Below are 55,057 nucleotides of genomic sequence, written 5' to 3'. Positions count from 1 at the left end.
GTTCGGGCGCGTTGAGGACGAGCAGCCGGTCGCCGGGCTGCACTCCCATTCTCTGGGCGAGCGTGTCCGACATTCCTCCTCCTTCGGTGACCCGCGCGTGCGGCATTCGCGTCTTCCCCGACACCGTACGGTCCAAGGGGCCGGAAACCGAGGACCGGGTCCGCCTCGACCCCGAGATGACCGTCTTTTTAGGATGCCTCCATGACACATGACAACGGTGGACCGCGCTGGGGCGTGCTCGGCACCGGCGGAATCGCCCACTCCTTCCTCGAAGGCCTGCGGGCCTCCTCCTCGTCGCGCGCCGTCGCGGTGGGTTCGCGGACCCTGGAACGGGCCGAGGAGTTCGCCGACGCCTGGGACGTGCCCGGCCGGTACGGCAGCTACGAGGAGCTGGCGCACAGCCCCGACGTGGACGTCGTCTACATCGCCACGCCCCACCCCTGGCACCAGGAGGCCGCACTGCTGTGCCTGAAGGCCGGCAAGCACGTGCTGGTCGAGAAGCCCATGGCGATGAACGCCCTCCAGGTGTCGCAGATGGTCGAGGCGGCCCGCGACAACGACCGCTTCCTCATGGAGGCGATGTGGACGCGCTACCTGCCGCTCTACCGGCGGGTGCGCGACCTGGTCGCCGACGGCGCCCTCGGCGAGGTGGGGTGGATCTCGGCCGAGTTCGGCTTCAACGCCCCCTACGACCCCGACCACCGGCTCTTCAACGCCGACCTCGGAGGCGGCGCGCTGCTGGACCTGGGCGTGTACCCGCTGGCGCTGGCCTCGCACTTCCTGGGCGAGCTGACCGTGGTGGGCGCCACCCGTGAGCTCTCGCCCGACCGGATGGTCGACGTCCAGACCACGGTGCTGCTGCGCGGACAGAACGGCGGCACCGCCAGTGTGTCGTGCGCCTCGCGCCGTACCCTGCCCAACCGGGCCGTGCTGGCCGGGTCTCGGGGGTGGATCGAGATGCCGACGTTCTGGGCCGGCACCGAGGCCGTCCTGCACCGCGACGGCCATGAACCCGAACCGCTGCACGAGCCGTTCCGCGCCAACGGCTACGAGTTCGAGGCCGACGAGGTCGCCCGCTGCCTGGCCGCCGGTGAACGGCAGAGCCCGGACATGCCCTGGGCGGAGAGCCTGCACCTGGCCCGGCTGATGGACCAGGTCCGCGACGTGGGAGGGCTGGTCTACAGCGCGCCCACCGTCAAGGCCGTCCCCCTGGGATGATCCCGCCCGCCCCGGCGCCGGTGGGCACGCTGCGGCGCACGCCGTCGTCGCGCGTCGCGATCCGGGGCCGCCCTCCCGACGGAGGGCGGCCCGCCGACCGCCGCCGTGCCAGTGCCCGGCCCACCAGGACCCGGGCCAGGGCGGGCACGCTGATCCGCGCCACCACGAGCAGGGCGTCCTTGGGGCCGATCTCGCGTTCGAAGTACGCGTCCAGACGCTCGTCCCCGCTGCGGGGCCGCACGCCGTAGATGTCGCCGTCGAACATGCGGTAGGCGTCGCGCACGAGCAGGGTGTCGGGGTCCAGGCGCGGCCCGTCGCCCAGCCACGCGGCCGCGTCCCCCGCCAGGCGTCGGATCCGAACGGGGAGGGGCCGGTCGCGGTGCGGGTGGACGCGGTTCCGCCCCAGTCCGTCGCGCCAGGCCGAGTAGACGGCGGGGTGGCGGGTGCGCAGCACCACGTAGGTGGGGGAGAGCGGGTGTGTGAGGACCTCCCGGGACAGGAAGTGGCTCATGAGGGCGGCGGAGAGGCCGAAGCGTCGGTGGGCGGGGACGACACCGGCGGCGTCCAGGTACAGGGCGCGGCGGCCGGCGAAACGGCGGCGGTGGTAGCCGCCCCAGCCCACGGGAGCGCCGTCGGGGCCCAGGATGAGGGCCAGTGTGGAGATCTGGTCGAAGAAGCCCGCGTCGACACGGCCGCGCCAGTAGCCGGAGTGGTCGGCGGCGAAGGCGCGGGCGGCCAGGTCGCGCAGGATGTGGTGGAGGCGGTCGCGGCAGCCGGGGGCCAGATCGGCGGGGGAGTCCCACCGGGCGAGGCGGTACCCGGCGCAGAGGTCACTGATGACGGGGGGAGAACTGAGATCGTGCAGGTCCGGGTACTGGAGTCGGGTCGGGCTGGGCACGTGCACACCAACTAACGTCACTCTTTGGAACTGAATGACTCCCCAACGTAGCGCCTCGCGTGGCCCATGGAGTGGACTTCGCCCGAACGGAGGGGCCCGGTGGCTGCTCCCGTCGTCCACGCGTACGGGCTGGATCCGGCGAAGAAGTGCCACGTGCCGACCGGTATCCACCACGGCCGCCTCAAGATCGAGCGGCCCCGCCCCATCGGCACCGACCCCACCGAGGCCCGGCTGCGGATCCGTACGTCAGTCGCCCTCGGCGGCGCGCTGGAAGCGGGTGGACAGGCGGGCCATGTGCTCGCGCAGCTCCCCGGGCTCCTCGACCTCCATGTCCATGTCGAGCATGCCCAGGTAGCAGGCCATGTAGAACAGGGAGTCCCCGGCGCACAGCAGCACGCACGAGTGCTCGTCGACCGGCTCGACGCGCCCGTAGCCCGACCCGATCCTGCGCTGGGCCTCCCGCGCGGGCACGAACAGCCGCACCCGCGCCCTGTGCGGCCACATGTGCACGTTCATCCGCTCGGCCAGGTACGTCGCCACCCCCTGTTCGGGCGGGTCGCGGGGAGGCACGCGCGGACCCGTGAGCGCGAGCGGCTCCATCCGGTCCACGCGGAAGGTCCGCCAGTCGTCGCGGGCGGTGTCCCACGCCACCAGGTACCAGCGCCGGCCCCGTGCGACGAGCCGGTGCGGTTCCACGATCCGGCGGGAGGCGGTGCCGTCTGAGCTCTCGTAGTCGAAGCGCAGGACCTCGCTGTCCCGGCAGGCCGAGGCGACCAGGGTCAGGGTGTCGGAGTCGACCGTGGGCCCGCCGCTGGGCATGGGGACCGTGAACGATCCCACGGCGTCCACGCGGCGGCGCAGTCGCGAGGGAAGCACCTGCAGGAGCTTGGCCAGGGCGCGCACGGAGGTCTCCTCGATCCCCGACACCCCGCCCTGCGCGGCCGTGCGCAGGCCCACGGCGACCGCGACGGCCTCCTCGTCGTCCAGGAGCAGCGGGGGCAGGGTGGCCCCCGCCCCCAGCTGGTAGCCGCCCCCGGTGCCCATCGTGGCCCGGATGGGGTAGCCGAGTTCGCGCAGCCGGTCCACGTCGCGGCGCACGGTGCGCGGGCTGACCTCCAGCCGGTCGGAGAGCTCGGCCCCGGGCCAGTCCTTCCGGGTCTGGAGCAGGGACAACAGGCGCAGCAGGCGTGCCGAGGTCGCTTTCATGCACCGCAGTCTGACAGGGGTGGAGGACAGCCAGTGTCCTTCACCCGCGCAGGAGTGCGACGGCGGCGCCGACCTGCTGGTGGCGGACGTGCGCGAGTTCCTCGCGGAACTGCGTCGGGGACCTGATCCGTCGGGGCCGCCGCCGAGAGCGGCCCCGACGGCGCTCAGCCGCGGTCGCCGAGGTCGGGGACCAGCACGCTCAGGCAGGTCACGCACGCCTCCAGCTTCTCGAACTCGGAGATGTCCACCGGCAGCACGCGCCAGTGCTCGGCGGTGAGTTCGTGGATGGTCCCGGGCGCGGACGCGCTGACCAGGACGTCCCGTCCGCCCAGCGGGAGCACGTGGGCGCCGCCCTCCTCCGGCGCCCGGCGCATCGGTGGCAGCACGCCGCTGTCCACCAGCTCCGGAAGGCCGATCAGGGTGCCGTCGGGCAGCGCGGTCACCGCCGACTTCAGATGCAGGACCTCGCGCAGGGCGACCCGCTCCACCTTGCGGCCCAGCGGGGCCAGGAGCGCTTCGAGCTGGTCGGCGCCCGCGGCGTTGGTGCGACCGCCGAGGCCCACGTAGACGGACGCGCCCACCTGGAGCACGTCGCCGCCCTCCAGAGTGCCCGGTGCGGTGACGTGCTCCACCCGCAGGCCCAGGGCACGGGCGGCCGCCTCCGCCCCGGCGACTTCCCCGCGCCGCTCGCCGGCCCCGGGCCGGGTCACGACCGCCAGGCCCTCGCACACCACCAGGGTGTCCTCCACGAACACCGCGTCGGGGTGCTCGGGCGCCGGATCCACCTCGTACACCCGCCAACCGGCCGAGGCGACCGTCTCCTGGTAGATCGCGTACTGCCGTGCGGCCAGCACGGGATCGACCGGGGACCGGGGGATGTGGGTCACGATGCCCTGGTCCAGAGCGGGGCCGGGCCGACGCATCAGCGCGACCCCGTAGTAGGTGTATCCGTCCACGCGACCTCCAGGGGCGGGGTGTGGGAAGTGCACAACGTATCGCCACTCCCTACCCGGTTCCCGGTTACGGCACGCGGGTCGTCCGGCTTGTTCCCGGGGCCCGGCCGGGGCAGGGTGGTGGCATGGACGTGATCGTGGTCGGCGGCGGGATCGTAGGGGTGAGCGCGGCGTTCCACCTGGCGCGCAAGGGCGTGTCCACGGCGCTGGTGGACGCGTCGCACACCGGCCAGGCCACCGGAGCCGGGACGGGAGTCGTCTTCCCCTGGCCCTTGCCGTGGGACGCGCCGCCGGTGTGGGACTTCAAGGCGCGGGCGGCCGAGCACTACCCGCGCCTGATGGCCGAGCTCGCCGAGGACGGCCAGGCCCCCGGCTATGAGGTGGTCGGCGGGATGTCGGTGGACCGGGAGGGCGACGACGCCGGGTACGACCTGATGAGCACCTTGGCCGAGCGCCCGGAGTTCGCGACGATGGGCCGGGTGGAGCGCCTGGCGCCGGGGGAGCCGCGCGTGCGCTTCCCGCTGGTTCCGGAACCCTACGGCGGTGTGTACATCGAGGGGATGGCCCGCCTGAACGGCCGTTCGGCCAGGGCCGCCCTGTTCAACGCGGCCGAGGAGCGCGGCCTGCGCTACTACAAGGGCGACGCGCGCCTGGTGTGGAACGGGCACCGGGTGACGGGCGTACACGTGGGAGCGGAGGAGCTGGAGGCGCCGGTGGTGGTCGTGGCGGCCGGCGCCTGGTCGGCGCGCCTGCTGGCCGTGGCCGGGGTGGAGTTGCCGGTCTTCCCGGTGCGCGGGCAGATGACGCACTTCGCCCTGCCCGGCACGGACACCCGTGCCTGGCCGGTGGTGCGCTTCGGTGAGCGCGGCTACTTCGTGTCCGCGTTCGGACCGGACCGGGTCGTCACGGGCGGCACGGTGGAACCGGACGCGGGGTTCGACCGTCGGGTGACCGCGTCGGGCCTGCTGCACAACCTCGCGACCGCGGTGGAGGTCCTGCCCGGCCTGAGCGAGGCCACCGTGGTGGAGACCCGGGTGGGATTCCGTCCGGGCACGCACGACGGACAGCAGTTGCTGGGCACCGTCGACCGGCTACCGGGTGTGGTGGTGGCCACCGGGCTGGGATCGGAAGGGCTGACGTTCGGCCCCTACCAGGGGCTCGTGGCGGCCCGGCTGGCACTGGGGGAGGACGTGGGACTGGACCTGGCCCTGTTCCGCCCGGACCGCCCGGGGAAGGAATCCGCCCTTTCCGCAGGGAAAATGTAATGTAGATCACGCCACAATTCGCCTGATCCGATTTGACATTTCCGCGAAGTTGCTTGCTAGAACTCTAGTTCTGCCCTTGAGAACACGTGGCAGGACTTCTATAATGAGGAGTTTTGGTGAGCCAGGAACTGCCGGTCCGCTACCTTCGCGTGGCTTCCTCACACCGGATCACACCGCGCATGGTGCGCGTGACCTTCACGGGAGACGGCCTGGGCGGAGCCGCGCTGTCGGGCCCCGACCGCCAGGTGAAGCTCTACTTCCCACGACCGGGCCAGGAGCGCCCGGTCCTGCCCCGCCCCGACGGCGACGTCATGCGCTGGTACGAGGCCTACAACGCCATCCCCGAGGACGAGCGCCCCTGGATGCGCAGCTTCACTGTCCGGGGCCACGACCCCGCGCGGGGCACGCTCGACATCGACTTCGTCGTGCACGGTGACTCCGGCCCCGCCACCCGGTGGGCCCAGGACGTGCGCCCCGGCGCGGTCCTGGGCATGTTCGGCCCCTCGGACATGTTCGCCGTCCCCGTCGACCTCCACGGGCCCGACCACGTGGTCCTGCTCGGCGACGAGAGTGCGCTCCCGGCCATCGGCACCCTGTTGGAGGCCCTCCCCGAGGACACCGCCGCCACCGCGGTCGTCGAGATCGCCGACGCGGCGGAGGAACAGCCCCTGCCCGATCCCGAGCGCGTGGACCTGCGCTGGGTGCACCGCGGGGGAGCCCCGCACGGGCAGCGGCTGCTGGAGGAGGTCCGCGCCGCCGACCTGCCGACGGAGCGCGTGGGGGTGTGGATCGGCGGTGAGGCGGGGATGGTTCGCGGCCTGCGCCGCCACATGGTCGGGGAACGGGGCATCGGCAAGGCCGCCATCGACTTCACCGGGTACTGGCGCCGGGCACTGACCCAGGACGACGCGCCCACCCCGGAGGACATGGCCGACGCCCAGGAACTGCTCACCCGCGCCGGGTCGGACGGCGGCGCCCGGCAGGCGTAGGCCCTCACCCGGGGCGGGCCGCACGGGTGCGCCCCGCCGGGCCGTCCCGGGTGAGCGGGGTCGTGGACGCAAGCGCGGGCTGCGGCGCCAGGGCGTCCGCGACCCGTGCCGGGCGAGGCTCCACCGCGCCACACCGCCCATCGGTCATGATCACCATGTGCGGCAGGGAGCCGCTGAGAAGGGCGGGAACGGGTGGAGCAGGAGCTCTCGGCGAGTCTGACGACACTGCTGCTGGTGCTCGTGGCCGCGGTGGTGGCACCGCTGGTCGCGGACGCGGCGGCGCGGTGGGTGATCCTGCCCGGCGTGGTACTGGAGATCGGCCTGGGCATCGTGTTGGGGCCCTCCGGCACCGGACTGGTGCAGGAGAACGACATCATCACCGCGACGTCGAGCATGGGCCTGGCCCTGCTGATGTTCATGGCCGGATACGAGATCGACCCGGCACGCGTGTCGGGCGGGCCTCTCAAACGGGCGGCCGGCGCGTGGCTGTGCTCCCTGGCCCTGGGACTGGCGGTGGCCTGGCTGTTGGTCGACGGGACGCAGACCGTCCTGCTGATCGGTCTGGCCATGACCACGACCGCGCTGGGGACCATCCTGCCGATCGTGCGCGACTCCGGTGTGCTGGGCACACCGCTCGGCGACCGGGTCCTGGCCGCCGGAACCGTCGGCGAGTTCGCACCGATCGTGGTGATCGCCCTGCTGCTCAGCGGATACCGACCGCTGACCGGCTCGCTCCTGCTCCTGGCGTTCTTCGCGGTCGCCGGCTTCGCCGCCTGGCGTATGGGGGCGCGCACCTACCCGCGACTCCAGCGGCTCGTGCGGGCCACGCTGGGGACCAGCGCCCAGGTGGCGGTCCGCCTGTGCCTGCTGGTCGTGGTCTTCATGCTCTGGGTGGCGTCGATCCTGGGCCTGGACACGGTGCTGGGCGCCTTCGCCGCGGGCATGATCGTGCGCCTGATGCTGGCCAACAACCATCCGGGGGAGGCCGAGGAGGTCGAGAAACGGCTGACCGCGGTGTCCTACGGATTCTTCATCCCGGTGTTCTTCGTGGTCACCGGGGTGCGCTTCGACCTGGACGCCCTGCTGTCCGAGGTGGGGGCGATCCTGACCGTTCCGCTGTTCCTGGTGCTGTTCCTGCTCGTGCGCGGCCTGCCGGTCTGGCTGTTCTCGCGCGGCGGCCTCCCGGGCCGCCAAGGCCCGGCGCTCGCGCTCTTCTCCGCCACGGCGCTGCCGATCCTGGTCGTGCTCACCACCATCGGCACCCAGGCCGGGGACATGGACAGCGCGCACGCCGCGGCCCTGGTGGGCGCCGGCATGCTCTCGGTCCTGCTCTTCCCGCAGATCGCCCTGGCGCTGTCGGGGCGCGGACGGGTCGGGTCGACCCGGTCCGCAGTTGAGTAGGTGTACTCAGGCGCGCGGGGCCAGGACGGGCGAGGATGGGCCCATGAGCATCCCCACTCCCCAGACCCGGACCACCGCCCAGTACTTCCTGCAGTCGGTCCTCGCCTTCGCCGTCTCGACCATCGGCGTCGCCGTGGGCATCGTCTACCTCCCCGTCGACCTGTGGATGCGCGCCTTCCTCGGGATGAGCGTGCTGTTCGTGATCACCGCGACCTTCACGCTGGCCAAGTGCGTGCGCGACCGCCAGGAGGACGCTCTGGCCGCCGAACAGGCCCAGTACTACCAGCAGCTGCCCATCTGGAACGGTGCGGACCAGCAGCCCGCCCAGCGTTCGTGAACCGGCGCCGCCGCGCGTACCACGCGGCGGCGCGTCCCGGACGTGCGGGCGGCGCGTCGGCGGTCAGGCGTTGGGCGGAAGAGCGGTCCCAGCGCCCCGTCGGCGCGCTTTGAGCAGGTCGTGGCGCTCCTTGGGGAGCGTGGGCTCTCCCGCGCTCTGGATCTCGAACCCGGCGTCCTCGATCATCTCCCGGTCGGCGCTGCCCGCCTGGCCCTCACTGGTGAGGTAGTCGCCGAGGAAGAGCGAGTTGACCACGTGCAGGGCCAGGGGCTGCAGCGAGCGCAGGTGGATCTCGCGACCGCCCGCCAGGCGCACCTCCACGTCGGGAAAGACCAGCCGGGTGGCGGCCAGGATGCGCAGGCAGCGCTGCGGGGTCAGCTCCCAGGTGCCCTCCAGCGGCGTGCCGTCGAAGGGCATGAGGAAGTTGACGGGCACCGAGTCCGGTTCCAGATCGCGCAACGCGTACAGGGCGTCCACGAGGTCGTCATCGCTCTCCTTCATGCCCGCGATCAGACCCGAGCAGGGGGAGAGGCCGGCGTGCTTGGCCTGCTCCACGGTGTCCACCCGGTCGGCGAACTCGTGCGTGGTGCAGATGTCGGCGTAGCGTTCCTCGGAGGTGTTGAGGTTGTGGTTGTAGGCGTCGGCGCCCGCCTCGCGCAGCCGGTCCGCCTGTCCCTGGGAGAGCAGGCCCAGGCAGGCGCACACCTCCACTCCGGGGTGCTGCTCCTTGATGTCGGAGATGGTGGGCGCGAGCCGGTCCACGTCGCGGTTCGTGGGGCCGCGGCCGCTTGCGACCAGGCACACGCGCGAGGCGCCCGCCTCGACCCCCGCGGACACGGCCTTGGCCGTCTCGTCGGGCTTGAGCCAGGTGTACTTGACGATCTCCGCTTCGGAACCCAGGCGCTGTGAGCAGTAGAAGCAGTCCTCCGGGCAGAGCCCGCTCTTCATGTTCACCAGGTAGTTGAGTTTCACCCGGCGGCCGAAGTAGCGCAGCCGGACCTTGAACACGGCGGCGACCAGGTCCATCAGGTCGTCGTCCGAGCTGGAGAGGACTGCGAGGAGTTCGGCACGGGTGGGAAGCTGACGTCGCAGGGCCTTCTCGGCCAGGGGCTGGAATGTCGTCACGGTGATGATCCTGGCGGCAGAACCGATCGAGCACAGCCCTGCAACCCGCCAAAAATCGCGGCCCAACCCTTGTACGGGCCCGTTGTCGCGAGGGCCTCGCCGGGGGTCGGCCCGCGCGGCCGGCCGGTATGCGCAGGCCACTCGGCCGGCAAGGCCAGCGACGGGTCAACGATCGTTGTGGACTTGGCCCCGCGGGCGTTGCGCGGTGGGCCCTCGGCCCGCTTCCCCCGCACGCTGGAGCCGTGGCGCGCCCGCAGGTGCGTGCCCGGGAGGGGGCAGCAAGGTGAGCGACCCAGACAAGAAGGCGACGGGCTCCTCCGTCGAGGGGGAGGCCAACATCGTCCACGTGACGCTGATCGCCGCCGCCGCGGCGATGGGCGGCTTCCTCTTCGGCTACGACAGCGCCGTGATCAACGGCGCCGTGGACGCGATCCAGCAGCGGTTCGAGGTGGGACCGGCCACGCTCGGGTTCACGGTCGCCGCCGCACTGCTGGGCAGCGCCCTGGGCGCCGCCACCGCCGGCTCCCTGGCCGACCGGCTCGGCCGTATCCGCGTCATGCAGATCGCGGGTCTGCTGTTCGCGGTGAGCGCCATCGGCTCCGCGCTGCCGTTCTCGGTATGGGACCTGACGTTCTGGCGGGTCCTGGGCGGTGTGGCCATCGGTATGGCGTCGGTGATCGCGCCGACCTACATCGCCGAGGTCTCACCGGCGGCCTTCCGCGGGCGGCTGGCCGCGCTGCAACAGCTCGCGATCGTCCTCGGCATCGCCATGTCGCAGCTGGTCAACTACACCGTGGCCCAGAGCGCGGGCGGCAGTGCCCAGAACGGCATCGGCCCGCTCCAGGCCTGGCAGTGGATGCTCGGCATCGAGGTTCTGCCCGCGCTGCTCTACATCGGGTTGAGCCTGACCATCCCCGAGTCACCCCGGTTCCTGGTGCGGGTGGGGCGCACGGACCAGGCACGCCGCATCCTGGCGGAGGTGGAGGGCGGCGGCCGCGCCCACGTGGACCGGCGTATCGCCGAGATCCACGAAGCCCTGGGCACGGAACGGCGTCCGCGGCTGCGCGACCTGACGGGCCGCTTCGGTCTGCTGCCCATCGTGTGGATCGGCATGGCGATCTCCGCCTTCCAGCAGCTGGTCGGCATCAACGTGATCTTCTACTACTCCAGCTCGCTGTGGCAGTCCGTCGGCGTGGCCGAGAGCGACTCGCTGCTGCTGAGCCTGTTCACCTCCGTGGTCAACATCGTGGGCACGATCATCGCGATCGCCCTGGTGGACCGGATCGGTCGCAAGCCCCTGCTGCTGGTCGGATCGGCCGGAATGACCGTGTCCCTGGGCCTGACCGCCTACGCGTTCAGCAACGCCGTGGTGGTGGGCGACGAGGCATCCCTGTCGTTCGGTTGGGGCGTGGTGGCCCTGATCTCCGCCAGTTCGTTCGTGCTGTTCTTCGCCCTGTCGTGGGGTGTGGTGGTGTGGGTGCTGCTGGGTGAGATGTTCCCGCTGCGGATCCGTGCCGCCGCCATGGCCGTGGCCACCGCCACCCAGTGGATCACCAACTGGCTGATCACGGTGAGCTTCCCGAGCCTGCGCGACTGGAACCTGAGCGGGGCGTACACCTTGTACGCGATGTTCGCCCTGCTGTCGTTCTTCTTCGTGTGGCGATTCGTGCGCGAGACACGCGGCAAGACCCTGGAGGAGATGCAGGGCTGAACGCGCGGGCTCAGCGCTCCAGGTCGATCTTGCGTTGGAGGAACTCCTCGCGGTCGACCTCGCCCCGGGCGTATCTGAGCCTCAGCTCCTCTTGCGCCGCGTCCAGATCCGTTCCGGGCGCGCCGTCGTGCTGTGTGCGGAAGGGACGCGGGCGGTCCGGTTCCGACTGTCGGCCCGCGGATCCCGCCGCCAGGACGAGGAACAACGCCATCGTCACCATGAGGACCATCAAGAACGCGCCCATCGCTAATGCCATGACCAACTCCTGGTTCGGTGAAGGTGGAGCGCTTCTCCTTCAGTTGTACCCACCAGGCGGGCCCGCCGCCAGGGTGCGGCCGCGCCTGTGGACCGCGCCCCCGGCCGATCCGTCGGCGTCCCGGGCGCCGTAACCTGGAGTGTCGCGGTCGGGAAGGAAGGGGTGGGATGCGCGTTCTCCTCGTGGACAACCACGACTCCTACACGTACAACGTCTTCCAGCTCGTCGCGCGCGTGCTCGGCCGGGCCCCCGTGGTCCTCACCAACGACGACGCACGCTGGGACGGATTCGACGTCTCCGGCGTGGACGCGATCGTGGTCTCGCCCGGACCGGGCCGCCCGCACAACCCCCGCGACCTCGGCAGGGTGCCCGAACTCCTGGGACACACCGGTGTGCCCGTGCTGGGGGTGTGCCTGGGCCACCAGGCCATCGCCCTTCTGGCCGGGGCCGAGGTGGCCTCGGCCCCCGAGCCCCGCCACGGCCACCTCTCCCGCATCCGCCACACCGGCAGCGGCCCGTTCGCCGGCCTGCCGCAGGACTTCACCGCCGTGCGCTACCACTCGCTGGCCGTGTCCGACCCGCTGCCGCCGACCCTGACGGCGACCGCCTGGGCCGAGGACGGCGTGGTCATGGGCCTGGAGCACCGCGTCCTGCCGCGGTGGGGCGTGCAGTTCCACCCCGAGTCCGTCGCCAGCGAGTTCGGCGCCGATCTGGTGGGGACCTTCCTCGACCTGGCGCGGACCCCTTCACGCGGCGCACGACGGTCCGCTCCCGGTCCCGCGCGGCGCGAGCCCGCCCGCGACGCGCACACGTCCGGCCCCGGCGCGTACGACTCCGCCCGCACAGAGCGCGAGCCGGCCCCCGACACGGCCGATCCGCCCCCCGCCGGCGGGCGGGGACGCCGGGTACCGGCTCCGCGCACACTGGAGCTGCCGGTCGCCGTCGACACCGAGGCCGCCTTCGCCCGCCTGTACGGCGACGCCGAGCACGCGTTCTGGCTGGACAGCTCCCGCCCCCAGGGCCCCGCCCGCTTCTCCTACCTCGGCTGTGCCACCGGCGAGGTGCTCACCTACCGGGTGGGCGAGCCCGGGGTGCGTGTCCGCTCGGCCGACGGCAGCGAGCACCAGGAGCCCGGCAGCGTCTTCGACGCCCTGGACCGGCGCACGCCGCCTCCCGTCCCCAGCGCCCTGCCCTTCGACTTCACGGGCGGCTACGTCGGCTACTTCGGCTACGAGCTCAAGGCCGACTGCGGTGGCGAGGCCGCCCACACCGCGACCACCCCCGACGCGGTGTGGATGCGCTGTGACCGCTTCGTCGCCGTGGACCACCGGCTCGGCCGCACCCACGTGGTGTGCGCCGACGACGCCCCCGACGGCGACGCCTGGCTGCGGCGTACCCGCGAAGCGCTCACCGGGCTGGCGCCCCTGCCCCGGCCCGCGCCCGCCTCGCCCCCCACCGATCTGGCCGGGCTGCTGGAGCGCCCCCGTCACGCCTACGTCGACGACGTCAAGGAATGCCTGGGCCACCTCACCTCCGGGGAGAGCTACGAGATCTGCCTGACCAACCGGGTCCGCCTGCCCGATCCCGGCGGCGACGACCTGGACTTCTACCGTCGCCTGCGTGCCGCGAGCCCCGCGCCCTACGCAGCCCTGCTGCGGCTGGGCGGGGTGAGTGTGCTGAGCGCCTCGCCCGAGCGCTTCCTGCGCGTGGACGGCGACGGGGTGGCCGAGAGCCGGCCCATCAAGGGCACCGCGCCCCGCCACAGCGACCCCGCCGCCGACGCGCGGGCCGTCGAGGAGCTGCGCACCGGGGCCAAGACCCGCGCGGAGAACCTCATGATCGTGGACCTGCTCCGCAACGACCTGGGGCGGGTGTGCGAGGTCGGCACCGTCGAGGTCCCCGCGTTCATGTACACCGAGTCCTACGCCACCGTCCACCAGCTCGTCTCCACCGTCCGGGGGCGCCTGCGCGAGGACGTGTCCGCGGTCGGGGCCGTGCGCGCCTGCTTCCCCGGCGGTTCGATGACCGGGGCGCCCAAGCTGCGGACCATGGAGATCATCGACCGGCTGGAGTCCTCCGCCCGTGGGATCTACTCCGGTGCGCTGGGCTACCTCTCGCACTCGGGGACGGCGGACCTGAGCATCGTCATCCGCACCGCGGTGCGCGCGGACGGAGAGCTGGCCATCGGAGCGGGCGGAGCGATCGTGCTGGACTCCGACCCCGAGGGCGAGTACGCGGAGATGCTACTCAAGGCCGAGGTGCCGGCCCGGGGGCGGTGACCACGCGAGGCGACCTGCGCAGACGCGTGTCGCGCCGCACCGACCCGTGACACGGACGGACCGGTGACTCCGTCTCCCGGCGGCCCCGCGGTCGGAACCGGTCCGCGGCTCGGTCCAACGCATCGGTCACGACCCGGCCCGCAGAACAAGAACACGTTCCAGTTCAGTGTTAGGTTCCGCCCATGAGAGTTGACGAGTACCTCGCACACGACGCTGTCGGCCTGGCGGAACTGCTCCGAGGCAGGGAGGTCACCCCCGCCGAGGTCCTGGAGGCCGCCATCGAGCGGGCCGAGGAGGTCAATCCGGCGCTCAACGCGATCATCGTGCCCATGTACCAGGAAGGCCGCCGCCTCGCCACGGGCGCACCCGAAGGGCCCCTCCGCGGGGTTCCCTTCCTGCTCAAGGACCTCGCCCAGGACTACGCCGGCTACCCCACCTCCGCCGGAAGCCGGGCGCTGCGCCACGTCCCCGCGGACCGCCACGCCGAGGTGGTGCACCGCTGGCTGGGCGCCGGTCTGGTGCCCTTCGGCAAGACCAACACTCCCGAGTTCGGCGCCAAGGCGGTCACCGAGTCCCAGGCGTTCGGCCCGGCCCGCAACCCGTGGAACCTCGGCCACACGCCCGGCGGTTCCTCGGGCGGTTCCGCCGCGGCCGTCGCCGCGGGTGTCGTCCCCGCGGCCGGGGCCAACGACGGCGGCGGCTCCATCCGCATTCCCGCGGCGTGCTGCGGCCTGTTCGGTCTCAAACCCGGGCGCGGCCGGGTGCCCTTCGGCCCCGGCTCGGGCGAGCCCATGCACGGCGCGTCGGTCAACGGGGTCCTGACCCGCACCGTGCGCGACAGCGCCGCCCTGCTCCAGGTGATGGCGGGTCCCGAGGCCACCTCGCCCTACCCGATCGCACCGCCGGAGCGCCCCTACACCGAGGAGGTCGGCCGGGACCCGGGACGGCTGCGGATCGGCTTCACCGAACGCTCCCCGCTGGGCACCCGCGTACACCCCGAGGCGGTGCGGGCGGTCCGCGCGTCCGCCCGGCTGCTGGAGGGCCTGGGCCACGAGGTCGTGGAGGCCGAGCCCGCCATCGACGGCCGAGCCCTCACCGAGGACTTCCTGACCCTCTGGTACGGCTCGATGGCCGCCATGGTGGAGGAGACCAAAGCCGACACCGGCTGCTCGGACGACGACTTCGAACCCGACACGCTCATGCTCGCCGCCATGGGCCGGTCCCGCACCGCCGCCGACTACGTGCGCGGGAACGGGCGCTGGAACGATCACGTCCTCGCCCTCGCCGACTTCCACGCCCGCTACGACCTGCTGCTCACCCCCACCATCGCTGGGCCGCCGGTGACCATCGGCCGCCTGGACCCGCCGCCGTGGCTGCGCACCGCCACCCGGCTGCTGGTGCGTACCCGTACCGCGCGGATCGTCACCGCCACCCGCACGGTCACCGACGAGGTGATGAACAACCTCACCGCCACCCCGTTCACCCTCATGGCCAACCTCACCGGAACCCCCGCCATGTCCGTGCCCCTGCACTGGACGGAGTCCGGTCTGCCGCTGGGCGTGCAGTTCATCGCGGCCTCGGCCGGCGAGGGGCTTCTGCTGCGCCTGGCCGCCCAGTTGGAGCAGGCCGCCCCCTGGGCCGACCGCCGCCCGAGGGGAGTGCCCTTCCCCTCCCGGCCATAGGCGGTCGGGACGGGCGGCCTGGAGGGCGCGACGCGGCTGCTACCGGAGGAGCGCCCCTACCCGATCGAGGAGTGGTCCCTGGACCACCTGCGTCGGCCCTCGGTCTGAGCGTCTTGCGCCCGTGGCGGCCCGGACGGGGCGGAAGGGCGTCCCGACCCGCCCCGGACATGGCGAAGGTCCCACCGATGTGCTCGGTGGGACCTTCGACGTGCGAGACCGGTACGGCGGTCGCCTCTCGGCTTGGGGCACAACACGGTTCCTGCCGCCCGGTCACCCGGAGGGCGCCGGACGCGGTATTCCGTGAAGGCGGTGTGTGAGCCCGGGGGACACTTTCTACCGCACTGGCCTGCGAAGGGTGTAACCGGTCGGGGGAGCCGGGTATTCCACGTCCCCGCCCCCGTTTCCACGGCCCGGCTCCGCCCCCGGACCAGGGCAGGATGCGGGCCGGGGCCGGGTCAGGAGCGCCGTCCGCCGCACTCCCAGGCGTGCACCTCCACGTCCGCGTGGCGCTCTCCGTCCAGGACGGCGCGTGCCGTTCCGGGGTCGGACGCCCGGACCAGCGCCGCCGTGCCCAGCCGCGTCGTGCCGTCGTCGGTCAGCAGCGGCCCGTAGGCGAGCAGGTCCTCCCGGCCGGGCGGCGGCGCGGGGTCGACCGGCCCCTCCGCGCCCAGGCCGAGCACCAGGAAGCGGCTGCCGCCCTCCAGCCCGCCGGGGAAGTCCCACATGGTGCGGCCCAGCACGTTGCGCCACCGGCGCAGCAGCACGTCCCGGTACACCCCCGCCAGGTGGTTGGGCTCGTCCAGTGCGAACGCCCGGGCGGCGGCCACGTCCGGCAGGTCGACGATGTGCACGCTGCCGGACGCCGTCTCCCCGTCCTCGGCGAAGGTCGGGCCGCGGGCGATCATGCCCTCCGAGAACCGGTCCATGTAGGACCAGTGCTCCTCCAGCAGCTTCTCGCGCAAGGCCATCGAACCCGGCCGGTCACGGTGGTAGCAGAAGAACTCCATACCCACAGTCTCCACCCGGCGGACGACGGCCACGGCACCCGGCGCCGCGCGGTCACTCGAAGACGGGCTCGCCCTCGCGGACCAGGCGCCAGTTGAGCACGTGGAAGTCGTCCGGGTCGATCGTGCCGGTCTCGGTGGCGTGGTCGATCAGGGCCTGGCGCACCTCGATCTGCTCGTTGTACACGACCGGGGCGTCCGCGATGTGCGGGAAGCCGCCGCCACCGGACTGGCGGTAGTTGTTCACCGCCATCACGAAGCGCTGGCCGTCGGCCACCTCCGCGCCGTCCCGGGTCAGTGAGGTGATCCGCTGCCCCGGGGGGCGGGAGATGTCGATCTCGTACTCCAGCCCCGCGATCTGGTCGAAGTTGTAGTCCGGGGTGCCGCCCGCGTTGGTGATCTGCTCGGGGTCCACCGCCGCCCCCGGGGCGACCTGTTCGAAGTACCGTGCGGAGAACTCCAGGTACGCGCGCACCTGGGCACCGGTGAGCTCGCTGGCCAGGAGCGTGTTGTCGTAGATGTACAGACCGGCCATGTCGCGGATGCTGACGTCGCCGGCCGGGAAGACCGCCGAGCGGCTGAAGGGCGCCGCGATGGAGATGACCGGCAGGTCCTCCTCCGGGGTCCCCGCCAGCGCCGCGCGGACCGTCTCGATCTGCACGTGCTGGATGTAGTCCACGATCGGGGTGTCCGTCCAGCAGGCCCGCGCCGCGCTCAGTTCCTCGGTGGAGGTCGCGATCACCTGGTTGACGTAGTCCACGGCGGTGGCGTGCTGGCCCTCGACCGCCGCCACGACGTCCGGGTCCTCCTCGACGGTGTTGGCGTTGAGGGCGACCGCGCTCTTGGACACCACCCGCCACCGGCCGCGCTCGCGGCGCAACGCCAGGTCCATGACCGACAGACGCCGTCCCCAGTAGGAGGGCATCGACATCAGGACGTCCTCGCCTGTGACGCGGTTGGTCACGAACCGCTCCGGCACGTCCCGGTGGGCGTGCCCGAAGAGGATCGCGTCGATGCCGGGGACCTCCTCGGCGACCATGGCCGAGGCGTTCTCCACCGGCAGTCCGTCGCCGTAGGAGGAGGTGCCGCTGTCACCGGAGTGCGCGCTGACGATGACGATGTCGGCGCCCTCGGCGCGCATGATCGGCACCCAGTGGGCGGCGGTCTCCACCAGGTCGCGGAACTCCAGCTCGCCCTCGACGTGCCGGCGGTCCCAGATGATGGATCCGGGGTTGGTCAAGCCCAGCACGCCGACCACCAGCGGCTGCCTGCCGGGCTTGTTCGTGCAGGTCACCCGCATGCGCTTGAGGACGTAGGGCTTGTAGGCGGGGTCGTCGGTGCCGTGGTGGACGGCGTTGGCGCCCAGGACGGGGGCATCCATCTGCTCGATCCACGCGTCCAGGTGCGCGAGGCCGTAGTTGAACTCGTGGTTGCCCAGGGCCACGGCGTCGTAGCCGACGGCGTTCATCGCCCGCGCCATCGGGTGGGTCTCACCGGTCTCGGTGAAGGGCTCCACGGTGTTGTAGTACGTGGCCAGGGAGGACCCCTGGATGGTGTCGCCGGAGTCGAACAACAGGGTGTTGTCCGTCCCGCGTTCGGCCCGCACCTGCTTGATCAGGCTGGCGGCCTTGGCGATGCCGATGTGGTCGCCGTCGTTGTTCTCGTACTCGGCGTTCTTGAAGTAGTCCCAGTTCAGGCAGTAGCCGTGGAGGTCGGACGTGCCCATGACGGTGATGAGGGCGTCGCGGGCGGAGGACGCGGCGGCGGTGCCGGGCCACCCGGCCAGGGCCAGCGCGCCGGCGGCGCTGAGCCCGCCGATCGCACCGCGTCGGGAGATGGGGGAGTCCGCGGCCATGGTGGTTCTACCTCCGGGGGTTCGGTGATGCGCGAGCGTTTCACAGTAGTGAGACGCGCTGGGGCTCGGAAGGGCGCCGGTGTTAACAATCGGTGCACCCTCCGCGCCCGTCGGGTGCACGGTGTCCCATCACGGACTCGCGGTGTCACGGGCCGGAGCTGCCGGGGCTGGCGTGCCACAGTCCGCGCGGGGCCGCGGTGACCGAGGGCAGGTCGGCGTAGGGGGAGACACGGAACCCGCTGGAGTAGCGGATCCTGCGCCCGCCGACGCCCCGGGAGGCCCGGACCGGCCCCTGGGGGCGTAGCGCGTCGGCCAGCCCCGCGGATCCGGACTCCTCCCACGCCGCGGTGAGCTCGCCCAGGTCGTAGGCGTGGGTGGCGGTCACGGTGGCCATCCCCGAACCGGACCGGCGCACCCTGCCGCGCACGGCCAGCAGCCAGGACCCGAACACGGTGGCCGCGCACCGGTCCTGCACGGACTCGAAGAAGGTCAGGTCCACCAGCCCGGTCGCGTCGTCCAGGGTGGTGAAGATGATCCGCTGTCCCGACCGCACCGCCGGGGTCTGGGTGGCCACCTTCACTCCCGCCACCAGCACCTCCTGCCCGTTGGGGACCAGGTGCAGGTCGCGGGCGGGGACCAGGCGGTGCCCGGCGGCCAGGGCGGCCAGCAGTTCGGCGTGGCCGTTCAGCAGGTGCCGGTCCACCTCGTAGCCCAGCACCTCCAACTCGGCGCGCACGCGTTCGTCGTCGCTCATCTCCGGCAGCGCCCCCTGCACGGGGGCGGCCCCCGTCATCGGCAGGGGGATCTGGCCGCTGTCGGTCCTGGTGCGGCCGGCTCGTTCCAGGGCGCTGACCTGGAGGAGGAGGTCGCGCCGGTGGGGTGCGGCCGGGTCGGAGCCGATCCGGTACAGCGCGTCGAAGGCGCCCACCCTGACCAGGTTCTCCAGTACGTCGCGGGACAGGCGGGCCCGGTTGGCGGCGTCGGGCAGCGAGTGGAAGGGGCGTTCGGCCAGGACCCGGTCGATCTCGGCCGCGGTGATGCCCCGGACGTCGGCCAGGGAGGCGCGCACACCCCAGACGCCGTCCGCGTCCTCCACCCGCCACCGGTCCTCGGAGCGGTCGATGTCCACGCCCAGCACGGGGACGCCGAAGCGGCGGGCGTCGTCGATGATGGCGCGGCGCGGGTACATGCCGGGGTCGTGGGTGAGGACACCGGCGTAGAAGGCGGCGGGGTGGTGGCGTTTGAGCCAGGCCGACTGGTAGGTGGGCAGGGCGAACGCGGCGGCGTGGGCCTTGCAGAAGCCGAAGGAGCCGAAGGAGGACAGGATCTCCCAGACCCGCTCGACGATCCGCGGGTCGTGCCCGCACTCGTCGGCCATGGTGGTGAAGGTCTGCTGTACCTGGGCTCGGCCCTCCTCCGTGCCGAGCCGTCGGCGCATCGACTCGGCCTGGTCGAGGCCGCAGCCGGTCATGGCGTGCAGGGTCCCGATGACCTGCTCGTGGAAGATCACGACCCCGCCGGTCGGGGCGAGCAGGTCGGCCAGGACGGGGGAGGGGTGGATCGGTGGGCTCAGGCCGTCGCGGGCGGCCAGGTAGGGGGTGATCATGTCGCTGCCGACGGGGCCCGGCCGGAACAGGGAGATGTCGCAGATCAGGTCGTCCATGTCGGTGGGGCGCAGGCGGCTGACGAGTTCGCGCTGGCCGGGCGACTCGATCTGGAAGCAGCCCAGGGTGGCCGAGGAGGAGATCATCCGGTACGTGGACTCGTCCTGGGGCAGGGCGTCCAGGTCCAGGTGTTCGCCGGTGGTGCGCGCGACCTCGTCGCGGGCGTGGGACATGGCCGACTGCATGCGCACACCGATGACGTCGAGTTTGATCAGCCCCATCTCCTCCACGTCCTCCTTGTCGAACTGGACCATGGGGTAGCCGGCGCGGCTGGGTTCCAGGGGTGTGCGCTCGCGCAGCGTGGAGCCGGAGACGACCAGGCCGCAGGGGTGCATGGCGATGTGGCGGGGCAGGCCGTCCAGGCTCTCCGCGAGCCGGAAGAGGGTCTGGGCGGCGGCCGAGCCCAGGCCGGTGCCCTGGAAACCGCGCAGTTCGGGCAGGTCCTGGGCGGCGGAGCGGATGCGGCGGGCGCGCACGTGGGGGAAGGCCTTGGCCAGGGTGTCGATCTCGTGCGGGGGGATCCCCATCGCGGCGCCGACGTCGCGGATGGCGCTGCGGGCGCGATAGGTCTCCATCATGGACACGCAGGCGGTGTCGGGGTAGGCGGCGAAGACCGCGTCGTAGGCCTCCAGTCGGCGGGCGGACTCCACGTCCAGGTCGATGTCGGGCAGGCCGCTGCGGCTGTGGCTGAGGAAGCGCTCCATGAGCAGCCCGTGGTCCAGGGGGTTGATCGCGGAGATGCCCAGCAGGTGGTTGACCAGGCTGCCGGTGCCCGATCCGCGGATGGAGCACCGGATGCCCTTGTCGCGGATGCGCGCGGCGGCGTCGGCGACGGTGAGGAAGTAGGCCGACAGGCCCTTGTTCTCGATGACCTCCAGTTCACCGGCCAGGCGGTGCACGGCGTCGGGGTCGCGGTGCAGGCCGAGCCGGTGCAGGCCGTCCTCGCAGTCGCGCCACAGGCGGTCGCGGGGGTCGTGGACGTCGGGCATGTGGGCGCGGTCCATGCCCAGGTCGGCGTCGGGGTCCATGGCGCAGGAGGCGGCCAGGGCGTTGGTGTGGGCGATCAGGCGGCGGGCCGCGGTGTCGTCTCCGCACAGGCGACGGGCGACCTCCAGCATCTGTGCGCCGCTCTTGAGGTGGGCCTGGGCGGTGGCGGGCCCGGGGCGGGTGCCGCCGGGCAGCCAGCGGCGGGCCTCGTCCAGGACGTGGGCGACCTCGGCGTCGGTGGGGCGGGGGTAGCGGACGGCGTTGGTGAGCACGGCCAGGGTGCGGGTCCGGGCGGCCAGGTCGAGGAGGGCCTGGGCGGTGTGCCGGTGGCCGGGGGTGTAGTGGTCGACGAGTTCGATCACCGTCTCGGCGGTGGCGTGCCAGCGGTCCAGGAGGCGCTGGGCGAGGCCGGGGCGGTCCTGGGTCAGGGCGGTGCCGACGTCGGACTCGGGGCCGAGCAGGACGACGAGGCCGTCGGCGTGCTGGGCCAGGGAGTGCAGGGACAGGGCGGGGGTGTCGGCCGTGGTGTCGTGGGCCTGGGTGACCAGGCGGCACAGGGAGGCCCAGCCGCGTCGGCCGCGGGCCAGGAGGGTGACGCGGCCTCCGTCGGGGGCGGCCACGGCCAGATTGCAGCCCAGGACGGGGCGCAGCCCCGCCTTCTGGCAGGCGCGTACGTGTTTGACCATGCCGTAGACGCCGTCGCGGTCGGTGAGGGCGAGCAGGCCCATGTCGAGTTCCGCGGCGCGCTCGACGAGTCGCTCGGGCGGGGTGGTGCCGTAGCGGGCCGAGGCCGAGGAGACGACGTTCAGGTGCGCGAAGTCCGCGTGCCCGTGGGCCTGCGGCATGTGGTTCCTCCCCTGGGGTGGTGCACCGGGTTCGGCACGGGTGCTGATGTGACCCACGGGGAAGAAGTGCCGAAATCGAACTTATGTACGAATCATAGCTCGAATCGTCGCGAACACAAACCCCTGACCTGCCCAAACGCGAGCCCGGGTGGCCCAGGAGCTGTCGCCCAGACGCAGGATCGCCGACAGGACAGGGGATCCCGCCGTCGAAGAGAACGCTGCGCATGGGCGGGGGCGAGGCGTCGAGCAGGCGGTCACCGCGGAACCGCGCCTGCTCGACCCCGGGCGTCCGCGCCTCGCCGAGCCTGGCCGCCGCGCCGCTCCACCCCGACTTCACCGAGGCCGGCGGCTCGATGTCAGCGGTGGACCCGCACCAGGTCTCGGCGGGGCGGGACCCGCTCTCCCCCCGGTCCCGGTTTCCCGGGCGCGGCCCGGAATCAGGTGAGTTCGAGGCCGCCGTCGATGGTGAGGACCTGCCCGGTGAGCCAGGTCGTGCCCGGGTCGGCGAGCCGCAGCACCCACTGGGCGACCTCGTCGGGTTCACCGCGGCGGCCCAGCGGGATCTGCGCGGCCTCGCTCTCCTTGACCCGGGCCGCGTCGGCCTCGGTGAGCCCGGCCGCCGAGAGTGCCTCGCTCTCGGTGGGGCCCGGCGCCAGGGCGTTGACCCGCACCCCATCGGGGGCCAGCTCCAGCGCCCAGCAGCGCGTCAACTGCTCGATGGCTGCCTTGGAGGCCGCGTAGTGGGCGGCGCCGGGCATCGGCCGGTGGCCATAGGTGCTGGAGACGTTGACGATCGTCCCCCTCTGGTCGCGCAGGTACGGCAGGGCCGCGGCGGCCAGGAGGCTGGGGGCGGTGACGTTGAGCGCGAACAGCGCGGCGACGCGGTCCGCGTCGGTGTCGGCCAGCGGCATCATCGCGGTGGCGCCGGCGTTGTTGACGAGCACGTCGATGCGGCCCCACCGTTGCGTCGCGGCCTGGGCCACCTGGGCGGGGGCGTCGGGGGCGCGGAGGTCGGCGGGGTGGGCGGCGATGCCGGGGTGGTGGGCGGCGGTGGCCTGGAGCGCCTCGTGGCGCCGGCCCACCCCCAGGACGCGGGCTCCGGCGCGGGCCAGGGCGATCGCGGTGGCGCGGCCGATGCCCGACCCGGCCCCGGTGACGATGGCGACCCGGCCGGTGAGGTCGGTGTGCTGGTGCTGCTGCGGCTCGCTCAACTCTCGACTCCTTTGTTCGTTGTTCGTCGAATATCGAACAAGCTAGCATGGGGAGTATGAGACGCGCACACCACCCGGTGACCGAGGAACTGTCGTTGCCCGACGTGATGGCGGCGCTCAGCGACCCGTTGCGCATCGGGCTCGTTCGGGTGCTCGCCGACGGCGCCGAACGCGGCTGGGGGGAGTTGCGGGCGCCGGTGGCCAAGTCGACGCTCAGCCACCACCTGCGGGTCCTGCGCGATGCGGGGGTGACCCGCACCCGCCAGGAGGGCACCCGCTGCTTCGTCACGCTGCGCCGCCAGGACCTGGATGAGCGCTTCCCCGGACTGGTCGGGGCCCTGTTGGGGGCGGCCGGCGCCGAGGACGTGGGCGGCGGCGTCCACCTCGCCCCCGGCGCCGGCTCCTCGGCCGCTTGCCGCTGACACCCGGTGCGGGTTGACCCTCGGCATCGAGCCGCAGGCCCTCGACGGCCTCGTCGGCCTGCCCCCGCGCATCGCCGAGGGGGACCATCTGCGGTCGCGCCGTCCCGGGCGAACGCCCCCCGTAACGCAGGGAGCGAGGCGCGGTGGCCATCCGCGCTCCGGGAGGCTCGACGACGGGCACCGTCCACCGGCTCGCCCCCGGTCACCCGGTGTCCGCGTCCGCCGGGGCGTGCGAGGCGTTCCGCGCCGGCACCGCCCGCGCATGGCACCGAGCCGGGTGCCCTGGCCGGATGACCGGGCCCCGTCGACCGGCCTCGGTGCTTGCCGGTGAGCGGACGCCCTCGGCCGCCTGGCCCGCCGCCGAGGAGAGCCGCCCCTGGCTGATGGAGGCGGCGACCTGCATCAGGTCGCGCCAGTGTCGCTGGATCAGCTTCCAGTCGATGACGTTGTGCCCCCGCTCCCCGTACAGCTCGTCCGTGCTCGGGCAGATCACCTTGTCCGAAGCACGGAAGAACGTGAGGTCGGCGAAGTTGCGGATCCGGGGCATCAGGTCGAACCCGAACAGGGTGGCCAGGGTGAACACCGGCGCCGACTGCCCTTGCTGTCGGCGTGCACGGTGGAGGGCTTGACTCCGGAGGAGTTGTCCAACAGAGGCGTTCGGGGGCTGGCCATGGCGGCCCTTCCGCTGGGAGAGACCGGCAGCGGGTGAGCCTGGCAAACCCTGCCGGAGGGCCACAGCGGGTGGTGCGGCGCCGAACCAGCCCTTCCCGCGCCCCTTGACCGCGGTGACCTGCATCACTTACGTTCGCTCTCGTAACACCCGTTCGCAACACGTACACCTTTGGGTCGTCGTGGAAGCGCGCGCCGCACCCTCCCCGGTCGACGGGCCGGAGGCGCGACACCCCCCGACCGCCGACCGACTCAGGAGCGACACATGCGTCCACACCCGACCGCCCTCGGCGCCGCCGCCGTCCTGCTCCTCGCCACGGCCTGCAGTGGCGCGGACCGGGACGGGACCGGCGACGGAGAACTGCGCGAGGTCACCGCCGGGGCCATCCCCATCGTCGACGTCGCGCCCCTGCACCTGGGCGTGGAACAGGGGTTCTTCGCCGACCGGGGCATCGACCTGACCATCGAGCCCGGATCGGGCGGGGCCGCCGCCATCCCCGGCGTCATCAGCGGCAACTTCGAGTTCGCCTTCGGCAACGTCGTCTCCCTGATGGTCGCCCGCGACAACGACATGCCCCTGAAGGTCTTCTCCAACGGCGTGGCCACCAACGGAGAGCAGGGCGCCGACTTCAGCGGCGTGTTCGTCCTCGACGACAGCCCCGTGGAGACCGCCGCCGATCTCGAGGGCCTCACCGTGGCCGCCAACAACCTGCTCAACATCGGCGACACGACCGTCCGCGAGTCCGTGCGCCAGGCCGGCGGCGATCCCTCCACCGTCGAGTTCGTCGAGATGGCCCTGCCCGACATGGCCCCCGCGCTGGAGAACGAGCAGGTCGACGCCATCTGGCTGGTCGAGCCGTTCACCACCATGGCCATCGGGGCCGGCCACCGCGAGATCGCCTCCAACTTCGTCGACACCCACCCCGAACTGACCGTGGCGACCTACTTCACCTCCGAGCAGATGATCGCCGAGGAGCCCGAGCTCATCGACGACCTCGACGCCGCCCTGCGCGAGTCCCTGGCCTACGCCGAGGCCAACCCCGACGAGGTCCGCCGCATCGTCACCACCTACACCGAGATCGACGAGGAGCTCCTGGACGAGGTCCGGATGCCCCGCTGGCCCGCGGAGGTCAACGAGGAGTCCATCGGTGTCCTGGCCGAGCTGATGGTCGAGGACGGGATCGTGGACTCCGCACCCGACCTGACCGCCCTGTACCGCTGACCCCTGGGAGCCACCACGTGCCCGACCACCGCCGCTCCCCTGGGATCGTCCGCGACCACACGCTGCGACTCCTGCGCGAACTCGGCCTGACCACGGTCTTCGCCAACCCCGGATCCACCGAGGTCCCCTTCCTGGTGGACCTGCCCGACGACATCGACTTCGTCCTCGGCCTGCACGAGGGCTCCGTCGTGGGCATGGCCACCGGGTGGGCCCTGGCCCGCGAGCGCCCCGCGCTCGTCCAACTGCACACCACCGCCGGACTGGGCAACGCCGTCGGCGCACTGGCCACCGCCAGGGCCAACCGTGCCCCGCTCGTGGTCCTGGTCGGCCAGCAGGACCGGCGCCACCTCGCCCACGAGCCCTTCCTGGCCGGCCGCCTGGAGGGCCTGGCCGGGGACTACCCCCTCGCCGTCCACCAGCCGGTGCGCGCCCAGGACGTGCCCGGTGCCGTGGCCCGCGCCCACCACGAGGCCGTCCAGGGGCGCGGACCCGTGCTCGTCGTGGTCTGTATGGACGACTGGGCCCGGCCGATGGACCCGGACCAGCCCCGCGCGGCCCCCGGCCGGGTGGCGCGCCCGCTGCACGTGGCCCCCGACGACGCGGCCGCCACCGAGATCGCCGCCTTCCTGGACGGGGCACGCTCCCCGGCACTGGTGGTGGGCGCGGGCGCCGACAGCGCCCCCGCCTGGCGGGCCCTGACCGAACTCGCCGAGCGGCTGAGCGCACCGGTCTTCCAGGAGAGCTTCGGCGCCCGCGCCGGATTCCCCCAGGACCACCCGCTCTTCGCCGGCCACCTGCCGGCCGAGCGCTCCCAGCTGCGCGCCGCCCTGCGCGGACACGACGCCGTCCTGGTGGTCGGCGCCCCCGCGCTGCGCCAGTACATCTACGCCGACGGGCCCCTCGTCGACGCCGGGACCCGGTTGGCCATGGTCGGTGACGACCCCGGTGAGGCCCACCGCGGCGCGGCCGACCTCGCCGTCATCGCCCCCGTGGCCCCCTTCACGGCCGCGGTGGCCGCCCTGGTGGGCCAACGGCCGCAGGCGCCCGCGCCGAGTCGTTCCGCCCCGGACCCGGCCCAGGACGTCCCGGCGCCGCCCGCCGAGGGCGAGCCCCTGCGTCCGGCGCACGTCCTGGCGGCGCTGGCCGAACGGGTCGGCGCGGACACCGCCGTGGTCGAGGAGGCGCCCTCCAGCCGCCCGCGGCTGCACCGCCTGCTGCCCGCCCGGGCGCCGCTGGGCTTCCTGTCGGCGGCCATGGGCGGGTTGGGCTTCGCCCTGCCCGCGGCGACCGGCCTGCGCATGGCCGCCCCGAACCGCCCGGTGGTGGCCGTGGTCGGCGACGGTTCGGCCCTCTACCAGGTCCAGGCCCTGTGGAGCGCCGCCCGCTACCGAGTCGGGGTGCTCTTCGTCGTGCTCTCCAACGGCCGCTACGCCGTGATGGACCGCCTGGCCGAGCACGGCGGCGGCAAAGCGCCCTGGCCGGACTTCCCCGAGGTGTCCCTGGCCGCGCTGGCCCGCGGGCTGGGCTGCCCGGCCGTGGAGGTCGCCACGCACACCGGGCTGTGCCGCGCGCTGGACGAGGCCACCGCCGGCCTGGCCGAGCGCGACACCCCGCTGCTCCTGGACGTCACCGTCGCCCCCGATCCCGACTTCGCACCCTGACCGGGGACCGTCCACCGCCACCACGAAGGGAAAGAGAACGCATGCCACCCACGTCACTGCCGCCCTTCCGCGCCGACCACGTCGGCAGCCTCCTGCGCCCCGAGCGCCTGCTCACCGCTCGCCGCGACCATGCCGACGGAACCATCGGAGCCGACGAGCTGCGCGCGGTCGAGGACGAGTGCGTCCGCGAGGTCGTGCGCATGCAGGAGGACGTCGGCCTGCGCAGTGCCACCGACGGCGAGTTCCGCCGCTCCTCGTGGCACATGGACTTCCTCTATCAGCTGGGCGGGGTCTCCAAGGTCCAGGACCACCTCACCGTCACCTTCCACAACGACAGCGGCGACATCGAGTTCACCCCCTCGGGCCTGCGCATCGCCGAGCGCATCCGCTCCGAGGGCACGATCTTCGGCGACGCGTTCTCGTTCCTGGCCGGGACGGTCACCCGCACCACCCCGAAACTGACCATCCCCTCGCCGAGCATGGTGCACTACCGGGGCGGGTCGGCCGCGATCGATCCCGCCGTCTACCCGGACCAGGAGGAGTTCTGGGCCGACCTGTCGGCCGCCTACGCCGCGCAGGTCCGCGGCCTGGGCGAACTGGGCTGCACCTACCTCCAGCTCGACGACACCAGCCTGGCCTACCTCAACGACCCCGACCAGCGGGGCATGCTCGACGGGCGCGGCGACGACAGCGACCGGCTGCACGTGCGCTACGTCCGGCAGATGAACGCGGCGCTGGCCGACCGCCCCGAGGGGATGCGGGTCACCACCCACATGTGCCGGGGCAACTTCCGCTCCTCCTGGGTGGCGCGCGGCGGCTACGACCACGTCGCCGAGGAACTGTTCAACGAACTGGCGGTCGACGGCTTCTTCCTGGAGTTCGACGACGAGCGCTCGGGCGGGTTCGAGCCGCTGCGCTTCGTCCCCGAGGGCAAGTTCGTCGTTCTGGGGCTGGTCACCACCAAGCGGGGCGAACTGGAGAGCAAGGACGAGCTCAAGCGGCGTATCGAGGAGGCCGCCCGCCACGTCCCGCTGGAGCAGCTGTGCCTGTCGCCCCAGTGCGGGTTCTCGTCCACCTTCGAGGGCAACGACCTCACCTACGACGAGCAGGTCGCCAAGCTGCGGCTGATCGTGGAGACCGCCGAGGAGGTCTGGGGGTGAGCCCGGCCCGGGGCGGGCTCAGGCCGCTGTCCCCGTCCCCGGGTCGCTGACGGGTGTCCGCAGCGTGTGGTCACCGAAGCCGGCGACGAGTTCGAGACGTCCGCCGAGAGCTTCTACAAAGCGCGCGACGACCTCGAACGACGACACTTCACCGTGTTCGATCCGACAGACACGGGCGGCGCTGACCCCCAGGGCATCGGCGATGTCCCACTGGGTCAGCCCGTGGCACTTGCGCGTCTGTGCGAGCTGGTGCCTGTGGGCTCTTGGGCCAGAAGACGACTGGTCCCGGCCTCGACCTCCTCCGGTGTGACACCGGATCCTGACACCGTCCACAGGCTGCGGAACGGTCGTGTTCGGCCGCCGACGGTACGCGATACGGTAACGGACATGGGAGACACACCGACACGACCGTCCACGTCGGCGGAGGACTACGTGAAGGTCATCTACGACCTCCAGGAGCGCGGCACCGGCCCGGTGACGATCTCCGGGATGGCCGAACGCCTGTCGGTGTCCAACTCCTCGGTCTCGGGCATGCTCCGCAAGTTGAGCGACACGGGCCTGGTGGAGCACCAGCGCTACGGCGCGGTCAGCCTCACCGAGCCCGGCACCCGCGTTGCGCTCGCCGTCCTGCGGCGGCACCGGCTGCTGGAGACCTACCTCGTCGCCGAGCTCGGCTACTCCTGGGACGAGGTGCACGACGAGGCCGAGATCCTCGAACACGTGGTGTCGGACAAGTTCGTCGACCGGATCGCCGCGCACCTGGGCGACCCGGTCGTGGACCCGCACGGCGACCCCATCCCCACCCGCGAGGGCGACATCGTCGAACGGGAGTCCTTCCTGCTGGCGGAGGCCGAGCAGGGCACCCGCGGCGTGATCGTGCGCGTCAACGACACCGACCCCGACCTGCTGCGCTACCTCGCCGACATCGACATCGGCATCGGGATGACCGTGGAGGTCCTCAAACGCCAGACCTTCGCCGGATCGCTGCAGATCGCCGTACGCCCCGCCGAGGGCGCGCCCGAGCGGCCCCAGGACCTGGGTCTGGTCGCCGCCGAGGCGCTGTGGATCAGCCCGGACGCCAAGTAGGGGCCCGCGCCGCGTGCGGTCGGGGCCCGTCCGCGGTCAGCCGCGCGGGCGCACGCCGGGAGTGCCCGCGTCGACGACGAACCGGGCCAGGTCGCGGACCGGGGCCCCGGGCTCGCTCACGTAGTCCACGGCCCTGTAGTCGACGGTCCACTCGGTGGGTGTGACCACGTTGCGCACGTAGCCGCGGCGGCGGTTGATGTAGTGGATGTGCGGGTTCTCCTGGAGCTGGACGGCGTCCGTGGGGCGCTGGTCCAGTCCGTCGCCGCCGCTGGTGAAGGACGTCCCCACCAGTTCGGTGGCCACCGTCGCCGAGTCCGGGTCCCCGAAGTCGGCCTTGACGTCGCAGACGTAGTTGGCGTGCACGTCTCCGGTGACCACGACCGGGTTGGCGGCGTCGGCGAGCCGGTCGCGGACGCTGTCGCGCTCGACCCGGTAGTTGTCCCAGGCGTCGTCGCTGTAGTTGGTCCCGTCGCCGTCGGCGAAGTCGCGCTGGGAGAAGAACACCTGCTGGGCCAGGACGTTCCACCGCGCACGCGAGTTCGCCAGGCCCTCGAAGAGCCACTCCCGCTGCCGCTGTCCGAGCAGCGTCCGCCCGGGGTCGTCGCGTTCGCCGTCCTCGACCTGGACGCTGCGGTACTGGCGGGTGTCGAGCAGGTACAGGTCGAGGAGGTCGCCGTAGGAGAGCCGGCGGAACAGCCGCAGGTCCGGCCCGTCCGGGCGCTGGGCCGAGCGCAGCGGCATGTGCTCGTAGTAGGCCTGGAAGGCGCGTGCGCGCCGGCGCAGGAACTCGCGGGGGTCCACGTCCTCCCCGTAGGAGGTCTCGTCCGCCCAGTTGTTCTCCACCTCGTGGTCGTCGAAGACCACGGCCCAGGGGAAGGCGGCGTGCGCGGCCTGCAGGCCCTCGTCGGTCTTGTACTGGGCGTGCCTGATCCGGTAGTCGGCCAGCGAGGTGGTCTCGTGGGCGGGCAGGTGGCCGCGTCCGATGGTGCCCTGGCCGCCGCCCTCGTAGATGTAGTCGCCGAGGAAGGCCACCAGGTCCAGGTCCTCCTGTGCCATGTGGCCCTGGGCGGTGTAGTGGCCCTGGGTGTAGTTCTGGCAGCTGGCGAACGCGAAGGCGAACCGCTCAGGGGAGGAGCCCGGCGCCGGGGCGGTCCTGGTCCGGCCGACCGGGCTGATCTCGTTGCCCGTGCGGAACCGGTAGAAGTAGTCCGCTCCGGGGCGCAGGCCGTTGACCTCCACGTGGACCGAGTGCGCCGCCTCGGGGCCGGTCTCGACGCGTCCGGAGGCGGCGACGCCGCGGAAGTCCTCGTTCTCGGACACCTGCCAGAGCACCTGGGCCCGCCGGTCGGGCATGCCGCCCCGGCCGTCCTCGGCGAGGGGGTCGGGGGCCAGGCGGGTCCAGAGCACGACACCGTCGGGGAGCGGGTCACCGGAGGCGACGCCGAGGGTGAAGGGGTCGGACACGCGTGAGCGCGACCGGGGCGCGGTACCGGCGTGGACGGCGGGCGCGCCGACGCCCGCCAGGGCGGCGGCGCCCAGGCCGACGGCTCCGCCGACCAGGACCTGGCGGCGGGTCGCGGCGAGCGCGGATGCGGACGCGGCGCGGGCGGAGGACGTGACAGGAGTGGGGGCGGGGGAGCCGTGGGGGGAGGTGACGGTACCGGACATGCGCGGTCTCCTGAGGTTCGGCGAAGATCCCGCCCATCGGTCGGTGGCGAGCGGGATCGTGCTCTATCCGGCCACGGGAGGCTGAACGTCCCAACTACGGTGCGGTGAACGTTACGACCCGATGCGTGACCGACAGGTTACAGAAAGTTGCCATGGCCGGGCGTGGAGGCGCGCTGTACTGCGGTGCCGTGCGCTGTGTCAGGTGACGGACACCCAGGGTGCCGTGGCGGAGTCGCCCGCCGTGCCCCCTCAGTCGACCGGCGCCGGGGGAACGCCGGGCAGGCCGTCGATGCTGGCGGCGTTGCGTTCGTGCCAGTAGCCGGGGAAGAAGTCGGGGCCCTGGCGCTCGTGATGGCGGTCCAGCAGGTCGCGGTCACCGCGCAGGTCCATCAGCGGTACGGAGAATCCGCACGAGTCGGAGATGCGCTCGATATCGACCACGACGACCGAGCGCTGGCCGGTCGTGCGCTCCTTGGGGAAGTGGGCGCGCAGGTCGTCGAACCCGGGGTCGGAGGGCAGGACGACACGGCCCCGGCCGTGCAGGCGCACGATGCTGGGCGGCCCGTCGAAGGCGCAGAACATCAGCACGATGCGGCCGTTCTCACGCAGGTGGGCGATGGTCTCGGTACCGGAGCCCGTGTAGTCGAGATAGGCCGCTCTGCGGTCGCCCAGGACGGCGAAGGTGCCGCTCATCCCCTTGGGGGAGACGTTGACGTGGCCGTCGCCGTCCAGTGGGGCGGTTCCGACGAAGAACACCGGCTGGGCGAGGAGGAAGCGCGCCATCCGGTCGGTGATGGTGTCGAAGGTCTTGGCCATGGCCCAGAGTCTGCCAGTGTGCCCGTCGCGGCGGTCAGGCGGGCATCGGCCGGGCGCGGACGACGTGCTTCATCACGAGCGTGGAACTGAGGTGCTGGACTCCCGGCAGGGCGGCCAGCGACTCGTCGTAGAGCTCGCGGAAGGCGGCCAGGTCGGCGCTGACCACGCGCAGCAGGTAGTCGGGGTCGCCGAAGAGGCGCTCGGCCTGCAGGACCTGCGGGATCGCGGCGACCGCCTCCTCGAACGCCGAGACGGTGTCCCGGTCCTCCTGGCGCATGGTGACGAAGACGAGTGCCTGGAAGCCCAGGCCGACGGCCTCGGCGTCGACGACGGCGCGGTAGCCGCTGATCACGCCGGAGCGTTCGAGTTCGCGCAGCCGCCGGTGGCACGGCGAGACGCTGAGCCGCACGCGGGCGGCCAGGTCGGTGACGCTCAACCGGCCGTCGGCCTGGAGCTCGGCAAGGATCTTGCGGTCAACATCGTCCATGGGGGAGATTCTTCCACAGATACCCGCTTCGATGGAGAAACTTGGAACCACCTTCGGCCTGTTCGTGGCTATTCTTCCCTTCGATCATCTCCCACCAGGAAGAACCGCCTCCATGGCCACCGCGTCCATCGCCGGATTCTGGGCGGTCTCCGTCCTCCTCGTCCTTGTCCCGGGGGCCGACTGGGCCTACGCCATCGCCTCCGGTCTGCGCGACCGCTCGGTCCTGCCCGCCGTCGGCGGCCTCATGGTCGGCTACGCCGTCCTGACCGCCGTGGTCGCCGCGGGTGTGGCCGCCCTCATCGCGAGCACTCCGGCGGTGCTCACCGCACTGACCGCCCTGGGTGCCCTCTACCTGACCTGGCTGGGCGTGGGTACGCTGCGCCGCCCGCCGGTGCCGGCGGCCTCGGGCGGGACCGGCCCGGCCGCCTCGTGGGCACGGCGGGTCCTCGTCGGCGCGGGCACCAGCGGCCTCAACCCCAAGGGGCTCCTGCTCTTCCTGGCCCTGCTGCCGCAGTTCACCGACCAGGGCGGCGACTGGCCGCCCGCCGCCCAGATCGGCGCGCTGGGCCTGGTGCACACCCTCAGCTGCGGCGCGGTGTACGCCTGTGTGGGCGTACTGGCGCGCACGGTGCTGCACGCCCGGCCGGCGGCGGCCCGTGCGGTCGCCCGTACGTCGGGGGCGGCGATGATCGTGATCGGGGTGGGTCTGCTGGTGGAACGGCTGGTCGGGTGACAGGGGCGCCGCGGCGACGATACGCTTCGAATCTCCGAAGTGTTGTGGGTGAGTCGAGGAGGCGCACCATGGCCGGCTCGCCCGGCCCGGCTTCCACCGCTTCGTGCGTCGCCGGCTCCGGGAGCACGGCATGACCGCCCTGCCGGTCCTGTACCGGCCGGCCTGAGAACCCCGGTTCGACCTGCGCCGATCCCCGGGACCGATACCATCGGCCCATGAACGGGGATGTCGACGACGGTGCGCGTGTACCCGACCGTGAGCTGGTCGAGGGGGCTCTGCGGTACGTCCCCCTGCTGGAGACCTACTACCGGCGCGCGCACACCGAGATGCCCGACGAACTGCGCCGCCTCTTCGAGAACCACCACCTGACCGCCCGTCACGGCGCCGTGCTGGCCCAGCTCGCCCACGACCAGCGACCCAGTGTGGGGGAGCTGTCCGCCCGCCTCGGGGTGGGGCTGTCCACGGTCAGCGAGATGGTCGGCGACCTGTCCCGGGTGGGCCTGGTCGTGCGCCACCGCGACCCCGACAACGGGCGGCGGGTGCTGGTGGCGCTCTCCGACGACCACGAGGACACCATGCGCGCGTTCATGGCCGACCGCGCCGCCCCCCTGCTGCGCGTGTTCGAACAGCTGACCCCGAGCCAGCGCGAGGGGTTCGCCGCGGGGCTGCGGGCCTGGGCCGAGGAGATCCACCGGGGATGACCGCGCCGGTCCGCGGGCACGGTCGCATCCACTCGCGCCGACCAGGGCCGGGCGCGTATCCTGTCCGCATGCGCCGACGACATTGATCCTCCACACGGTCCACGGTCCTGGCACGAGGCCCGCCGGGTGCACACCCACCCCGGTGCCCTCGTCCGCCTGACCGAAAGACCTCCATGCCATCGCTGCCGCCGCGTGCGCCGCGCACGCGTCTGTCCCGCCTGACCCGGCCCGTCTACGCCTACGCCGCGTTCGAGGAGTTCATCCTCCTCTACCCGCTCTACGCCCTGCTGTTCCACGACACGGGCCTGAGCGTGACCCAGATCAGCTCCCTGTTCGTCATCTGGGCCCTGAGCGGTGTCCTCGTCGCCGTGCCCGCGGGAGCCTGGGCCGACGTGGTCCCGCGCCGCCACCTCCTGGCCGCGGCACCCCTGTTCGCCGCCACCGCCTTCGCCCTGTGGCTGCTGCTGCCCTCCTACACCGCGTTCGCGCTCGGATTCGCCCTGTGGGGCGTGGGCGGTGCTCTGTCCTCGGGAGCCTTCGAGGCACTGGTCCACAGTGAACTCGACCGCCGGGGCGCCGCCGAGCACTACGCGCGCGTGATGGGCACCGCGCGTGCCCTGGGCGTGGCGGCGGTGGGCACGGCCACCCTGCTCGCCGTGCCCGTCATGGCCGCGGGCGGCTATCCGGCGATCGGGGCCGCCAGCGTCGCCGCGTGCGTACTGTGCGGTGCGGCCGCGCTCGCCCTGCCCGAACACCGCGCCCATGGCACCGCGCGTGCCCCGCGCACCGCGGCCGCCCGCTACGGCGCGGTCCTGCGCGGCGGGCTTGCCGAGGCGGCCTCGAGCCGCCCGGTGCGCCACGCGATCGCACTGGTCGTCGTGATCACCGCGGTGTGGGGCGTGCTGGAGGAGTACGTGCCCCTGCTGGCCGACGAGGCCGGAGTCCCCGCCCGGACCGTCCCCGTGGTCGTGCTCGTGGTGTGGGGGCTGGTCACCCTCGGCGGCCTGCTCGCCGGCGCCGCCGACCGCCTCCCCCCGGCCGGTCTGGCCGTCGTCACGGCCCTGGCCGCCGTGGCGGTGGCGACCGGTGCCCTGCTCGGCTCGCCCGTGGGCTGGGTCCTGCTGGGTCTGGGTTTCGGTGCCTGCCAGATGCTGAGCGTGGTCGCCGACGCCCGCCTGCAGGCGCGCATCACAGGCCCCGCCCGGGCCACCGTCACCTCGCTGGCGGGTCTGGGCACCGACGTGCTCACCGTGTCCGTGTACGCGCTCTACGCCGGCGTGTACACGCTCGTGGGGCACGCCGTGGCCTTCGCTCTGGTCGCCGCTCCCTACCTGGGGGTCGCCTTGACCCTGGCCCGCGTCCGAACCCGGTCCGGGGCCCGGTGCCAGAGGGCGGCCCCGGATCACGGTGACCTGTGACCTGTGACCTGTGACCGGTAGGGATCCGGTCGCCGGTTCCCGTCGGGGCCCCGAAGCCGTCAACAGAGCCATTGGTCTTGCCCGACCACGAGGTTGCTCAAACTTGGTGTTGTCTTTCCCACCATGCTCATCTGCGGCGAAATGCCAGGTCATCACATACGTTTGCCCCTATGAAGTTTATCGGATCGATACCCAAGTCCATGTTTGCGGTGACCTCGGGCGTTCTGCTCACCGGAGGACTCCTCCTCGCCGGAACGGGCCCCGCCGCCGCCGAGTCCGCGAACCAGGCCGCGGCCAACGCCCTCAACGACGACCTGAAGTCCGACATGGCCGGCTACCTGACCGACGACCACGTCTCCAACGCGCGTGAGGTCATCGAGGTGGCGAAGGAGCGCGACCTGGACGAGCGGGCCGCCACCATCGCGATCGCCACGGTCATCGTCGAGACCCACCTGGACAACCTGCCGGGAGGCGACCGCGACAGCGTGGGCCTGTTCCAGCAGCGCGACCACTACGGCTCCCACGAGGACCGGCTCGACCCGAGCTGGGCGGCCGACGCCTTCTACGACGAGATGGAGTTCGTCTACCCCGACGAGAGCTGGGCCGACGAGCCGATCGGCGACGTCGCCCAGGGCGTGCAGCGCTCGGCCTACCCCGACCGCTACCAGTACCAGGCCGAGGACGCCGAGACGATCGTGGACCGCCTCTGGTAACCACCGCCCCCAGGGCGGGCAGTGAAACGTGCGAACCCCGCTCACGCACGTTCACGGGCCGACCGACCGATGTTCCGTGACGGCGCCGAACCCCGGCGCCGTCACGGGCGTCTCTTCTGTAGTCGGGCGTTTGGCGCTCCGACGGGCCGCAGGCGTCGAGGGACCGCCTGCGGCCCGTCGCCGTGTCGGCCTCCTTCCACGCCGCCGCGGCCGACTGGTGGCCCGATCCGGGTGGCGCCGCGGCCTGTCGCGGCCCTTGCGCGGATGACTAGCATCGGATCTTGTGGCACACCAGACGAGGAACACCGCGAACGGTGACGGCCCGCGCACGGCCTCAGTGCGCGGCATCAGCGTCAGTTACACCGACCGTGGAACCGGATACCCCCTCCTGTTCATCCACGGCCACCCCTTCGACCACTCCATGTGGGAACCGCAGGTCAGGGCGCTGGCCGGCCGCGGCTACCGGGTGATCGCCCCCGACCTGCGCGGATACGGCCGCAGCACCGTCGTGCCGGGCACCACCACCCTGGACACCTTCGCCCGCGACCTGGCCGCCCTGCTGAACCACCTGGAGCTGGACGTGGTCGGCGTCGTGGGGCTGTCGATGGGCGGCCAGATCGCCCTGGAGCTGTACCGGCTCTTCCCGGACCGGGTCGACGCCCTGGTCCTGGCGGCCACCAACCCGCACGCCGAGACCGAGAAGGGCCGGCGCGCCCGGGCCGAGACCGCCGAGCGCCTGCGCACCGAGGGCATGGGCGGCTACACCGACGACATGCTGGTCGGGATGATGAGCGCCGCCAACGTGCGCGACCTGCCCGCCGTCGCCGACCACGTGCGCGCCATGATGTACGCGGCCCCGCCCGAGGGCGCGGCCGCGGCCCTGCGGGGCCGGGCCCTGCGCCCCGACTACATCCCGCTGCTCAAACGGATCTCCGCGCCCACCCTGCTGGTGGTCGGCCGGGAGGACGAGTTCACCCCGCCCGACTTCACCGAGTCCATGCACGTCCTGGTCCCGGACTCGACCGTGGAGATCATCGAGGGCGCCGGCCACCTGCCCAACCTGGAGCGGCCCGACCGGTTCAACGAACTCCTGCGCCGCTTCATGGAGGCCGGACGCCGACGCGTCGCGGGCTGGTGAGGGACCACGCCGCCCGCCCGGCTCAGCCCTCGCCCGCCGCGGCTCCCGACGGGGGCGTTGCGACCCGGCCCTCCTCTGGAGCTCCGGATCCGTCCGCACCGCCGGCACCGCCCGGGGAGCGCAGCATCCCCTTCTCCGTTCCGGCGACCACGCGCGTCACGGTCAGGTCGCCGGTGACGTTGCACATGGTGCGGCCCATGTCGAGGATGGCGTCGATCCCGGCGACCAGGGCCAGCGGCCCCAGGGGCAGCCCGACCGCGGTCGTGGCCATGGACAGCATCAGCAGCCCCGCACCGGGCACCCCGGCCGTACCGACCGACGCCAGCACCCCCACGACCACGACCGTGCCCAGCTGCGCGAGGGTCAGTTCGACACCGGCGACGTTGGCGACGAAGACGGTGGCGGCACCCACGTAGATGGCGGTGCCGTCCATGTTGATGGTGGCGCCCAGCGGCAGGCTGAACCCGTACACGCCCTCGCGTACGCCCATGCGCTCGGCCGCCCGTGAGGTCACCGGCAGCGTCCCGCTGCTGGAACGGGTGACGAACGCCGTCAGCATGGGGTCCTTGGCCGCGGCGAAGAACCGGCCCACCCCCGCGCGGAACAGCAGGAGCAGGACCACGTACACGGCGATCTGCACCAGGATCGCCAGGTAGACCGCGCCCGTGAGCTCCAGGAGCGGACGGACCGCGTCCAGCCCGGTCTCGGCCAGCACGAGGGCGATGAGGCCGAACACGCCCACGGGCGCGTACTCCAGGACACCGCGGATGACCTTGAAGACCAGTTCCACCGCCCCGTCGACCCCGCGCCGCAGGAACACGGCCAGGTTCTGGGTGCGCTCGTCGGCGCTGTTGAGCATGAACGTCAGGGCCAGTCCGAAGACGACCGCACCGAACATCACCGCCAGGACGTTGCCCTCGACCAGGGCCTGGAACGGGTTGGCGGGGACGATGTCGAGGAGGGTCTCGCTGACGGCCGGGACCTCGACCTCCTCCTCCGGCTCGCCGGGCATGCGCAGCCCGGTCCCGGGCGAGACGGCCAGTGCCAGCAGCAGACCGACCGTGATCGCGAACGCGGAGGTGACCAGGTACAGGCCGAACACCTTGGCGCCGATCCGGCCCAGCCGCTGGGGCGAGATGGCCGCCACGCCGGCGATGAGCGTGGTGACCACGAGTGGGAGCACGAGCATCTGCAGCAGCCGCAGGAACACCTGGCCCATCACGTCCAGCACCGGCAGGGCCCAGGCCCCGCCGTCCGACACGTTGAGGGCCAGACCGACGGCGACGCCCGCGACCAGGGCGACGGTCAGCTTCCAGATGAGGGGGATGTCGAGATAGCGCCGCCAGAGCGAACGCGGGGGAGCGGTGGAGTCCATGGACCTCGTCGTCCTTCGTCCTCGGGGGAGTGAATGGTCGGTTTATACCGAAGGCCCGGACGTTGACACGTCACGATCGTGTTGCTGTCCGTGACCATCATCGCGAACGCGCCGGGGCCGTCGGCCGACGGGCGGGTCCCTCCGGCGGCCGACGGCCCGAGTTCACTCCCCTTCTGCGCGTCACTCCACCCGCTCGACGGGCAGCCAGAGCTCGGCCTCGGCCGCCGACGGCTCGGCTCCGTACTCCACGCGCAGGATCGAGGGGCCCTCGACCACGCGGTAGGCGGGGTGGGCGGGGAACCACTGGGCGAACGCGTCCGCCCACAGGCGCTGCAGGGACTCCGGGAAGGTGTCCGATCCCTCGGTGGCGGGGAAGACCACCCAGGTCCCGGCGGGCACGTCCAGCCCTTCCAACCCCTCGGGCACGGCCGCGGAGGTGGCGGCCGCCTGGTAGTAGTCCAGTTCGCTGCCCTCGCGGCGCTGCGCGTCGACGTCGTCGGTCACCGACACGACCCCGCGCGGCTCCTGGTCGGACAGCCGACCGATCTCCTCGGTGGTCGCGGGGTCGATCCCCCGGACGAACGAGGTGATGGCCGCGTTCTCCCCCTCGTACACCAGCGGTACGCGGGCCCGGACTCCGACGAGCCGGAACGCCTCCTTCTCGACGATGCGGTAGCGCACGGTGGAACTCCCTTCGACGGTCAGACGAAACGTCATTCTCGGTTGGGAGGTGAGCACCGCGCCGGTCCGTCGAGCCTCGCCCGGGCCGACCCCGTGCATGGCGCGAAAGGCCCGGGCGAAGGCATCGGTGGACCCGTAGCCGTAGCGCACGGCGACCTCGAGCAGGCCCTCGTCACCGTCCACCACCTCCGTGCCCGCCAGCGTCAGCCGTCTGCGTCGCACGTACTCCGACAGCGGCATCCCGGCGAGAGCGGAGAACAGCCGACGGAAGTGGTACTCCGAGGTCAGCGCGGCCCGCGCCAGCACCGCCACGTCCACCGGCGCCCCGGGGTCCTCTTCGATCATCTCCAGGGCCCGGTTCAAGCGGTCCAGCATGCCCTCTCCTCCTTCGGTCACCACCGACACTAGAAACGCGCACCCCGCGCGCACCCGACAGTTCGCGACCCGCTCCGGTCGGACACAGAGGGTCACATTCGAGTGCTCAGAGTCACGACACTTCGGCTCCCGGGCAAGTCGGGGACATCCTTGGGCAAGGAGCGTGTCTGACGCGACGTGGCGTGGGTACCGAAGGCACCATCAGGCCCAGGATGGCCCCCAGGCCGACCCCGAAAAGGAGGTGGCGGGGCGGGGGAGACGCGCCCCGCGGATCATGGACCTTGGTTTTCTGCGACCTCTGTACGAGAGCGGCAGCCTTGTCGCCTCGGTGCACCTGGACACCAGCCGCGACACCACCGACGCCGACAGGGCGATCGAGCTGCGCTGGCGGCACCTGCGGGACGAGCTCGCGGAGCTGGGCACCGACGAGGCCACGCTCGACGCGCTGGCGGAGGCCGTGGTCGAACGCACATCGCGCGCGTTCGGCAGTCATGGGCAGGCCCTGTTCGCTTCGGAGGGCCGGCTCCTGGACGCGCACACCCTCGCCGTCCCACCCCAGCGCGACAGTGCGACGTGGATGCCCGTCCCGGACGTCCTGCCCCTGGTGGTCGACCGCGACCGCCGGGTCCCCTACGTTCTGGTGGCGCTGGACAGGGTGCACGCGAAGGTGTTCGGATACGCCGCCCACCCCACGCACGGCGCCGTGTCCGAGGACGATCTCACCGGAGAGGACATGCGCGGGCTGGACGTGGAGACGCGCAGCGGCCCCGGCAACCACAGCGGCTACAACGGACGCTTCGCCAACAAGTACGTCCAGCAGGAGCTGTGGCGCGAGAACACCGCCGCGGTGGCCGAGCGCGTCAGGGAGGCCGTGGCCGAGGTCGACGCCGAGGTGATCCTCGTGGGAGGTGACGACGAGGCCATCTCCTACCTGCGCGACAACCTCGGTGAACGGCGGCTGACCATCCCGGTGCGGCACATCCCCGGGGGCCGTGGCGGCACCGACGCCCAGGAGCGGCTGCACGAGGCGGCCGAGCAGGCCCTGCGCGAGTTCGTGGCGTACAAGCACGACGCGTTCCTGGCCGAGTACCAGGAGAAGCTCGCCCACGACCAGGCCGTGAAGGGCACCTACGAGACGCTGCCGATGCTGTCGGAGAAGCGCGTGGAGACCCTCGTCCTGGGCGCCGACCGGGCGCGGGAGCCCCACCTGTGGGGTTCTGTCAAGGAGCCGAGCATGGTGACGTCGAACCCGTCGAAGCTGGGCGACCCCGACACGGTGTTCAAGGCCCCGGCCAGCGCGGTGATGCTGCGCTCGGCGGTGATGGGCCACGCCGGCTTCACCGAGATGCTCGACCACGGTGAGCCCAGCAACGAGAGCGGTGCGACCCTGCGCTTCCCCAAGTAGCGGCCGGCACCGCCGCGGTGGCCCCGCACCGGAAGCGGGGCCACCGCGCCCGAAGGGCCGCGCGCCGCCCCCTGCGGTGCGCGCCCTTACGAGGCGGCGGTCATTCCCAGGAGCGTGAGCAGCTCCGGCTCGGTGACGAAGTCGATGCGCTGGCCCCGTGCGCGGTAGGTCTCGGCCTGGCGGTGCTTGGCGGTCTTGCCCCCGCCGCCGTTGCCGCCGACCACCAGAACGTCGGTCTTCTTGGTGACGTTCTTGGCCGGGTGCCCGCCCGCCTCGGCCACACGCCGCCACACCTCGGGCTTGTCCATCGACTCCAGGTCACCGGAGACGCACACCGTGCGCCCGTACAGCGGCCCGGAGGGGTCGGCGTCGGCGGAGGCTTGGGGCAGCGGTGTGCGCGAGACCCGTTGGTAGTGGGAGAAGCGGTCCTCACCCGCGGGCGCCGCGGCGGGCACGGACACGGGCGGCGGCGGAGCTGACGCGGTGATCCGCGCACTCTCCAGCCGGCGCAGCCGCACACCCGAGGCCCGGGCCAGCTCGGGCAGGGACGCGGTGCCGTGCCGCCGCATGGCGGCGATCATGATGTGCGCGGCGGCCTCGGCGTCGGCGTCGGCACGGTGGTGTCGGGTGATCGTGTGCCCGACGTGGGCGCTCACGGTCGGCAGACGGTGGTCGGGCAGCTCGTCCCAGGTCCGGCGGGACAGCACCAGCGTGCACGCGTAGTCCCAGGCCGGGTGGGACAGGCCGCTGATCTCGCTCGCCTGGCGCAGCACGCCCATGTCGAAGGCCGCGTTGTGCGCCACCAGGGGGCCGCCCTCGCTGAAGTCGACGATGCGGTCCAGCACATCGGCCCAACCGGGGGCGTCGGCGACGTCCGCGGCGGTGATGCCGTGCACGGCGGTGTTGTGCCGCGAGAAGAAGTCGACCGGTCCCGGCGGGCGGATCAGCGTGGTGAGGCGGTCCACGACCACGCCGCCGCGCACTCGGACCAGGCCGACCGCGCAGGCGCTCCCACGGTCCTGGTTGGCCGTCTCGAAGTCGATCGCGGTCCAGGCGTCGCCCACCGCCCACCTCCTGATGCTCGGAACCGTGTCGACAGTACCGCCGCGCGGCCCCCGCCGTGACCGGTTCGGGTCGTCCGGCCATCCGCCGCGCCGCCGCGTCCGCGCCCTGGCCGGGGGTCCTGGGACGCGCCGGGACCACCCGCCCGCGCCGGGTGGTCCCCCTGCTCGGCGCAGCACGTCGGCCGGGGCCCGCCGAACGGTCCGCTCCACGGTCGAAGCGGTGCCCGGTCAGCCCGTGTGGAGCGCACCGCCCACGGTCAGGGGCAGGTCCGCGGGCAGGTCGTCCAGGCCGGCCACCTCGTGCAGGTGGTGGACGCCGGCGGCCAGGCCCCCGACGAGGGTGGCCGCCCACGCGGTGACGTGCGCGGTGGCCAGGGACTGGCCGCGCCCCCGCGCCCAGCGGCGAGCGGTACCGCACTGGGCGAGGGCGACCCAGGCGTCGGTGCCCAGCCCGTGGATACCGGTCGGCATGCGCGAGGCGCCGGGCACGTGCGTGAGCAGGGCCAGCCCCGCGGTGAGCGTGCGCGAGTCCAGCCCGACGCGCGTGCGCACCGGCCGGCCGAGGTCGCGGGTCAGGGCGTGCTGGTCGCTGAAGTCGGCCCGGTACAGACGGCGCCGTCCCAGCCCGGGCAGGTCGAAGGCGTGGCCCTGGGTGAAGTTGCGCACCGGAGCGCCCGTGGCGGGGTCGGGGAAGGTGCGCCCGAGCAGCCCCAGGGACCAGGCGGTGGCGGCCGCTCCGTGCTCCTCCCCGGCACCCAGGACCACCGCGAGGTCGAGCGGGTCCTCGCCGGGCGCGTCGGCGTGCACGGCCGCCGCCAGGAGGTTGGTCAGCCCCGGGGCCAGTCCGACGCTGAGCAGGACGGGTGAGCGCGGCCGCAGCTCCTCCACGGCGCGCACGTAGTGCGTGGTGGCGGTGGCGTCGACGAAGGCGGCTCCCTGCTCGGCCGCCGCCGACACCAGGGCCGGGTCCTCGGCCCCGGAGGCGTTGACGACCACGTCCACCCCCTCCAGGGCGTCGCGGTAGCCGCGCAGGCCGGGCTCGGACAGGTCACAGGGGCGGTCGGCCCGGCGTGGGTCGCGTCCGGCCGTCGAGGCGGTGTGGCCGCGTTCGCGCAGCGCCGCCGTGGTCAGGGCGCCCACCGCGCCGTAGCCGCCAAGAACGAGTGCGTGCATGTCGCCTCCAAAGTATTTGTAGTGTGACTACAATAAAGTACCCGCAGCGACACCCACGACACAACGGAGGCCCACGGATGAACGCACCCGCCACCGACGGCCGGGCCGCCCGGTCCCGTGCCACCCGCGCCCGGGTGGCCGCCGCCGCCACCCGCCTGTTCACCGCGCACGGCTACGCCGCGACCAGCATCCAGGCCGTGGCCAAGGAGGCAGGCGTGGCGACCCAGACGGTGTACTACGCCTTCGGCAACAAGCCCGCCGTCCTGAAGGAGGCACTCGACCAGGCCGTGGCCGGGGATACCGCTCCGGTGGCCACACTGGACCGGCCCTGGGTGCGCGCGGCGCTGGCCGCCCCCGACGCCCGGGAACAGATCCGCCTGCACGTCGAGGGGACCAGCGGGGTCATGGAACGGGTGGCGGCTCTGACCGAGGTGGTGCGCGCGGCGGCCGGTTCCGACCCCGAACTGGCGGACCTGTGGCGGACCAACGTCGAGCACCGCCGCCAGGTCCAGGAGGTCTTCGCCCGGGCCCTGGCCGACCGCGGCGCACTGCGCCCGGGCCTGGAGGTGTCCGAGGCCGCCGACACCGCACTGGCGCTGCTCTGCCCGGAAGTGTTCACCCTGTTCACCGTGCACAGCGGCTGGACGGTCGAGCGGTGGTCCGCCTGGGCCCGCGACGCCGTCCTGCGCCAGCTCACACACCTGGCCGACCCTCCGGCCGAAGCGCCGGGCGGCCGGTGACCAGCGGGGCTTTCGCTTCCCCGGGCGAGGGGATACACCTGACGGGCATGGGCTCCAGCAGACACATCACCTGGGACGGCTTCGTCAACACCCGTGATCTGGGCGGCCTGCCCACCCGACACGGCACGCCCACCAGGCGAGGGGCCTTCCTCCGCTCCGCCGACCCGCGCCTGGTGACCGCCCTGGGATGGCGGTCCGCCCGCGCGGCGGGCGTGCGCACCATCGTGGACCTGCGCAACCCCGACGAGATCCGGCCCGCCGGGGGTGACGGCCCCACGCACCCGGTGGGCACCGCACAGTTCCCCGCGGCGACCGCAGCGGTGCCGCTCCCACCGGAGATCACGCGCGTGGAGGTGCCCCTGGACGACGTCGCCGACGTCGGATTCTGGCGCGAGGTGGACCGTGAGCGGTTGCACGGCACCCCGCTGTACTTCCGGCCCTTCCTGGACCGCAAGCCCGAGCGGTGCGCCGCGGCGGTCACCGCCCTGGCCCGCTGCGGGCCCGGCGCCGTCCTGTTCCACTGCGGGGCCGGGCGCGACCGCACGGGGCTCGTCGCCCTGCTGCTGCTCGCCCTGGCCGGAGTCGAGCCCCAGGCGATCGCCGACGACTACGCCCTCTCCACCGTCATGCTCGGCCCGCTCTTCGCGGCGATGGGGCGGCCGGACCAGGGACCGGCCATCGAGTCGCGCCTGGCCGAGCGCGGTCTGACGGCGCGCCGCTGTGTGCTCGACGTGCTCGGGGGCCTGGACGCGCAGGACTACCTCCTGGCGGCGGGGGTCGCGGAGCGCGACCTCGCCCGGCTGCGCGCACGGCTCCTGGGCTGAACCGCGCCCGCGAGCGCCGACGGGGCGGGTACCCCCGAAGCACGCCTAGCACCGCCCCTCGACCGGCCAGGTCCGGACACGCCCGCGATGTGTAAGTTTGGACCGCTTGTGGTAAAAAGTTAGGCGTGCCGAACTTTAGAGATGGTGCCCCTTCAAAACCTTGGTCGGCCACGCTCGCCGCCACGGCCGCGCTCACCCTGGCCGGCACGGCCTGCTCCACAGCCGCCTCGGACACGGCCGACGACGACGGACGCCCCACGGTCCTGACCACGTTCACGGTGATCGCCGACATGGCCGAGAACGTCGCCGGCGACCGGGTCGAGGTCGCCTCGCTCACCCGGCCCGGTGCCGAGATCCACGGCTACGAACCCACTCCCGACGACCTCGTCCGCGGCCAGGACGCCGACCTGATCCTGGAGAACGGCCTGGGTCTGGAGGCCTGGTTCGAGCAGTTCACCGCGCGCGTGGACGCCCCCACTGCACTGCTGACCGAGGGCATCGACACCATCCCCATCGCCTCGGGCGAGTACGAGGGAGAACCCAACCCCCACGCGTGGATGTCGCCCGACAACGCCCTGGTCTACGTCGACAACATCCGCGACGCCCTCACCGAACTCGACCCCGAGGGCCGCGACCACTACGCCGAGGCCGCCGAGGCCTACAAGGACGAGATCAGCGAGGTCGGCGCCTACCTGGAGTCCGAACTGGCCGCGGTCCCCGAGTCCCGCCGCGCCCTGGTCACCTGTGAGGGCGCCTTCCCCTACCTGGCCCGCGACGCCGGGCTCACCGAGCGCTACCTGTGGCCGGTCAACGCCGAGACCGAGGCCACCCCCCAACAGATCGCCGCGGTGACCGAGTTCGTCCGCGACAACGACGTGCCGGCCCTGTTCTGCGAGAGCACCGTCAACGACGGCACCCAGCGGGCCGTGGCCCGCGAGACCGGCGCCGCCATGGGACAGACCCTCTACGTCGACTCCCTGTCCGAGGGCGGCGGCCCCGTCCCCACCTACCTCGACCTGCTCCGCCACGACGCCGAGGCGATCGTCGCCGGACTCACCGAGGGAACGGGAGGCTGAGATGACCGCGGCCATCGAGGTCACCGGCGCCACCGTCCGCTACGGCGACGTCCTGGCCCTGGACGACGTCGGACTCACCGTCGCCCCCGGCCGCGTCTGCGGCCTGCTGGGCACCAACGGCTCCGGAAAGTCCACCCTGTTCAAGACCATCCTCGGGCTGGTTCCCACCGACCGGGGCCGGGTGCGCATCCTCGGTCACACCGGCACCACCGCACGGCGCCGCGGCCTGGTCGGCTACGTCCCCCAGGCCGAACAGGTCGACTGGGCCTTCCCCGTCCGCGTCCGCGACGTGGTGATGATGGGCCGCTACGGACACATGGGGCTGCGGCGCCGCGCCCGCCCCGCCGACACCCGGGCCGTCGAGCACGCCCTGGCCCGCACCGACCTCACCGACCTGGCCGACCGCCAGATCGGTGCGCTCTCCGGCGGCCAGCGCAAACGCGCCTTCGTCGCCCGCGCCATCGCCCAGGAGGCGGACGTACTCCTGCTGGACGAACCCTTCGCCGGGGTCGACAAGCGCTCGGAGGCCACCATCACCGAACTGCTGCTCCAGCTGCGCGACAGCGGTCGCACCCTGCTGGTCTCCACCCACGACCTGGCCCAGGTGCCCGCCCTGTGCGACGAGGCGGTCCTGCTCCAACGCCACGTCATCGCACGCGGCAGCCCCGAGGAGGTCCTGCGCCCGGAGACCCTCATGGCGGCCTTCGGCATCGCGGCCCAGGAGGAGGAGACCCCGTGGACACCCTGATCACCGGCATCGTGGAGTGGTTCACGGTGCCCTTGCAGTTCGAGTTCGTCCAGCGCGCCCTGCTGGTCGGCGTCGTGGCGGGCGTGGCGTGCGCGGTGCTCTCGTGCTGGATGACCCTGGTGGGCTGGTCGCTGATGGGCGACGCCGTCTCCCACGCCGTCCTGCCCGGTGTCGTTCTGTCCTTCCTGTTCGGGCTGCCGTTCGCCGTGGGCGCCCTGGTCTTCGGCGCCGGGTCGGTGGCCCTGATCGGCGTGGTCAACCGCACCTCCCGGGTCAAGGAGGACGCCGTCATCGGGGTGGTCTTCACAACGATGTTCGCCCTGGGGCTGGTGCTGGTCTCCCGGGTGCCCAGCCAGACCGACCTGGGACACATCCTCTTCGGCAACGTCCTGGGTGTCTCCGACGCCGACATCTGGCAGGTCCTGGTCCTGGCCGCCGTGGTCCTGGCGGTGGTCTGGTTCAAGCACCGCGACCTGACCCTGTACGCCTTCGACCCCGTGCACGCGCACGCCGTGGGCATCAACCCGCGCCTGCTGGAGACGCTGCTGCTCGGTCTGCTGTCGGTGACCGTGGTGGTCGCCCTGCAGGCGGTGGGCATCATCCTGGTGGTGGCCATGGTCATCATCCCCGGCGCCACCGCCTACCTGCTCACCGACCGGTTCGAGCGGATGCTGGCCATCGCCGCCGCCGTGGCCGCGCTGGCGGCCGTGACCGGGGTGTACGCCAGCTTCCACCTCAACGTGTCCACGGGCGGGTCGATCGTGCTCGCCCAGGCGGCCGCGTTCACGCTGGCCTACCTGTTCTCGCCCCGCCAGGGCGTGCTCCGGCGACGCCCCCGCCGTGTGCGGTCCCGGGCCGCCGCGGGGTCCTGAGACCGCGACAGCCCGCCGCGCCCTGGGGCGGCAGGGACGGAGTGTCCCCACCGCCCCGAGGGCCCGCGCGCCTTCCGGTCAGGGGTCACGGGCCGTGCCGGCCCGCCCCGGGCGGCGCACCGGTCACAGGTTGACCCACATGTGGGAGGAGATGTTGTTGTTCAGCGACTGGCCGGAACCGGCCCCGGTGTTGCGGTCGAAGGTCCACCGGCTGAGGTTGGCCAGGCCCACACCGTTGTGCACGCCCCGGTAGGCGCCGGAGTGGTTGAGCCCCCAGTAGACCCGCACATCGTCGTAGTCGCCCGGGTAGCCGTTGTTCCACAGCGAGGACGTGGTGTTGCGGCACCGCCCCCAGTTCTTGGAGTCGCCCGACCAGGAGGCGCAGTAGCGCTGGTAGTTGTAGTCGTAGTAGGCGTACAGCCTGCCGTCGGCGGCTGCGGCCTCGGTGTAGGGCCGGGCCTCCTCGGCCTGGGCGGCGGGGGCGTGGAACAGGGTCGCTGCGGTGATCGCCGCGGCGACCAGGGCCGTCATACGGGTGGTCCTCATGGTGTCTGCCTTTCTTGCCGTGTGCGTTACACCTCCGGGGCTCACCCCCGGTGTTCGGGGCCCGGGGTCCGCTCCGCCTCGGCGACGAGGGCGCGGGCCCGGGGCAGGGCGTCCAGTCGCAGACGCCGCTGTGTCTCCAGCGCGGAGCTGTGGCGCTCGCGCAGTCGCTGTCCGTGCTCTTCGTCCAGGGCCGCCGCGGTCCGGGCCAGCCCGGAGTCCAAGGCGCACCGCGCCTCGTCCTGTGCGAGCCCGATCTCCTCCTGCCGTGGCAGGGGGTCCTGCGGGGGAGGCAGGGCGGCGCGCAGCTCGGTCGGTGTGGCGTGGTCGTGTCCGGCGGCGCGCATGCAGTCCGCCCAGGGCCGCACGGCCTCCTGGTAGCGCGGATCGTCGATCACGTGCTGGTGGCGCAGCGCGGGAAGGGCGTCGGCGGTGGTGCGGGCCTGGAACCAGGAGTCCAGATCGCCGTAGAGCTCCCTGTCGGCCTGCGACTGGCACCCCTGGTCGCTGCGCGTGAGTTCCATGCCGTCGGGGGCGGTCGCCGTCAAACCGACAGGCGCGGGCCCGTTGGCGGCCACCAGCGCCCGGGCCCGGAGCTCGGGGGGCAGGCTCTCGAAGTAGCGCGCGTTGGGGTCGTTCTCGCGCCGTTCCGCGGCCTCGCGTTGAAGTTCGGTCCCGTAGCCGTGCTCGGAGGCCCATTCGGGATCGTCGATGACGTAAAGGAACTGCTCAATATCGGTGACGGCACGGTCCGAAACGATCTGGTATTCGAATCCGCGGGCTTCCATGCATTCTCTGAGCAGGAGTTGGCCGGCCCTCTCCAGCAGGCTCTCCTCCTCAGCCGTCACCTCGCGTGCTCGGGCGTTCGGATCCTCCTGGGCTGCGGAGCAGGAGACGACGAGCAGGCCGGCCAGGGCCACGACGACGAGGGAGGCGCGAGGGGATCCTGCTCGGGCTCCCCGGCGCATGGCGTGTCCGAACACCGCTTCTTTCATCGAATTCCCTTCCTGTCCGGCGCCACTCAACCTTCGCTGCTCTCTCGGTTATTATTAGCATTCGCTTTCAGATGCGTGCACACGTTTTCCTTCTGGCGACAACATCACCGGAAGCGGGAAAGTCCGAAATGCCAAGAAACAGCGCAAACCTGCGCATTCATTTCAGCAGTGACGACCTCATGCGTCTGCGCCTGGCCGACTCCGCCCATTCCATGTGGGAGACCCTCAACAGCCTGCACATGCTGCAGCACAGGCAGGGCGCCCTGTTCTTCGACGCGTGGCGCGCGGCCGTGCACCGCGCGATGCTGGACGGCGGCCCCGGGGAACGCGCGCTGCGGCTGCTGTTGGCGCTGGCCCCCTACGGCAACTACTGCCCCGACTTCCTCACCCCGACCGAACCGGACCCCGACCTCGGGATCGAGTCCGTGCTGAGCACACCGGTGCCCCGGGTCCAGGAGGAGCTGGACACGCTGGCCGCCCACGCCCGCTCCCCCTCGCCACTGGGCTGGCTGGCCTCGGGGGAGGCCGGGTCCATGCGCCTGCTCGGCGGCGCCCTGCGCACCTACCACCGGGCGGCGCTCGCGCCGTTCTGGACGCGGATCCGCGCCCAGGTGCACACGGACCTGGCGCACCGGGCGCGCGCCCTGCGCGAGGGGGGCTCCGAAGCGCTCCTGGCCTCCCTGGGCCCCACCGCGCGCTGGAGTCGGCCCGTCCTGGAGATCGACTACCCCTTCGAGCGCGGACTCCACCTGCGGGGGCGCGGCCTGCTCCTGGTACCGTCCTTCTTCTGCTGGGGCAGGCCCGTGGCACTCGCCGACCCCGGCCTCCCGCCCGTACTGGTCCACCCGATCGAACACACCCTGGACTGGGCACGACCGGCTCCGCGCTCCGCCGGGCTCGCGCCGCTCCTGGGGTCCACGCGCTCACGGCTGCTGGAGATGGTGGCCGAGGGCGGGACCTGCACCACGACGGGCCTGGCCCGCAGGCTCACCGTCTCCCCGGCTACGGCGAGCAAGCACCTGAACGTGCTCCGCGAGGCCCACCTGGTCCAGAGCCGCCAGGAGGGCCGGTACGTGCTGCACAGCGCCACCGCCCTGGGCCTGGGACTGCTGCGCAGGCCCTGAGTACTCACGCACCCGCCCTCACTTTGCTCATTCGGCAAAGTACTTTGTCACCGAAGGCACGTGTGGCGGAAGGTCGAAGGGGTGGTCGCGTGATCACCTCGAACCGCCACGAAGGACGAGGACCATGGACGCTCGCTACTGGGACGAGAAGTACGGCCGCCGCGAACGGCTCTTCAGCGGCTCCCCCAACGGCGTGCTCGTGACCGAGGCCGCCGGCCTCGAACCCGGCCAGGCACTCGACGCGGGCTGCGGCGAGGGCGCCGACGCCCTCTGGCTGGCCCGCCACGGATGGCTGGTCACCGCCGTCGACATCTCGCTGGTCGCCCTGGCCCGCGCCCGCGAGGCGACCGGGGACCTGGCCGACCGCGTGGCGTGGGCGCGGGCCGACCTGACCGCGGTCCCGCCGCCCGCCCGCGCGTTCGACCTGGTCTCGATCCAGTACTTCCCGCTGCCCAAGCAGCCGGACCACACCGCGCTACACGGCCTGCTGGCCGCGGTGGCCCCCGGCGGCACCCTGCTCGTGGTCGGCCACGGCCCCACCGACCCGCCACACCACGAGAACGGATTCGACCCGGCCGACCACTACGCGCCCTCCGACATCGCCGCGCACCTGGGCGAGGACTGGACGGTCCTGGTCGACGAGAGCCGCCCGCGCACCGCGCCCGCACCGGCGGGCACCCGACCCACCCACGACGCCGTCCTGCGCGCCCGGCGCCTGCGGTAGGCCACGGACGTCGGTGCGCCCGGGCCCCGTGAGGACGCCCCCTGACGACCGCGGGCCCCCGACCGGCGCGCGGTCGAGGGCCCATGGCGGCAGCAGCGCGGACTCACAGCAGCATGGCCAGCTGGCGCGCCTGGGCCACCAGCGTGCCCTGGCAGTCCCAGATCTCCATGTCCTCCTCGTGCAGGCCGCCGGCGACGTGCTTGGTGAACACGCGGCAGGCCAGCCACCCCGGAGCGGGCCGAGCGCGCACGTGCACGGTCAGCTCCACCGTGATGGTGCTGAACTCACCGATCTCCAGGACGGCGGGGATGGCGAAGTCCACCATGGCCGCCAGAGAGGCCGTGTCGGCCTCACGGCCGTCGGCGAAGCGCATCCAGAACTCGTTGTGGGGCCGCCCGTCCTTGTGGCCGTCCAGCCACCGGGGCCGCTCGGGGAAGCGGTAGTCCACGCGTTGGGCGATGCTCACGCCCTCGGCGCTGTCGAACTCCGGCAGGACCGGGCAGTCCTCGGGCGCGGGCAGCCGCGGCGGCCCCTCCAGGGCCAGAACCCTGGCGCCGGGGTCGGGGGAGAGGTCGCCGTAGGTGGCGGTGGCGCGCACGATCTCCTTGCCGCCCTGCTCCAGGACGGTCTCACCCGTGGCCGTGCGGCGACCCTCCCGAATGGTCCGGGTGCGCACGTCGGCGGCGCCGGGCGCGGCCGGGCGCAGGAAGAAGGCGGAGGCGACCAGGGGATCGGGCTGGCTGAGGGTCTGGCTCAGGGCGTTGAGCGCGGTGCCCAGGACGTAGCCGCCGTTGGGGTGGGTGGTGAAGGTGGTCCAGCCGTCGGTGAGTGCGGCGGTGAACACGCCGTCGTCGCGCTTGTCGACGCGGGTGTCCCGGTCGTACTCGAACTCGGCGGCGGATTGGTCAAGGCTCATGCCCTCATGTTACTCGTCGGTAGGTTGTGGCGGTGCACCGCGCCCACCACCGTTTGACCCTCACGCCGCGTCAGGCTCTAGCGTCGTACACACGTCACCACCAGTGGGGGAGACCGTTGGAACACACCGTCGGCGAGGTCGCGCGGATGAGCGGGCAGACCGTGCGAACACTGCACCACTACGACCGGATCGGACTGCTCGTGCCCGCCGGACGCACCGCGTCGGGATACCGCCACTACAGCGACGACGACGTGGAACGGCTCCGGCAGATCCTCACCTACCGCGAACTCGGCTTCGGACTGGACCGGATCGCCGAGATCCTCGACGACCCCGGCGCCGACACCCGTACCCACCTGGCCCGCCAGCACGCGTTGGTGACCCAGCGCATCGAACGGCTGCGCGCGATCGCACGCGGCCTCGAACACCTGATGGAGGCCGACACCATGCACCTCGACCTGACCGCCGCGGAACGCCTCGAACTCTTCGGCGACTTCGACGTCGACGCCCACGCCGAGGAGGCGCGTCGGCGCTGGGGCGGCGACGCCTTCGCCGAGTCCCAGCGCCGCGCGGGCTCCTACACCAAAGCCGACTGGGACCGGCACAACGCCGAGGCCGACGAGATCTACCGCGCCCTGGCCGGACTCCTGGCCGAGGGCGCGCCCGCCGACGGCCAGGCCGCCATGGACCTGGCCGAGCGGCACCGCGCGCACATCACCCTCTGGTTCTACGATTGCACCACCGAGATCCACCGCGGCCTCGGGGAGCTGTACGCCTCCGACGAGCGCTTCACCGCCACCGTCGACGCCCACGCCCAGGGGCTGAGCACCTTCCTGCGCGAGGCCTTCGCCGCCAACGCCGACCGCCAGGAGGCACGCCGGGACCGCTGACCGGACACCGCCGGCCCGCCCGATCGCCTAGTAGTCCCGCCAGGCCGGGGCCGCGTCCGCGGCGTAGTCCGCGAAGTCCTTGGGCGCGCGCCCCGTCACGCGCAGCACGTCCCCACCCGGTTCGGCGTCGCCCATGGCCCTCAGCGCCGCGAACGCCTGCGCCGCGCCCCGCGCCTCCTCCTCCGGCAGGCCGGCCACGACCTGCTCGCGCACGAACGCCTCCGGATCGCCCTCGAACACCACCGGATACCCGGCCGCGGCGCTGATCGCCTCGGCGGCCTCCCCGAACGTCAGCGCACGCGGCCCCGTGACCTCGTACACACGGCCCGCGTGCCCGCCTCCGGTCAGCGCCGCGGCCGCCACCGCCGCGATGTCACCCGCGTCCACGAACGCCTGCCGCACCCCGCCCACCGGCAGGGTGATGCGCCCGGCGCGCACCGACTCGCGGAAGAACCCCTCGTCGAAGTTCTGGTCGAACCAGTCGCAGCGCAGCACCGTCCAGTCCGCGCCGCTCCCGCGCACCGTGCGCTCGGCCGCCAGCAGGCGCTGGTCGCCCATCTCCTCGATCGCCCGGCTCGACAGCAGGACCACACGCCGCACACCCTGGTCCACCGCCAAGCGCACGAACGCCGGATCCACCGGCACTCCGTCCGGCGCCATCAGGTACACGGCGCCCGCCCCGTCGAGCGCGCCCTCCCACGTGCCGGGCTCGGACCAGTCGAACGGCACCCTGCCGCGCCGCGAAGCCGCCCGCACGGGATAGCCCTGGGCGCCCAGGAGTTCGGCCACCCGCCGCCCGGTGGTCCCGGTGGCCCCCAGCACGAGAATCGGTTGTTCACTCATGCGACCACCCAAGCATCCGGAGGCGACGATCGCGACGACCCGGGGACGGACCGTCAACGGCCCGCGTGGCGACGCACCGTCGCGGGCACGGGAGGAGCAGTGCCGTGGACGCCCGCCGGGTCCACGCATCCGCCTGAGGGGGAGACCGCCTGTGCGCTGGACCGTCCATTCGGAGAAGTCGCTCTACACCGACCCCTGGATCGACCTGCGGGTCGCCGAGGTCGAACTGCCCGGAGGCCGGCGCATCGCCCACCGCCTGCTGCGCCGACCGCCCGGGGCGGGGGTCGTGGTGTGCGACGACCGCGACCGGGTGCTGCTGCTGTGGCGGCACCGGTTCATCCCCGACACCTGGGGCTACGAGATCCCCATGGGCGGCGTCCTGCCGGGGGAGAGCGCGATGCGGGCCGCGGCCCGGGAGACCGAGGAGGAGACCGGCTGGCGGCCGGGCCCCCTGCGCCCGCTGCTGTACACCCAGCCCTCCAACGGCCTCACCGACAGCGAGCACCACATCTTCCTGGCCGACTCCGCCGAGCGCGTGGGCGCCCCCGCCGACCACTGGGAGGCCGAGCGGATCACCTGGCTGCCGCTGGCACGGGTGCCGGAACTGATCAGGGAGCGCACGCTGGTGAGCGGCACGTCGATGAACGCCCTGCTGTACCTGTACGCCACACGGCCGCGGCCCTGACCGGGCCAGGCCCTGGGGCCGCGCAAACCGGCTGGCGACGCCGCCCGCGGGCCGGTTACCCTGCGGCCATGGAACCCGCACCCGCACCCGCGCACCGCCGCGGCGCCGGCCTGGCCCGCGCCCTGGCGCGGATCGCCGCGGAGGTGGAGCTGGCCTGGTCCACCTCGTGCGCGCAGTGGGAGGTCGAACCGGGCGGTGCGGCCGAGGCCGACCTGGCCCGCCTGGTGGCGGAGGGGCCCGACCAGTTCGACTGGCGCGTCGTGGACGCCGCGCTGGAACGGTTGCCCTGTCCCGCATGCGGTCGGGCACTGGGTTCGGGCGAGAAGGGCTGCGCCCCCTGCGACGAGGCCAACGGCTACCGCTACGCGGCCCGCGAGACCGACCGTCCCGGCGTCCCTCCGGGCCACGAACACGCCGTGCGCGTGGGCTGGGCGGTGTGCCGCCACCCGCACCGGTACTCGCCGCGCGCGGTCTGCGGGTGGGAGCTGGGGCTGCCCGAGATCCACGCCGGGCACCTGCCCACCACCGCGCGGGCCCAGGCCGCCCGGGCCCTGATCAACCACCTCACCGACGCCGAGGTCGAGCGCGTCACCTCTTTGGAAGAGGTGGCGGACCTGGCTGGACGCCGCACCGCCTGAAGCCGGCGGCGCCCGGCGGCGCCTCCAGGTCCTCGCGCAGGACCACGGCCACCGTGGCGGACGGGTATGCGGCCGGCGGTGTGAACCCGCCTCAGAGCACGACCACCGCGTCGCGGCGGCGCGCCCGCTCGGCGGCGTCGGCCAGGCGGGGGCGGCGGGCCAGCTCGGCCTAGCCGGTGAAGGCGTGCTCCTCGCCGATCCCCCAGGCCCGGGCCAGGTGCTCGCGCCGCCGCCGGTCCGGTTCGGCCACGGCCACGACCCGTACCCGCTCCGCGCCGATCTCGGCGGCCAAGCGCGCGTAGGCGCGCCCCCGTGCCCCGGCCCCCACCACGGCGAGGGCGAGCGGCCTGCCCAGCGGCGCTCCGAGGTGGTCGGTGAGGTTGGGGTGGTCCATCGCGGCGGGCTCCGATCGTTCCGGCCTCGGGCGGCTGTCGGCACGATAGCGCCTCGGGGGTGCTCCCACCGGTGGTTCGGGCACATCGCTCCCGCAGGCCCGGCCACCCCGGGCGCCAAGGCGGGAACCCCCGCCGCACCGCACACGTCCAACCATCCGACACCGCTTCGACCGGGGAAGGCGCATGAGGAACTG

General features: G+C 72.8%; 54 protein-coding genes (2 of these 54 running past the window's edge). 30 read left to right on the top strand and 24 right to left on the bottom strand.

Features of this window, described 5'->3' with window-relative positions; genetic code table 11:
* Positions 1 to 73, bottom strand: the 5' end (the start) of a protein-coding gene (locus M1P99_RS25300; protein WP_304455083.1) for a hypothetical protein. 311 nt of this gene lie to the left of the window's left edge; 73 of the gene's 384 nt are visible here — the first part of the coding sequence; the start codon lies at positions 71 to 73; its stop codon lies off the left edge, out of view.
* Positions 74 to 201: 128 nt separating this feature from the next.
* Here M1P99_RS25300 and M1P99_RS25295 point away from each other — a divergent pair, with 128 nt between their 5' ends.
* A complete protein-coding gene (locus M1P99_RS25295) occupies positions 202 to 1,218 on the top strand; it encodes a Gfo/Idh/MocA family protein (protein ID WP_304455082.1) in 1,017 nt (338 codons plus the stop codon).
* On the opposite strand, the gene M1P99_RS25290 is transcribed toward M1P99_RS25295, so the two are convergent.
* The 3 genes from M1P99_RS25290 to ddaH all read right to left on the bottom strand — a co-directional run bounded on the left by M1P99_RS25290 (position 1,196) and on the right by ddaH (position 4,278).
* On the bottom strand, positions 1,196 to 2,116 hold the full coding sequence (locus M1P99_RS25290) for a GNAT family N-acetyltransferase (protein WP_304455081.1): 921 nt from the start codon (positions 2,114 to 2,116) through the stop codon (positions 1,196 to 1,198). The two genes, M1P99_RS25295 and M1P99_RS25290, sit on opposite strands and share 23 nt — an antisense overlap.
* A gap of 246 nt (positions 2,117 to 2,362) precedes the next feature.
* Positions 2,363 to 3,322: a YafY family protein gene (locus M1P99_RS25285; RefSeq protein WP_304455080.1), complete on the bottom strand. Its 960-nt coding sequence runs from the start codon at positions 3,320 to 3,322 to the stop codon at positions 2,363 to 2,365.
* Positions 3,323 to 3,486: 164 nt separating this feature from the next.
* Complete coding sequence (ddaH, locus tag M1P99_RS25280) at positions 3,487 to 4,278, bottom strand: dimethylargininase (protein ID WP_304455079.1); 792 nt, start codon at positions 4,276 to 4,278, stop codon at positions 3,487 to 3,489.
* A 122-nt stretch (positions 4,279 to 4,400) separates the two neighbouring features.
* Here ddaH and M1P99_RS25275 point away from each other — a divergent pair, with 122 nt between their 5' ends.
* The 4 genes from M1P99_RS25275 (at position 4,401) to M1P99_RS25260 (ending at position 8,267) form a co-directional block, all read left to right on the top strand.
* The gene (locus M1P99_RS25275) at positions 4,401 to 5,540 is read left to right on the top strand and encodes an FAD-binding oxidoreductase (protein ID WP_304455078.1); all 1,140 of its coding nucleotides are present in this window, start codon (positions 4,401 to 4,403) and stop codon (positions 5,538 to 5,540) included.
* A 116-nt stretch (positions 5,541 to 5,656) separates the two neighbouring features.
* Positions 5,657 to 6,529 carry a siderophore-interacting protein gene (locus tag M1P99_RS25270; RefSeq protein ID WP_304455077.1) on the top strand — a complete coding sequence of 291 codons (873 nt, stop codon included), beginning with the start codon at positions 5,657 to 5,659 and terminating at the stop codon, positions 6,527 to 6,529.
* Positions 6,530 to 6,721: 192 nt separating this feature from the next.
* The gene (locus tag M1P99_RS25265; RefSeq protein WP_304455076.1) at positions 6,722 to 7,930 is read left to right on the top strand and encodes a cation:proton antiporter; all 1,209 of its coding nucleotides are present in this window, start codon (positions 6,722 to 6,724) and stop codon (positions 7,928 to 7,930) included.
* Positions 7,931 to 7,973: 43 nt separating this feature from the next.
* Positions 7,974 to 8,267: a YiaA/YiaB family inner membrane protein gene (locus tag M1P99_RS25260; protein WP_304455075.1), complete on the top strand. Its 294-nt coding sequence runs from the start codon at positions 7,974 to 7,976 to the stop codon at positions 8,265 to 8,267.
* Positions 8,268 to 8,330: 63 nt separating this feature from the next.
* On the opposite strand, the gene bioB is transcribed toward M1P99_RS25260, so the two are convergent.
* Positions 8,331 to 9,392, bottom strand: coding sequence for a biotin synthase BioB (gene bioB / locus M1P99_RS25255; RefSeq protein WP_304455074.1), 1,062 nt, complete (start codon positions 9,390 to 9,392; stop codon positions 8,331 to 8,333).
* A gap of 346 nt (positions 9,393 to 9,738) precedes the next feature.
* Between bioB and M1P99_RS25250 the strand changes: the two genes are divergently transcribed.
* Positions 9,739 to 11,103, top strand: a complete 1,365-nt coding sequence (locus M1P99_RS25250; protein ID WP_304455827.1) for a sugar porter family MFS transporter — start codon at positions 9,739 to 9,741, stop codon at positions 11,101 to 11,103.
* Between the two features lie 10 nt (positions 11,104 to 11,113).
* Here the strand turns inward: M1P99_RS25250 and M1P99_RS25245 are convergent, their stop codons facing one another.
* The gene (locus tag M1P99_RS25245) at positions 11,114 to 11,359 is read right to left on the bottom strand and encodes an SHOCT domain-containing protein (RefSeq protein ID WP_304455073.1); all 246 of its coding nucleotides are present in this window, start codon (positions 11,357 to 11,359) and stop codon (positions 11,114 to 11,116) included.
* Positions 11,360 to 11,526: 167 nt separating this feature from the next.
* Between M1P99_RS25245 and pabB the strand changes: the two genes are divergently transcribed.
* Positions 11,527 to 13,638, top strand: coding sequence for an aminodeoxychorismate synthase component I (gene pabB, locus M1P99_RS25240; RefSeq protein WP_304455072.1), 2,112 nt, complete (start codon positions 11,527 to 11,529; stop codon positions 13,636 to 13,638).
* A gap of 182 nt (positions 13,639 to 13,820) precedes the next feature.
* Complete coding sequence (locus tag M1P99_RS25235; protein WP_304455071.1) at positions 13,821 to 15,320, top strand: amidase; 1,500 nt, start codon at positions 13,821 to 13,823, stop codon at positions 15,318 to 15,320.
* Positions 15,321 to 15,775: 455 nt separating this feature from the next.
* On the opposite strand, the gene M1P99_RS25230 is transcribed toward M1P99_RS25235, so the two are convergent.
* The 4 genes from M1P99_RS25230 to M1P99_RS25215 form a co-directional block, all read right to left on the bottom strand.
* Positions 15,776 to 16,327 (bottom strand): YciI family protein, encoded by a 552-nt coding sequence (locus M1P99_RS25230; RefSeq protein WP_304455070.1) that lies wholly within the window; start codon positions 16,325 to 16,327, stop codon positions 15,776 to 15,778.
* A gap of 52 nt (positions 16,328 to 16,379) precedes the next feature.
* Entirely contained in the window at positions 16,380 to 18,179 is a 1,800-nt protein-coding gene (locus M1P99_RS25225) for a bifunctional UDP-sugar hydrolase/5'-nucleotidase (protein WP_304455069.1), read from the bottom strand.
* 145 nt (positions 18,180 to 18,324) lie between these two features.
* Positions 18,325 to 21,675 (bottom strand): DNA polymerase III subunit alpha, encoded by a 3,351-nt coding sequence (locus tag M1P99_RS25220; protein ID WP_304455068.1) that lies wholly within the window; start codon positions 21,673 to 21,675, stop codon positions 18,325 to 18,327.
* A gap of 437 nt (positions 21,676 to 22,112) precedes the next feature.
* A complete protein-coding gene (locus tag M1P99_RS25215) occupies positions 22,113 to 22,886 on the bottom strand; it encodes an SDR family NAD(P)-dependent oxidoreductase (protein WP_304455067.1) in 774 nt (257 codons plus the stop codon).
* A gap of 56 nt (positions 22,887 to 22,942) precedes the next feature.
* Between M1P99_RS25215 and M1P99_RS25210 the strand changes: the two genes are divergently transcribed.
* On the top strand, positions 22,943 to 23,308 hold the full coding sequence (locus M1P99_RS25210; protein WP_304455066.1) for a helix-turn-helix transcriptional regulator: 366 nt from the start codon (positions 22,943 to 22,945) through the stop codon (positions 23,306 to 23,308).
* 202 nt (positions 23,309 to 23,510) lie between these two features.
* On the opposite strand, the gene M1P99_RS25205 is transcribed toward M1P99_RS25210, so the two are convergent.
* Positions 23,511 to 23,891, bottom strand: a complete 381-nt coding sequence (locus M1P99_RS25205; protein ID WP_304455065.1) for a Tn3 family transposase — start codon at positions 23,889 to 23,891, stop codon at positions 23,511 to 23,513.
* A gap of 351 nt (positions 23,892 to 24,242) precedes the next feature.
* Here M1P99_RS25205 and M1P99_RS25200 point away from each other — a divergent pair, with 351 nt between their 5' ends.
* Genes M1P99_RS25200 through M1P99_RS25190 form a run of 3 tightly spaced genes read left to right on the top strand, consistent with a single transcriptional unit; the run spans position 24,243 to position 28,020 of the window.
* Positions 24,243 to 25,199: an ABC transporter substrate-binding protein gene (locus M1P99_RS25200; RefSeq protein WP_304455064.1), complete on the top strand. Its 957-nt coding sequence runs from the start codon at positions 24,243 to 24,245 to the stop codon at positions 25,197 to 25,199.
* A 17-nt stretch (positions 25,200 to 25,216) separates the two neighbouring features.
* Positions 25,217 to 26,860, top strand: a complete 1,644-nt coding sequence (locus M1P99_RS25195; RefSeq protein WP_304455063.1) for a thiamine pyrophosphate-dependent enzyme — start codon at positions 25,217 to 25,219, stop codon at positions 26,858 to 26,860.
* A 41-nt stretch (positions 26,861 to 26,901) separates the two neighbouring features.
* Positions 26,902 to 28,020 carry a 5-methyltetrahydropteroyltriglutamate--homocysteine S-methyltransferase gene (locus M1P99_RS25190; RefSeq protein WP_304455062.1) on the top strand — a complete coding sequence of 373 codons (1,119 nt, stop codon included), beginning with the start codon at positions 26,902 to 26,904 and terminating at the stop codon, positions 28,018 to 28,020.
* Between the two features lie 18 nt (positions 28,021 to 28,038).
* Here the strand turns inward: M1P99_RS25190 and M1P99_RS25185 are convergent, their stop codons facing one another.
* The gene (locus M1P99_RS25185) at positions 28,039 to 28,353 is read right to left on the bottom strand and encodes a helix-turn-helix transcriptional regulator (RefSeq protein WP_304455061.1); all 315 of its coding nucleotides are present in this window, start codon (positions 28,351 to 28,353) and stop codon (positions 28,039 to 28,041) included.
* 54 nt (positions 28,354 to 28,407) lie between these two features.
* Here M1P99_RS25185 and M1P99_RS25180 point away from each other — a divergent pair, with 54 nt between their 5' ends.
* Positions 28,408 to 29,106, top strand: coding sequence for a metal-dependent transcriptional regulator (locus M1P99_RS25180; RefSeq protein ID WP_304455060.1), 699 nt, complete (start codon positions 28,408 to 28,410; stop codon positions 29,104 to 29,106).
* Positions 29,107 to 29,142: 36 nt separating this feature from the next.
* On the opposite strand, the gene M1P99_RS25175 is transcribed toward M1P99_RS25180, so the two are convergent.
* The 3 genes from M1P99_RS25175 to M1P99_RS25165 form a co-directional block, all read right to left on the bottom strand.
* Positions 29,143 to 30,774, bottom strand: coding sequence for an alkaline phosphatase (locus M1P99_RS25175; protein ID WP_304455059.1), 1,632 nt, complete (start codon positions 30,772 to 30,774; stop codon positions 29,143 to 29,145).
* A gap of 249 nt (positions 30,775 to 31,023) precedes the next feature.
* Positions 31,024 to 31,590 (bottom strand): pyridoxamine 5'-phosphate oxidase family protein, encoded by a 567-nt coding sequence (locus M1P99_RS25170; RefSeq protein ID WP_304455058.1) that lies wholly within the window; start codon positions 31,588 to 31,590, stop codon positions 31,024 to 31,026.
* 34 nt (positions 31,591 to 31,624) lie between these two features.
* Complete coding sequence (locus tag M1P99_RS25165) at positions 31,625 to 32,077, bottom strand: Lrp/AsnC family transcriptional regulator (protein ID WP_304455057.1); 453 nt, start codon at positions 32,075 to 32,077, stop codon at positions 31,625 to 31,627.
* 112 nt (positions 32,078 to 32,189) lie between these two features.
* Here M1P99_RS25165 and M1P99_RS25160 point away from each other — a divergent pair, with 112 nt between their 5' ends.
* From M1P99_RS25160 to M1P99_RS25140, 5 genes are all read left to right on the top strand, one after another.
* Positions 32,190 to 32,810 (top strand): LysE family translocator, encoded by a 621-nt coding sequence (locus M1P99_RS25160; protein ID WP_304455056.1) that lies wholly within the window; start codon positions 32,190 to 32,192, stop codon positions 32,808 to 32,810.
* Between the two features lie 215 nt (positions 32,811 to 33,025).
* The gene (locus M1P99_RS25155) at positions 33,026 to 33,511 is read left to right on the top strand and encodes a MarR family winged helix-turn-helix transcriptional regulator (RefSeq protein ID WP_304455055.1); all 486 of its coding nucleotides are present in this window, start codon (positions 33,026 to 33,028) and stop codon (positions 33,509 to 33,511) included.
* 173 nt (positions 33,512 to 33,684) lie between these two features.
* A complete protein-coding gene (locus M1P99_RS25150; protein WP_304455054.1) occupies positions 33,685 to 34,929 on the top strand; it encodes an MFS transporter in 1,245 nt (414 codons plus the stop codon).
* Between the two features lie 170 nt (positions 34,930 to 35,099).
* A complete protein-coding gene (locus M1P99_RS25145) occupies positions 35,100 to 35,642 on the top strand; it encodes a hypothetical protein (protein WP_304455053.1) in 543 nt (180 codons plus the stop codon).
* Between the two features lie 283 nt (positions 35,643 to 35,925).
* The gene (locus tag M1P99_RS25140) at positions 35,926 to 36,780 is read left to right on the top strand and encodes an alpha/beta fold hydrolase (RefSeq protein WP_304455052.1); all 855 of its coding nucleotides are present in this window, start codon (positions 35,926 to 35,928) and stop codon (positions 36,778 to 36,780) included.
* A 22-nt stretch (positions 36,781 to 36,802) separates the two neighbouring features.
* Here the strand turns inward: M1P99_RS25140 and M1P99_RS25135 are convergent, their stop codons facing one another.
* A complete protein-coding gene (locus M1P99_RS25135; RefSeq protein WP_304455051.1) occupies positions 36,803 to 38,155 on the bottom strand; it encodes a dicarboxylate/amino acid:cation symporter in 1,353 nt (450 codons plus the stop codon).
* Positions 38,156 to 38,335: 180 nt separating this feature from the next.
* On the bottom strand, positions 38,336 to 39,211 hold the full coding sequence (locus tag M1P99_RS25130; RefSeq protein WP_304455050.1) for a helix-turn-helix domain-containing protein: 876 nt from the start codon (positions 39,209 to 39,211) through the stop codon (positions 38,336 to 38,338).
* 274 nt (positions 39,212 to 39,485) lie between these two features.
* Between M1P99_RS25130 and M1P99_RS25125 the strand changes: the two genes are divergently transcribed.
* Positions 39,486 to 40,616 carry a hypothetical protein gene (locus tag M1P99_RS25125; RefSeq protein WP_304455049.1) on the top strand — a complete coding sequence of 377 codons (1,131 nt, stop codon included), beginning with the start codon at positions 39,486 to 39,488 and terminating at the stop codon, positions 40,614 to 40,616.
* A gap of 86 nt (positions 40,617 to 40,702) precedes the next feature.
* On the opposite strand, the gene M1P99_RS25120 is transcribed toward M1P99_RS25125, so the two are convergent.
* The gene (locus tag M1P99_RS25120; RefSeq protein WP_304455048.1) at positions 40,703 to 41,680 is read right to left on the bottom strand and encodes an exonuclease domain-containing protein; all 978 of its coding nucleotides are present in this window, start codon (positions 41,678 to 41,680) and stop codon (positions 40,703 to 40,705) included.
* 228 nt (positions 41,681 to 41,908) lie between these two features.
* Complete coding sequence (locus tag M1P99_RS25115) at positions 41,909 to 42,853, bottom strand: saccharopine dehydrogenase (RefSeq protein ID WP_304455047.1); 945 nt, start codon at positions 42,851 to 42,853, stop codon at positions 41,909 to 41,911.
* A 77-nt stretch (positions 42,854 to 42,930) separates the two neighbouring features.
* On the opposite strand from M1P99_RS25115, the gene M1P99_RS25110 reads away from it, so the two are divergent.
* From M1P99_RS25110 to M1P99_RS25090, 5 genes are all read left to right on the top strand, one after another.
* Positions 42,931 to 43,593 (top strand): TetR/AcrR family transcriptional regulator, encoded by a 663-nt coding sequence (locus tag M1P99_RS25110; RefSeq protein WP_304455046.1) that lies wholly within the window; start codon positions 42,931 to 42,933, stop codon positions 43,591 to 43,593.
* A gap of 47 nt (positions 43,594 to 43,640) precedes the next feature.
* Positions 43,641 to 44,417: a tyrosine-protein phosphatase gene (locus tag M1P99_RS25105; protein ID WP_304455045.1), complete on the top strand. Its 777-nt coding sequence runs from the start codon at positions 43,641 to 43,643 to the stop codon at positions 44,415 to 44,417.
* A gap of 125 nt (positions 44,418 to 44,542) precedes the next feature.
* Positions 44,543 to 45,493, top strand: a complete 951-nt coding sequence (locus M1P99_RS25100) for a metal ABC transporter substrate-binding protein (RefSeq protein WP_304455044.1) — start codon at positions 44,543 to 44,545, stop codon at positions 45,491 to 45,493.
* Between the two features lies 1 nt (position 45,494).
* Complete coding sequence (locus M1P99_RS25095) at positions 45,495 to 46,241, top strand: metal ABC transporter ATP-binding protein (RefSeq protein ID WP_304455043.1); 747 nt, start codon at positions 45,495 to 45,497, stop codon at positions 46,239 to 46,241.
* Positions 46,229 to 47,113 carry a metal ABC transporter permease gene (locus tag M1P99_RS25090; protein WP_304455042.1) on the top strand — a complete coding sequence of 295 codons (885 nt, stop codon included), beginning with the start codon at positions 46,229 to 46,231 and terminating at the stop codon, positions 47,111 to 47,113. The genes M1P99_RS25095 and M1P99_RS25090 overlap by 13 nt, the downstream gene beginning before the upstream one ends.
* Positions 47,114 to 47,236: 123 nt before the next feature.
* Here the strand turns inward: M1P99_RS25090 and M1P99_RS25085 are convergent, their stop codons facing one another.
* On the bottom strand, positions 47,237 to 47,659 hold the full coding sequence (locus M1P99_RS25085) for a hypothetical protein (protein WP_304455041.1): 423 nt from the start codon (positions 47,657 to 47,659) through the stop codon (positions 47,237 to 47,239).
* 41 nt (positions 47,660 to 47,700) lie between these two features.
* The gene (locus M1P99_RS25080; protein ID WP_304455040.1) at positions 47,701 to 48,651 is read right to left on the bottom strand and encodes a hypothetical protein; all 951 of its coding nucleotides are present in this window, start codon (positions 48,649 to 48,651) and stop codon (positions 47,701 to 47,703) included.
* Between the two features lie 128 nt (positions 48,652 to 48,779).
* On the opposite strand from M1P99_RS25080, the gene M1P99_RS25075 reads away from it, so the two are divergent.
* The gene (locus M1P99_RS25075; RefSeq protein ID WP_304455039.1) at positions 48,780 to 49,775 is read left to right on the top strand and encodes a DUF5937 family protein; all 996 of its coding nucleotides are present in this window, start codon (positions 48,780 to 48,782) and stop codon (positions 49,773 to 49,775) included.
* Between the two features lie 124 nt (positions 49,776 to 49,899).
* A complete protein-coding gene (locus M1P99_RS25070; RefSeq protein WP_304455038.1) occupies positions 49,900 to 50,499 on the top strand; it encodes a bifunctional 2-polyprenyl-6-hydroxyphenol methylase/3-demethylubiquinol 3-O-methyltransferase UbiG in 600 nt (199 codons plus the stop codon).
* 103 nt (positions 50,500 to 50,602) lie between these two features.
* Here the strand turns inward: M1P99_RS25070 and M1P99_RS25065 are convergent, their stop codons facing one another.
* Positions 50,603 to 51,415, bottom strand: a complete 813-nt coding sequence (locus tag M1P99_RS25065) for a thioesterase family protein (protein WP_304455037.1) — start codon at positions 51,413 to 51,415, stop codon at positions 50,603 to 50,605.
* Positions 51,416 to 51,531: 116 nt separating this feature from the next.
* On the opposite strand from M1P99_RS25065, the gene M1P99_RS25060 reads away from it, so the two are divergent.
* Entirely contained in the window at positions 51,532 to 52,302 is a 771-nt protein-coding gene (locus M1P99_RS25060) for a MerR family transcriptional regulator (RefSeq protein WP_304455036.1), read from the top strand.
* Positions 52,303 to 52,329: 27 nt separating this feature from the next.
* Here M1P99_RS25060 and M1P99_RS25055 read toward each other — a convergent pair whose 3' ends face one another.
* Positions 52,330 to 53,145, bottom strand: a complete 816-nt coding sequence (locus M1P99_RS25055; protein WP_304455035.1) for an SDR family oxidoreductase — start codon at positions 53,143 to 53,145, stop codon at positions 52,330 to 52,332.
* Between the two features lie 151 nt (positions 53,146 to 53,296).
* On the opposite strand from M1P99_RS25055, the gene M1P99_RS25050 reads away from it, so the two are divergent.
* Together M1P99_RS25050 and M1P99_RS25045 are read left to right on the top strand one after the other, a co-directional pair.
* On the top strand, positions 53,297 to 53,830 hold the full coding sequence (locus M1P99_RS25050) for an NUDIX hydrolase (protein ID WP_304455034.1): 534 nt from the start codon (positions 53,297 to 53,299) through the stop codon (positions 53,828 to 53,830).
* Between the two features lie 68 nt (positions 53,831 to 53,898).
* On the top strand, positions 53,899 to 54,468 hold the full coding sequence (locus M1P99_RS25045; protein ID WP_304455033.1) for a hypothetical protein: 570 nt from the start codon (positions 53,899 to 53,901) through the stop codon (positions 54,466 to 54,468).
* A gap of 169 nt (positions 54,469 to 54,637) precedes the next feature.
* Here M1P99_RS25045 and M1P99_RS25040 read toward each other — a convergent pair whose 3' ends face one another.
* Positions 54,638 to 54,862 (bottom strand): hypothetical protein, encoded by a 225-nt coding sequence (locus M1P99_RS25040; RefSeq protein ID WP_304455032.1) that lies wholly within the window; start codon positions 54,860 to 54,862, stop codon positions 54,638 to 54,640.
* Positions 54,863 to 55,046: 184 nt separating this feature from the next.
* Between M1P99_RS25040 and M1P99_RS25035 the strand changes: the two genes are divergently transcribed.
* Positions 55,047 to 55,057 carry the 5' end (the start) of a hypothetical protein gene (locus tag M1P99_RS25035; protein ID WP_304455031.1) on the top strand. It continues 163 nt past the right edge of the window, so the window shows 11 of its 174 coding nt (coding positions 1–11); it begins with the start codon at positions 55,047 to 55,049; the stop codon falls past the right edge of the window.

The sequence above is a fragment of the Nocardiopsis sp. YSL2 genome (assembly GCF_030555055.1).
GTDB lineage: Bacteria > Actinomycetota > Actinomycetes > Streptosporangiales > Streptosporangiaceae > Nocardiopsis.
Note: the sequence above shows the minus strand (reverse complement) of the source record. Positions and strands in the feature narration are given on the sequence as shown.

What these genes read in the sequence shown, in the direction of transcription:
- M1P99_RS25295 (WP_304455082.1), top strand. Translation starts at nt 202, where the DNA reads ATGACACATGACAACGGTGGACCGCGCTGGGGCGTGCTCGGCACCGGC.
- M1P99_RS25285 (WP_304455080.1), bottom strand. Translation starts at nt 3,322, where the DNA reads ATGAAAGCGACCTCGGCACGCCTGCTGCGCCTGTTGTCCCTGCTCCAG.
- M1P99_RS25275 (WP_304455078.1), top strand. Translation starts at nt 4,401, where the DNA reads ATGGACGTGATCGTGGTCGGCGGCGGGATCGTAGGGGTGAGCGCGGCG.
- M1P99_RS25260 (WP_304455075.1), top strand. Translation starts at nt 7,974, where the DNA reads ATGAGCATCCCCACTCCCCAGACCCGGACCACCGCCCAGTACTTCCTG.
- M1P99_RS25245 (WP_304455073.1), bottom strand. Translation starts at nt 11,359, where the DNA reads ATGGCATTAGCGATGGGCGCGTTCTTGATGGTCCTCATGGTGACGATG.
- pabB (WP_304455072.1), top strand. Translation starts at nt 11,527, where the DNA reads ATGCGCGTTCTCCTCGTGGACAACCACGACTCCTACACGTACAACGTC.
- M1P99_RS25235 (WP_304455071.1), top strand. Translation starts at nt 13,821, where the DNA reads ATGAGAGTTGACGAGTACCTCGCACACGACGCTGTCGGCCTGGCGGAA.
- M1P99_RS25230 (WP_304455070.1), bottom strand. Translation starts at nt 16,327, where the DNA reads ATGGAGTTCTTCTGCTACCACCGTGACCGGCCGGGTTCGATGGCCTTG.
- M1P99_RS25225 (WP_304455069.1), bottom strand. Translation starts at nt 18,179, where the DNA reads ATGGCCGCGGACTCCCCCATCTCCCGACGCGGTGCGATCGGCGGGCTC.
- M1P99_RS25220 (WP_304455068.1), bottom strand. Translation starts at nt 21,675, where the DNA reads ATGCCGCAGGCCCACGGGCACGCGGACTTCGCGCACCTGAACGTCGTC.
- M1P99_RS25210 (WP_304455066.1), top strand. Translation starts at nt 22,943, where the DNA reads ATGAGACGCGCACACCACCCGGTGACCGAGGAACTGTCGTTGCCCGAC.
- M1P99_RS25200 (WP_304455064.1), top strand. Translation starts at nt 24,243, where the DNA reads ATGCGTCCACACCCGACCGCCCTCGGCGCCGCCGCCGTCCTGCTCCTC.
- M1P99_RS25190 (WP_304455062.1), top strand. Translation starts at nt 26,902, where the DNA reads ATGCCACCCACGTCACTGCCGCCCTTCCGCGCCGACCACGTCGGCAGC.
- M1P99_RS25180 (WP_304455060.1), top strand. Translation starts at nt 28,408, where the DNA reads ATGGGAGACACACCGACACGACCGTCCACGTCGGCGGAGGACTACGTG.
- M1P99_RS25175 (WP_304455059.1), bottom strand. Translation starts at nt 30,774, where the DNA reads ATGTCCGGTACCGTCACCTCCCCCCACGGCTCCCCCGCCCCCACTCCT.
- M1P99_RS25170 (WP_304455058.1), bottom strand. Translation starts at nt 31,590, where the DNA reads ATGGCCAAGACCTTCGACACCATCACCGACCGGATGGCGCGCTTCCTC.
- M1P99_RS25165 (WP_304455057.1), bottom strand. Translation starts at nt 32,077, where the DNA reads ATGGACGATGTTGACCGCAAGATCCTTGCCGAGCTCCAGGCCGACGGC.
- M1P99_RS25160 (WP_304455056.1), top strand. Translation starts at nt 32,190, where the DNA reads ATGGCCACCGCGTCCATCGCCGGATTCTGGGCGGTCTCCGTCCTCCTC.
- M1P99_RS25155 (WP_304455055.1), top strand. Translation starts at nt 33,026, where the DNA reads ATGAACGGGGATGTCGACGACGGTGCGCGTGTACCCGACCGTGAGCTG.
- M1P99_RS25150 (WP_304455054.1), top strand. Translation starts at nt 33,685, where the DNA reads ATGCCATCGCTGCCGCCGCGTGCGCCGCGCACGCGTCTGTCCCGCCTG.
- M1P99_RS25145 (WP_304455053.1), top strand. Translation starts at nt 35,100, where the DNA reads ATGAAGTTTATCGGATCGATACCCAAGTCCATGTTTGCGGTGACCTCG.
- M1P99_RS25135 (WP_304455051.1), bottom strand. Translation starts at nt 38,155, where the DNA reads ATGGACTCCACCGCTCCCCCGCGTTCGCTCTGGCGGCGCTATCTCGAC.
- M1P99_RS25130 (WP_304455050.1), bottom strand. Translation starts at nt 39,211, where the DNA reads ATGCTGGACCGCTTGAACCGGGCCCTGGAGATGATCGAAGAGGACCCC.
- M1P99_RS25125 (WP_304455049.1), top strand. Translation starts at nt 39,486, where the DNA reads ATGGACCTTGGTTTTCTGCGACCTCTGTACGAGAGCGGCAGCCTTGTC.
- M1P99_RS25115 (WP_304455047.1), bottom strand. Translation starts at nt 42,853, where the DNA reads ATGCACGCACTCGTTCTTGGCGGCTACGGCGCGGTGGGCGCCCTGACC.
- M1P99_RS25110 (WP_304455046.1), top strand. Translation starts at nt 42,931, where the DNA reads ATGAACGCACCCGCCACCGACGGCCGGGCCGCCCGGTCCCGTGCCACC.
- M1P99_RS25105 (WP_304455045.1), top strand. Translation starts at nt 43,641, where the DNA reads ATGGGCTCCAGCAGACACATCACCTGGGACGGCTTCGTCAACACCCGT.
- M1P99_RS25095 (WP_304455043.1), top strand. Translation starts at nt 45,495, where the DNA reads ATGACCGCGGCCATCGAGGTCACCGGCGCCACCGTCCGCTACGGCGAC.
- M1P99_RS25085 (WP_304455041.1), bottom strand. Translation starts at nt 47,659, where the DNA reads ATGAGGACCACCCGTATGACGGCCCTGGTCGCCGCGGCGATCACCGCA.
- M1P99_RS25080 (WP_304455040.1), bottom strand. Translation starts at nt 48,651, where the DNA reads ATGAAAGAAGCGGTGTTCGGACACGCCATGCGCCGGGGAGCCCGAGCA.
- M1P99_RS25075 (WP_304455039.1), top strand. Translation starts at nt 48,780, where the DNA reads ATGCCAAGAAACAGCGCAAACCTGCGCATTCATTTCAGCAGTGACGAC.
- M1P99_RS25070 (WP_304455038.1), top strand. Translation starts at nt 49,900, where the DNA reads ATGGACGCTCGCTACTGGGACGAGAAGTACGGCCGCCGCGAACGGCTC.
- M1P99_RS25065 (WP_304455037.1), bottom strand. Translation starts at nt 51,415, where the DNA reads ATGAGCCTTGACCAATCCGCCGCCGAGTTCGAGTACGACCGGGACACC.
- M1P99_RS25055 (WP_304455035.1), bottom strand. Translation starts at nt 53,145, where the DNA reads ATGAGTGAACAACCGATTCTCGTGCTGGGGGCCACCGGGACCACCGGG.
- M1P99_RS25045 (WP_304455033.1), top strand. Translation starts at nt 53,899, where the DNA reads ATGGAACCCGCACCCGCACCCGCGCACCGCCGCGGCGCCGGCCTGGCC.
- M1P99_RS25040 (WP_304455032.1), bottom strand. Translation starts at nt 54,862, where the DNA reads ATGGACCACCCCAACCTCACCGACCACCTCGGAGCGCCGCTGGGCAGG.